The 57,671-nt window shown below is 64.4% G+C and carries 44 protein-coding genes (1 of these 44 cut by a window edge); 16 read left to right on the forward strand and 28 right to left on the reverse strand.

Annotated features, from left to right (window positions below; all coding sequences use genetic code 11):
- Positions 1–12 precede the first annotated feature (12 nt).
- The 4 genes from JNC62_RS11990 to JNC62_RS12005 all read left to right on the forward strand — a co-directional run bounded on the left by JNC62_RS11990 (position 13) and on the right by JNC62_RS12005 (position 6,262).
- The gene (locus JNC62_RS11990; RefSeq protein WP_374839023.1) at positions 13–1,014 is read left to right on the forward strand and encodes an ABC transporter ATP-binding protein; all 1,002 of its coding nucleotides are present in this window, start codon (positions 13–15) and stop codon (positions 1,012–1,014) included.
- Positions 1,015–1,214: 200 nt separating this feature from the next.
- Positions 1,215–2,438, forward strand: coding sequence for an efflux RND transporter periplasmic adaptor subunit (locus JNC62_RS11995; protein ID WP_510186522.1), 1,224 nt, complete (start codon positions 1,215–1,217; stop codon positions 2,436–2,438).
- 11 nt (positions 2,439–2,449) lie between these two features.
- Positions 2,450–5,590, forward strand: a complete 3,141-nt coding sequence (locus tag JNC62_RS12000; RefSeq protein ID WP_374839026.1) for a multidrug efflux RND transporter permease subunit — start codon at positions 2,450–2,452, stop codon at positions 5,588–5,590.
- Between the two features lie 48 nt (positions 5,591–5,638).
- Positions 5,639–6,262, forward strand: coding sequence for a TetR family transcriptional regulator (locus JNC62_RS12005; RefSeq protein ID WP_374839028.1), 624 nt, complete (start codon positions 5,639–5,641; stop codon positions 6,260–6,262).
- 31 nt (positions 6,263–6,293) lie between these two features.
- Here the strand turns inward: JNC62_RS12005 and JNC62_RS12010 are convergent, their stop codons facing one another.
- From JNC62_RS12010 to JNC62_RS12025, 4 genes are read right to left on the reverse strand one after another with little or no spacing between them, the layout of a single operon-like run.
- Positions 6,294–6,533 carry a hypothetical protein gene (locus tag JNC62_RS12010; protein WP_374839029.1) on the reverse strand — a complete coding sequence of 80 codons (240 nt, stop codon included), beginning with the start codon at positions 6,531–6,533 and terminating at the stop codon, positions 6,294–6,296.
- Positions 6,534–6,565: 32 nt separating this feature from the next.
- The gene (locus tag JNC62_RS12015; protein WP_374839031.1) at positions 6,566–7,804 is read right to left on the reverse strand and encodes an aminomethyl transferase family protein; all 1,239 of its coding nucleotides are present in this window, start codon (positions 7,802–7,804) and stop codon (positions 6,566–6,568) included.
- Positions 7,801–9,393, reverse strand: a complete 1,593-nt coding sequence (locus JNC62_RS12020) for a phytoene desaturase family protein (protein WP_374839032.1) — start codon at positions 9,391–9,393, stop codon at positions 7,801–7,803. Before JNC62_RS12020 ends, JNC62_RS12015 begins: the two co-directional genes overlap by 4 nt.
- Complete coding sequence (locus JNC62_RS12025) at positions 9,380–10,999, reverse strand: phytoene desaturase family protein (protein ID WP_374839034.1); 1,620 nt, start codon at positions 10,997–10,999, stop codon at positions 9,380–9,382. The genes JNC62_RS12020 and JNC62_RS12025 overlap by 14 nt, the downstream gene beginning before the upstream one ends.
- 162 nt (positions 11,000–11,161) lie before the next feature.
- Between JNC62_RS12025 and JNC62_RS12030 the strand changes: the two genes are divergently transcribed.
- Genes JNC62_RS12030 through JNC62_RS12040 form a run of 3 tightly spaced genes read left to right on the forward strand, consistent with a single transcriptional unit; the run spans position 11,162 to position 13,779 of the window.
- Complete coding sequence (locus JNC62_RS12030) at positions 11,162–11,974, forward strand: class I SAM-dependent methyltransferase (protein ID WP_374839036.1); 813 nt, start codon at positions 11,162–11,164, stop codon at positions 11,972–11,974.
- A gap of 23 nt (positions 11,975–11,997) precedes the next feature.
- A complete protein-coding gene (locus JNC62_RS12035) occupies positions 11,998–12,675 on the forward strand; it encodes a TetR family transcriptional regulator C-terminal domain-containing protein (protein ID WP_374839304.1) in 678 nt (225 codons plus the stop codon).
- Between the two features lie 21 nt (positions 12,676–12,696).
- Complete coding sequence (locus tag JNC62_RS12040) at positions 12,697–13,779, forward strand: extracellular solute-binding protein (protein WP_374839037.1); 1,083 nt, start codon at positions 12,697–12,699, stop codon at positions 13,777–13,779.
- Between the two features lie 316 nt (positions 13,780–14,095).
- On the opposite strand, the gene JNC62_RS12045 is transcribed toward JNC62_RS12040, so the two are convergent.
- Genes JNC62_RS12045 through JNC62_RS12055 form a run of 3 tightly spaced genes read right to left on the reverse strand, consistent with a single transcriptional unit; the run spans position 14,096 to position 16,946 of the window.
- A complete protein-coding gene (locus JNC62_RS12045; protein WP_374839306.1) occupies positions 14,096–15,190 on the reverse strand; it encodes an ABC transporter ATP-binding protein in 1,095 nt (364 codons plus the stop codon).
- Between the two features lie 26 nt (positions 15,191–15,216).
- On the reverse strand, positions 15,217–16,029 hold the full coding sequence (locus tag JNC62_RS12050) for an ABC transporter permease (protein ID WP_374839039.1): 813 nt from the start codon (positions 16,027–16,029) through the stop codon (positions 15,217–15,219).
- A complete protein-coding gene (locus tag JNC62_RS12055) occupies positions 16,029–16,946 on the reverse strand; it encodes an ABC transporter permease (protein ID WP_374839041.1) in 918 nt (305 codons plus the stop codon). The genes JNC62_RS12050 and JNC62_RS12055 overlap by 1 nt, the downstream gene beginning before the upstream one ends.
- Before the next feature lie 226 nt (positions 16,947–17,172).
- On the opposite strand from JNC62_RS12055, the gene JNC62_RS12060 reads away from it, so the two are divergent.
- Positions 17,173–18,597, forward strand: coding sequence for an aminotransferase (locus JNC62_RS12060; protein WP_374839043.1), 1,425 nt, complete (start codon positions 17,173–17,175; stop codon positions 18,595–18,597).
- Positions 18,598–18,924: 327 nt separating this feature from the next.
- On the opposite strand, the gene JNC62_RS12065 is transcribed toward JNC62_RS12060, so the two are convergent.
- The 5 genes from JNC62_RS12065 to JNC62_RS12085 all read right to left on the reverse strand — a co-directional run bounded on the left by JNC62_RS12065 (position 18,925) and on the right by JNC62_RS12085 (position 26,556).
- Positions 18,925–20,115 (reverse strand): aromatic ring-hydroxylating oxygenase subunit alpha, encoded by a 1,191-nt coding sequence (locus tag JNC62_RS12065; RefSeq protein ID WP_374839044.1) that lies wholly within the window; start codon positions 20,113–20,115, stop codon positions 18,925–18,927.
- Positions 20,116–20,333: 218 nt separating this feature from the next.
- Positions 20,334–21,125 carry a DUF1194 domain-containing protein gene (locus tag JNC62_RS12070; RefSeq protein WP_374839307.1) on the reverse strand — a complete coding sequence of 264 codons (792 nt, stop codon included), beginning with the start codon at positions 21,123–21,125 and terminating at the stop codon, positions 20,334–20,336.
- A gap of 465 nt (positions 21,126–21,590) precedes the next feature.
- Positions 21,591–22,271 carry a redoxin family protein gene (locus JNC62_RS12075; protein ID WP_374839046.1) on the reverse strand — a complete coding sequence of 227 codons (681 nt, stop codon included), beginning with the start codon at positions 22,269–22,271 and terminating at the stop codon, positions 21,591–21,593.
- Between the two features lie 16 nt (positions 22,272–22,287).
- Positions 22,288–25,572, reverse strand: coding sequence for an adenylate/guanylate cyclase domain-containing protein (locus tag JNC62_RS12080; protein ID WP_374839047.1), 3,285 nt, complete (start codon positions 25,570–25,572; stop codon positions 22,288–22,290).
- A 135-nt stretch (positions 25,573–25,707) separates the two neighbouring features.
- Positions 25,708–26,556: a LysR family transcriptional regulator gene (locus tag JNC62_RS12085; RefSeq protein WP_374839049.1), complete on the reverse strand. Its 849-nt coding sequence runs from the start codon at positions 26,554–26,556 to the stop codon at positions 25,708–25,710.
- A 128-nt stretch (positions 26,557–26,684) separates the two neighbouring features.
- Between JNC62_RS12085 and JNC62_RS12090 the strand changes: the two genes are divergently transcribed.
- From JNC62_RS12090 to JNC62_RS12100, 3 genes are all read left to right on the forward strand, one after another.
- Positions 26,685–29,135, forward strand: coding sequence for a GcvT family protein (locus tag JNC62_RS12090; RefSeq protein ID WP_374839051.1), 2,451 nt, complete (start codon positions 26,685–26,687; stop codon positions 29,133–29,135).
- The gene (locus JNC62_RS12095) at positions 29,132–31,579 is read left to right on the forward strand and encodes a GcvT family protein (protein WP_374839052.1); all 2,448 of its coding nucleotides are present in this window, start codon (positions 29,132–29,134) and stop codon (positions 31,577–31,579) included. Before JNC62_RS12090 ends, JNC62_RS12095 begins: the two co-directional genes overlap by 4 nt.
- 216 nt (positions 31,580–31,795) lie before the next feature.
- Positions 31,796–33,340: a trimethylamine methyltransferase family protein gene (locus JNC62_RS12100; protein ID WP_374839053.1), complete on the forward strand. Its 1,545-nt coding sequence runs from the start codon at positions 31,796–31,798 to the stop codon at positions 33,338–33,340.
- Positions 33,341–33,342: 2 nt separating this feature from the next.
- Here the strand turns inward: JNC62_RS12100 and JNC62_RS12105 are convergent, their stop codons facing one another.
- The gene (locus JNC62_RS12105; protein WP_374839055.1) at positions 33,343–33,789 is read right to left on the reverse strand and encodes an Lrp/AsnC family transcriptional regulator; all 447 of its coding nucleotides are present in this window, start codon (positions 33,787–33,789) and stop codon (positions 33,343–33,345) included.
- Between the two features lie 122 nt (positions 33,790–33,911).
- Here JNC62_RS12105 and JNC62_RS12110 point away from each other — a divergent pair, with 122 nt between their 5' ends.
- Entirely contained in the window at positions 33,912–34,490 is a 579-nt protein-coding gene (locus JNC62_RS12110) for a cysteine hydrolase family protein (RefSeq protein WP_374839057.1), read from the forward strand.
- Positions 34,491–34,602: 112 nt separating this feature from the next.
- Here JNC62_RS12110 and JNC62_RS12115 read toward each other — a convergent pair whose 3' ends face one another.
- From JNC62_RS12115 to JNC62_RS12140, 6 genes are all read right to left on the reverse strand, one after another.
- Positions 34,603–35,109 (reverse strand): hypothetical protein, encoded by a 507-nt coding sequence (locus tag JNC62_RS12115; protein WP_374839059.1) that lies wholly within the window; start codon positions 35,107–35,109, stop codon positions 34,603–34,605.
- Between the two features lie 240 nt (positions 35,110–35,349).
- Positions 35,350–36,777 (reverse strand): gamma-aminobutyraldehyde dehydrogenase, encoded by a 1,428-nt coding sequence (locus JNC62_RS12120; protein ID WP_374839061.1) that lies wholly within the window; start codon positions 36,775–36,777, stop codon positions 35,350–35,352.
- 32 nt (positions 36,778–36,809) lie between these two features.
- Positions 36,810–37,622, reverse strand: coding sequence for an ABC transporter permease (locus tag JNC62_RS12125; protein WP_374839063.1), 813 nt, complete (start codon positions 37,620–37,622; stop codon positions 36,810–36,812).
- Complete coding sequence (locus JNC62_RS12130) at positions 37,612–38,562, reverse strand: ABC transporter permease (protein ID WP_374839065.1); 951 nt, start codon at positions 38,560–38,562, stop codon at positions 37,612–37,614. The genes JNC62_RS12125 and JNC62_RS12130 overlap by 11 nt, the downstream gene beginning before the upstream one ends.
- Entirely contained in the window at positions 38,559–39,557 is a 999-nt protein-coding gene (locus tag JNC62_RS12135) for an ABC transporter ATP-binding protein (protein ID WP_374839067.1), read from the reverse strand. Before JNC62_RS12135 ends, JNC62_RS12130 begins: the two co-directional genes overlap by 4 nt.
- Positions 39,558–39,819: 262 nt before the next feature.
- Entirely contained in the window at positions 39,820–40,980 is a 1,161-nt protein-coding gene (locus tag JNC62_RS12140; RefSeq protein ID WP_374839069.1) for an ABC transporter substrate-binding protein, read from the reverse strand.
- A gap of 220 nt (positions 40,981–41,200) precedes the next feature.
- Here JNC62_RS12140 and JNC62_RS12145 point away from each other — a divergent pair, with 220 nt between their 5' ends.
- Positions 41,201–41,917 (forward strand): CatB-related O-acetyltransferase, encoded by a 717-nt coding sequence (locus JNC62_RS12145; RefSeq protein ID WP_374839071.1) that lies wholly within the window; start codon positions 41,201–41,203, stop codon positions 41,915–41,917.
- 116 nt (positions 41,918–42,033) lie between these two features.
- On the opposite strand, the gene JNC62_RS12150 is transcribed toward JNC62_RS12145, so the two are convergent.
- Positions 42,034–42,942: a LysR family transcriptional regulator gene (locus JNC62_RS12150; RefSeq protein ID WP_374839073.1), complete on the reverse strand. Its 909-nt coding sequence runs from the start codon at positions 42,940–42,942 to the stop codon at positions 42,034–42,036.
- A 146-nt stretch (positions 42,943–43,088) separates the two neighbouring features.
- Here JNC62_RS12150 and JNC62_RS12155 point away from each other — a divergent pair, with 146 nt between their 5' ends.
- Positions 43,089–45,695, forward strand: a complete 2,607-nt coding sequence (locus JNC62_RS12155; RefSeq protein WP_374839075.1) for an AMP-binding protein — start codon at positions 43,089–43,091, stop codon at positions 45,693–45,695.
- 96 nt (positions 45,696–45,791) lie between these two features.
- Positions 45,792–46,205 carry an ACT domain-containing protein gene (locus JNC62_RS12160; protein WP_374839077.1) on the forward strand — a complete coding sequence of 138 codons (414 nt, stop codon included), beginning with the start codon at positions 45,792–45,794 and terminating at the stop codon, positions 46,203–46,205.
- 25 nt (positions 46,206–46,230) lie between these two features.
- Here the strand turns inward: JNC62_RS12160 and JNC62_RS12165 are convergent, their stop codons facing one another.
- The 3 genes from JNC62_RS12165 to JNC62_RS12175 form a co-directional block, all read right to left on the reverse strand.
- Positions 46,231–46,695, reverse strand: a complete 465-nt coding sequence (locus JNC62_RS12165; RefSeq protein WP_374839079.1) for an SRPBCC family protein — start codon at positions 46,693–46,695, stop codon at positions 46,231–46,233.
- Between the two features lie 301 nt (positions 46,696–46,996).
- Complete coding sequence (locus JNC62_RS12170; protein ID WP_374839081.1) at positions 46,997–48,997, reverse strand: CocE/NonD family hydrolase; 2,001 nt, start codon at positions 48,995–48,997, stop codon at positions 46,997–46,999.
- 26 nt (positions 48,998–49,023) lie between these two features.
- The gene (locus JNC62_RS12175) at positions 49,024–50,613 is read right to left on the reverse strand and encodes an ABC transporter substrate-binding protein (protein ID WP_374839083.1); all 1,590 of its coding nucleotides are present in this window, start codon (positions 50,611–50,613) and stop codon (positions 49,024–49,026) included.
- A 123-nt stretch (positions 50,614–50,736) separates the two neighbouring features.
- Here JNC62_RS12175 and JNC62_RS12180 point away from each other — a divergent pair, with 123 nt between their 5' ends.
- Complete coding sequence (locus JNC62_RS12180) at positions 50,737–51,531, forward strand: helix-turn-helix domain-containing protein (protein ID WP_374839086.1); 795 nt, start codon at positions 50,737–50,739, stop codon at positions 51,529–51,531.
- A 6-nt stretch (positions 51,532–51,537) separates the two neighbouring features.
- On the opposite strand, the gene JNC62_RS12185 is transcribed toward JNC62_RS12180, so the two are convergent.
- From JNC62_RS12185 to JNC62_RS12205, 5 genes are all read right to left on the reverse strand, one after another.
- Positions 51,538–52,527 (reverse strand): threo-3-hydroxy-L-aspartate ammonia-lyase, encoded by a 990-nt coding sequence (locus JNC62_RS12185; protein WP_374839088.1) that lies wholly within the window; start codon positions 52,525–52,527, stop codon positions 51,538–51,540.
- Positions 52,528–52,619: 92 nt separating this feature from the next.
- Positions 52,620–54,248: an ABC transporter ATP-binding protein gene (locus JNC62_RS12190; RefSeq protein WP_374839090.1), complete on the reverse strand. Its 1,629-nt coding sequence runs from the start codon at positions 54,246–54,248 to the stop codon at positions 52,620–52,622.
- Positions 54,241–55,068, reverse strand: a complete 828-nt coding sequence (locus JNC62_RS12195) for an ABC transporter permease (protein WP_374839092.1) — start codon at positions 55,066–55,068, stop codon at positions 54,241–54,243. The genes JNC62_RS12190 and JNC62_RS12195 overlap by 8 nt, the downstream gene beginning before the upstream one ends.
- On the reverse strand, positions 55,065–56,195 hold the full coding sequence (locus JNC62_RS12200; RefSeq protein WP_374839094.1) for an ABC transporter permease: 1,131 nt from the start codon (positions 56,193–56,195) through the stop codon (positions 55,065–55,067). The genes JNC62_RS12195 and JNC62_RS12200 overlap by 4 nt, the downstream gene beginning before the upstream one ends.
- On the reverse strand, positions 56,195–57,671 hold the 3' portion of the coding sequence (locus tag JNC62_RS12205) for an ABC transporter substrate-binding protein (RefSeq protein ID WP_374839096.1). 113 nt of this gene lie beyond the right edge of the window; only the last 1,477 of its 1,590 coding nucleotides appear in the window; its start codon lies off the right edge, out of view — the gene reads right to left on this strand; it ends in the stop codon at positions 56,195–56,197. The genes JNC62_RS12200 and JNC62_RS12205 overlap by 1 nt, the downstream gene beginning before the upstream one ends.

The raw sequence follows: 57,671 nt of genomic DNA on the forward strand, positions 1-57,671 counted from the left end.
AAGGAAACGTCGATGGGCTCTCTGCAACTGAAATCTGTGCGCAAGTCGTTCGGCCCGGTCGACGTGCTCAAGGGCATCGACCTCGAGGTCAAGGACGGCGAGTTCGTCATCTTCGTCGGCCCCTCCGGCTGCGGGAAATCCACACTGCTGCGCATCATCGCCGGCCTGGAGGATGCCACCTCCGGCAACATCCTGATCGACGGCGCCGAGGTCAGTGCCGTGCCGCCGGCCAAGCGCGGCATCGCGATGGTGTTCCAGTCCTACGCGCTCTATCCGCACCTGACGGTGCGGGACAACATGGGTATCGGGCTGAAGCAGGCCGGGGCCCCCAAGGCACAAATCGAGGAGCGCATCAAGAAAGCTTCCGCCATGCTGTCGCTGGGGCCGTACCTGGACCGCCGCCCGGCCGAACTTTCCGGCGGCCAGCGCCAGCGCGTCGCGATCGGGCGCGCCATCGTGCGCGAGCCGAAACTGTTTCTGTTCGACGAGCCGCTCTCGAACCTCGACGCGGCGCTGCGCGTCAACACTCGCCTGGAGATCGCGCGGCTGCACCGCGAGCTGAAGGCGACGATGATCTACGTCACCCACGACCAGGTCGAGGCGATGACGCTTGCGGACAAGATCGTCGTCCTCGACGCCGGTGTGATCCAGCAGGTCGGCTCGCCGATGGAACTCTACAACCGGCCCGCCAACCTGTTTGTCGCGGGCTTCATCGGTTCGCCGGCGATGAACTTCATCGACGCGGAACGGCTCGGCCAGAATGGTGCCAAAACGATCGGAATTCGCCCCGAGCACATCACACTTTCGCGAGAGAAAGGTGATTGGATGGGCAGGCTCGTCCACGTCGAGCACCTCGGTGCTGACACAATCGTCTATCTGGAGAGCGACAGGGTCGGGCTGCTGACCGCGCGGCTTTTCGGGGAACATCACTACGCACCCGACGATATCGTCTATGCGACGCCAAACGCCGGACAACTGCATCGCTTCGATGCGGAAGGCCGGGCGATACGATGATGCCCCTCATCACAATTCCGTGATAGGGGGTATTGTGCGGCGCAATAATCCATTGCGCTTCCGCAAGATCCAACATACATGACTGATTGTATAACTGCGATGCGGGGAGCGAACGGCTTTCCGCATCGAGTCTTTTCAAGGCCTTCCGACCGTACGCTCAACGGTTCCGGACGCTGCCAACCCTCTTGATGGAAGAACCAATGCGTTTGACGAGACCTTTCGTGATTGCGACGATGAGCAGCCTTCTTGTGCTGGCGGGATGCCAGAAGGAAGAAGGCCAGCAAGGCGCTGGCGGTTTTCCGCCGGCCCAGGTGGCGGTCATCACCACCAAGACCGAGGAAGCGCCCATCACCAACGAACTGCCCGGCCGCATCGCCGCGACGCGGACGGCCGAGGTGCGGCCGCGCGTCTCGGGCATCGTCGTCGAACGGGTGTTCCAGCAGGGCTCGATCGTCAAGGAAGGCGACGTGCTCTATCGCATCGACCCCGAGCCGTTCCGCGTCCAGGTCGCCAGCGCCGAGGGCACGCTGCGCCGCGCCAAGGCGGTGCAGATGCAGGCCAAGCAGGCGGCAGACCGCCAGGAGCAGTTGAAGAAGTCGAATGTCGCTTCAGAGCAGCAGTTCGACGATGCCGTGGCAAACCTGGCGGCCGCCGATGCGGACGTCGCGATCGCCGAAGCGGGCCTGGCCACGGCCAAGCTCAACCTTCAATACTCCGAAGTGACCGCGCCGATCAGCGGCCGGATCGGCCGTGCGCTGATCACCGAGGGTGCCCTCGTCAGCTCCAACGGTACCGAGGCGCTGGCCACGATCCAGCAGCTCGATCCGGTCTATGCCGACTTCACCCAGTCGGCGACCGACCTCATCCGCCTGCGCAAGGCGCTTGAGGAAGGCGACCTGATGACCGACGGAAACTCGGCCGACGTCAAGCTGCTGTTCGACGACGGCACCGCCTACGAGCATCAGGGCAAGCTGCTGTTCTCGGAGGCGGCGGTGGACGCAACCACCGGTCAGGTGACGTTGCGCGGCGAGTTCCCGAACCCGACGAACGACCTGCTGCCGGGCATGTATGTGCGTGTCCAGATCCAGCAGGGCATCGAGAAGAACGCGATCCTGGTACCGCAGCAGGCGGTGCTGCGTGACACCGCCGGCCAGGCGCAGGTCTATGTCGTCAACGCCGACAACACCGTGGAGGTGCGCCGCATCACCGTCGGCCGGGCGGTCGGGCAACGCTGGGTCGTCACCAGCGGCCTGCAGTCCGGCGAAAAGATTGTCGCCGAAGGCTTCCAGAAGGCGCGGCCAGGCAGCGTGGTTGCTCCATCGGAATGGAAGCCGGCCGTCGAAGCGGCGGAAGCCGACGGCGCGACCGGAGAAGCCGCGCCCGCCGCGGAAGCGAAGGCCGAGCCGGCCGCCGCAGCGAATTGAGGTTCTGACCAATGCCACGTTTCTTTATCGACAGGCCGATCTTCGCCTGGGTCGTCGCCATATTCATCATGATCGCGGGGCTGATCACGATTCCGATGCTGCCGGTTGCGCAGTATCCGAACGTGGCCCCGCCGCAGATCTCGATCGGGACAACCTATCCTGGCGCCTCGCCCGAGGACATGTATCTCAGCGTCACGCGTCCGATCGAGGAGGAGCTGAACGGCGTTCCGGGGCTGATCTATTTCGAGTCGACCTCGGAATCCTCCGGCCGCATCGCCATCAACGTGACCTTCGCGCCCGGCACCGACATCGACCAGGCGCAGGTGGAGGTGCAGAACCGCATCGCACGCGTCGAGCCCCGCCTTCCGCGTTCGGTGACCCAGCAGGGCATGCGCGTCGAGCAGGCCGGCACCAGCTTCCTGATGGTGGTTGCGCTCAAGTCCGACGACGGCAATACCGATGCGATTGGCCTTGGCGACTACATGAGCCGCAACGTCATCGGCGAAATCCGCCGGGTACCGGGCGTCGGCAGTGCCACGCTCTTCTCCACCCAGCGCTCGATGCGCATCTGGGTGGACCCGGACAAGATGGTCGGCCTGAGCCTGACCGTGGACGACGTGACCCGGGCCATTGCCGCTCAGAACGCACAGGTCTCGGCCGGCCGCATCGGCGCGCAGCCGAACCCCATCAACCAGCAGATCTCCGCGACCGTTCTCGTTCGCGGCCAGCTCGCCACGCCCGAGCAGTTCGGCTCGATCGTCCTGCGCGCCAACCCGGACGGCTCCACCGTCCGGCTGCGTGACGTCGCGCGCATCGAAATCGGCGGCGAAACCTACAACTTCTCCGCCCGGCTGAACGGCAAGCCGACCGCGGCGATCGGCGTCCAGCTGTCGCCGACCGCCAACGCCATGTCCACGGCGGAGGGTATCCGGGAGAAGATGGACGAACTGGCGCAGTTCTTCCCGCCGGGCATCAGCTACGAGATCCCCTACGACACGACGCCGTTCGTCGAGGCGTCGATCGAGAAGGTGGTCCACACCCTCATCGAAGCCATTGGCCTCGTGTTCATCGTGATGTTCCTGTTCCTGCAGAACATCCGCTACACGGTGATACCGACGCTCGTCGTGCCGGTGGCGCTGCTCGGCACCTGTGCGGTGATGTTCGTCGCCGGCTTCTCGATCAACGTGCTGACGATGTTCGCCATGGTGCTGGCGATCGGCATCCTCGTCGACGACGCCATCGTCGTGGTGGAGAACGTCGAGCGCATCATGGCCGAGGAAGGGCTGCCGCCGAAGGAGGCGACCCGCAAGGCGATGGGCCAGATCACCGGCGCGCTGATCGGCATCACGCTGGTGCTGACGGCCGTGTTCGTTCCCATGGCCTTCTTCCCTGGCGCCGTGGGCATCATCTATCAGCAGTTCAGCCTGACGATGGTGGTGTCGATCCTGTTCTCCGGTCTCCTGGCGCTTTCGCTCACGCCGGCCCTCTGCGCCACGTTCCTGAAGCCGATCGCCCACGGTCATCACCAGAAACGCGGCTTCTTTGGCTGGTTCAACCGCAGCTTCGACAAGACCACGAACGGCTATTCGAGCATGGTCGGCGGCGTCGTCAAGCGCTCCGGCCGCCTGATGGTCGTCTATCTCGCGCTGCTCGTCGGCCTCGGCTACGCCTATATCCAGCTGCCGACGTCGTTCCTGCCGAACGAGGACCAGGGCTTCCTGATCGTCGACATGCAGGCTCCGTCCGAGGCAAGCGGCAGCCGCACCCAGGGGGTGATCGAACAGGTCGAGCAGATCTTTGCGAAGGAAGAGGCGGTCGATCAAGTGGTGGCCATTTCCGGCTTCAGCTTCGCCGGTTCCGGCCAGAATGCCGGCCTCGCCTTCGTCAGCCTGAAGGACTGGTCCGAACGCGGACCGGAGAACTCGGCGGACGCAATCGCCGGACGGGCCAACGGGCAGATCTTCGGCACGGTCAAGGACGCGATGGCGTTCTCGCTCTCGCCGCCTCCGATCCAGGGCCTCGGCAACTCGAGCGGCTTCACCTTCCGCCTGCAGGACCGCGGCGGCATGGGCCAGGCCGCGCTCTCCGCCGCGCGCGACCAGTTGATGGCCGCCGCCCAGCAGAGCAAGATCGTGGCCGGCCTGCGCGTCGAAGGCATGCCCGACGCCGCCCAGGTCAATCTGGTCATCGACCGCGAGAAGGCGAACGCCTTCGGCGTCACCTTCGCCGACATCAACTCGACGATCTCGGCGAACCTCGGCTCGTCCTATGTCAACGACTTTCCGAACGCCGGCCGCATGCAGCGCGTGACGGTGCAGGCGGATGCGGAAAAGCGCATGCAGACGGCGGACCTGCTGAAGCTCAACGTCCGCAATGCCAACGGTGGCATGGTGCCGCTGTCCTCCTTCGCCTCGGTGGAGTGGGTTCGCGGCCCGGCGCAGATCGTCGGCTACAACGGCTATCCGTCCGTCCGCATCAGCGGCCAGGCCGCCCCCGGTTACTCCTCGGGCGATGCCATCGCCGAGATGGAACGGCTGGCAGCGGACCTGCCGAACGGCTTCGGCTACGAGTGGACCGGGCAGTCGCTGCAGGAGATCCAGTCGGGCTCGCAGGCGCCGGCGCTGATCGCGCTGTCGATCCTGTTCGTCTTCCTGCTGCTGGCGGCGCTCTACGAGAGCTGGTCGATCCCGCTGTCGGTCATGCTTGTCGTGCCGCTCGGCGTCATCGGCTCGGTGCTGGCGGTCACGCTGCGCGGCATGTCGAACGACGTGTACTTCCTCGTCGGTCTGATCGCCATCATCGGCCTGTCGGCGAAGAACGCGATCCTGATCATCGAGTTTGCCAAGGACCTGCGTGCCGAGGGCAAGTCGCTGAAGGAGGCGGCGATCCAGGCGGCGCGGCTGCGCTTCCGCCCGATCCTGATGACTTCGCTCGCCTTCACGCTCGGCGTTCTGCCGCTGGCGATCGCCACCGGCCCGAGCGCTGCGAGCCAGAACGCCATCGGCACCGGCGTCATGGGCGGGATGATCTCGGCCACCGTGCTTGCGGTCGTCTTCGTGCCGGTCTTCTTCGTGTTCATCATGAAGCTGTTCGGCGGCAAGGCGAAGGCGACAAAACGGGTGGCGGAAGCCGCACCGGCCGCCGGCGAGTAAGACTTGAGTGCCCGCCGCGAGGCGGGCACTCTTCTGTTAGGAGTTAAAATGCGCAGAACCAAAGCCGAAGCGGAAGCGACGCGCCAGCAGATCCTATGTGCGGCCGAGCGGGTCTTCTTCAGGAAGGGTGTGTCCAACGCAACGATGGAAGAGGTGGCGAAAGCTGCCGGCGTTACGCGGGGTGCGGTCTACTGGCACTTCGCCAACAAGATCGATGTGTTCATGGAGCTCTACAAGTCCGTGCCTCTGCCGCAGGAGGACATGATCGCGCAGGAGCTCGAATCCGAGGATGCGGACGTGCTCGCCGTCGTGGAGCGGGCGGCGGCCGACTGGCTCGACACGCTGGCCATCGACGAGCAGCGCCAGCGCATCCTGACCATCCTTCTGCGCTGCGACTATTCCGGCGAGTTCGCACCGGTTCTGGAAAAGCAGCAGAATGTCGACGACGATCATAAGTGCAAGCTCGAAAGCGCGCTGACGCGCGCGGCGACGAAAGGACAGCTCAGTGCCTGCTGGACGCCGAAGTCTGCCGCGTCGGCGCTCAGGTGGATGATGAAGGGTCTCTGCAGCGAATGGCTGCTTCATGGCCGCCGCTTCGACCTCGCCAGGGAAGGGCGGGATGGCGTGCAGCGCATGATTGCGAGTCTCAGGCCGGAAAAGAGGACTTCCTAAAGTGCGGCAGCGGGAACGGCCGGAGCCGCCGCTAGTCCGCCCCTGTCTCCATCCGGCTGATCCAGTCGTCGCCGATTTTCCAACGCTTCAGAACTGAAATCGGATCTTCTGCATCAAGCCTGGAGCAGATGCGGTAAACCTCCAGCGTCTCCGCACTCATCTCGCCCTTCTGGAAAAAGTACATGGCGGCCGCATAGCGGGTGCGGCCCGACCGATCGATGCCGGTCGGCGTGCGGACCAGGGTCCAGTTGTGGCGGCTGTTTTCGTCCATGGTGATTGTCTTTCACCTGGTCTTTCTTGCCATCACCGAAGTCCTGGTGGCATGGCGGTGCGGCGCGCCAGCTTGACGAACGGGCGCGGCACGATTGTTGCGCGTTTCATCATCTTCCGGTAGCGCAACTCCCGCATGGCATAGATCTCCACCCAAAGGTCGTTGACGAACCTGGTTCCGTAGGGACGGTCCAGGCTGGCGATGGCGATGTTGCGTTTCGCCGTCGGCGACCAGATCGCGGCCGTGATAAGGCCGGCCTCGTGCTTGCGGCGATGGTAGACGATCGCGTGCTCGGCAGGAATATTCCCTTCAATTTCAAGGCCGACCAGCACATGCTTGAGAGTTTGCTTCCGCCGCGCTTCAAGGATCGCCCTTCTTCCGTTGAAATGTGGCTTGTCCGGATCGACCAGCCAGTCGAGGCCAATCTCGTCGGGCAGGCGGACGCGGTCTGAGCGAAGGGCGCCCTCGGCGGTAACGAAATCGGCATTGGCGACGATGAAGCCGGCCTCGATGCGGGTGCGGTTCAACGCCGAATAGCCAATCGCACGGATGCCGTGCTCGGCGCCGGCGCTCCAGAGCCGATCCCAGAGCGAGAGGGCTGCCGCGCGCGGCACGAACAATTCATAGCCGAGATCGCCGCTGAAGCCGGTCCGCGAGATGGTGACCGTTCCGCCGTCATGCGGGAACGTGCCGATGCCGAAGGGCCTGAGTTGCTCCGTGCCGGCAAAGCCGGCGTCCTGCAGGACGGCATAGCTCGTCGGTCCCTGCAGCGCGACGCCGGCGATCTCTTCGGTCTCTTCCCGAATCTCGACGGTGAAGCCGATGGCGCTGTCGAGCAGCCAGGGCAGGTGGCGTTCCTGGCAGCAGAGGCGAAAGTGCTGCTCGCCGAGCCTGAACAGCGTGCCGTCATCCAGCACATGGCCGTGGTCGTCGCACCAGGCGGTGTAGTGGACGCGGTTGATGCCGAGCTTGCGCACGTCACGCAGAGTCAGGCGGTTGACGTAGCGTTCGGCGTCCGCGCCGGTGATGCGATATTTCACCATCGGCGAGATATCGAAAAGTGCGGCCGTCGAGCGGATGGCAAAGTACTCCAGTTCCTCGTCAAAGAGCGCGTGCGGCGCCTTGTAGCCGGCCCAGTTGTACCAGTCGTTGACTTCGTCAAGTGCAGTGAGGCGCGGGTGGAACGGCGTTTCGAGGCGCGGCATCAGGATATGGTCGCGTGCGGCGCGGCGGGCTTCGACAGCGTTCAGGGGCTGGGTCATCAGGTTCATCGCTTGGCTCCCGACAGAATGTGACGGGCGGCGTTCCAGCCGGCCAGCCCGGAAATGCCGCCGCCCGGGTGCGCGCCCGCGCTGGCAAGGTACAGGCCGTCGATCGGTGTCGCGTAACCGGAGGCCGCACGGGTCGGCCGGTTGATCAGGAGTTGGTCGGCCTGAAGCTCCCCGTGGTGCCAATGTCCACCCGGCAGGTCGTATTCCGTTTCGATATCGGCGGGCGTGCCGAGGTCTGCGGCAATGATCGTCCTGCCGATTCCCGGTGCATGGCGTTCCAGGATGTCGAGAACGATCTTGAGGAAAGCAGGCTTGCCCGTTTCCCACCCCATCTTCAGTTTGTAGGGAGCATACTGGACCAGCGCGGAAAGCGTGCAGGCGCCGTCTGGCGCAAGCGTTCGGTCGGCAAGACTCGGCAGCACGATCTCCATGACGGGATCCGGCGAGAACTCGCCGTACTTTGCCGGATTGAACGCCGTCTCGACGTGTTCCATCGAGCGGCTGATAACGATGCGGCCGTTATGATCGCGGCCCGTAAGGCCGGTGAAGTTCGGCATGCGCTCAAGCGCCAGGTCGAGCTTGGCCACATTGCCGGCCGTGCGGATATGGCGGATGGAGCGGAGGAAGCCGGTATCGCTCTCGGCGGGATCGAGCAAACGGAGAAAGGTCGTTTGCGGATGGACGGCGGACACGATCACGGGTGCGGCAATCTCCGCGCCGTCCCCCAGCACGACGCCGCTTGCCCTGCCGCGATCGGCGAGGATGCGGCCGACCCGGGTGTCGCAACGAATGGTGACGCCGGTCTTTTCTGCGGCCTTCAGGAAGGCCGGGACCACCGCCGCCATGCCGCCTTCGGGAATGAACTGGCCGCCGGCCTTCCCCTCCACCTCGCCCGTCAGCCGATAGTAGAGCCCAAGCAGCGACGTGGGCGAGCGCGGACCGAGATGGACGCCGAGCGTGGCGTCAAAGGCGAGCAGCCCCTTCAGGCGGTCGTCTTCCAGATACTCGTCGGCGACGTCGGCAACGTTCATCAGCAGCATGCGCAGGAAGTCCCGACCCTCGGCACGCCCCTTGCGGATCAGGCCGAAGCCTGCGGCGGCGAGCGTCGAGATGTCGCCCATGCCGATCGCGCCGAGCTGCGGCGGCGGGCGACGCAGGAAGCGCTTCAGGATGCTGGCCTGATAGACGAGCTTGTCGCGCAGCCTGCCGAAGGCTTCGGCCTCGGAAGCGGAAATGCCGTCGATCGTCTCGCCATAGGCGCCGCGCAGCACTGCCGGTTCGTTCTGACCGTCGAGCACGACGGTCGGCATGGCCGGGCCCGATTTCGGCATAAGCGTCAGCCCGAGGTCGCAGGCGACCTCCGGGTCAAGCCGGTTGACGAGGTGGGCGAGGCCGGCGGAGCGGAAGCCGGGGGCGAATTCGCGGCCGCGGACGGCCCCGCCCGGCGCGCTGGCGGCCTCCAGCAAGAGGACTTTTCGGCCGCCCTTGCCGAGCTTGGCGGCGGCGGCGAGGCCGTTGTGGCCGGCGCCGATGACGATGGCGTCGTAGGCGTTCGCGGTGATCCTGGCGGGCGCATCAAATGACGTCATGGGCCTTGCTCATCTGTTCAGGGCTGCGCTTGAGGTCGCGAAGGATTTCCATCGCGGCATTGCGTCCGGGCGCGCCCATGACGCCGCCTCCGGGATGGGTGGAGGAGCCGCACATGTAGAGACCGGCGATCGGGCTGCGATACTGCGCGTAGCCGGGGACCGGGCGGTTAAAGAGCAACTGGTCGAAGGTCAGCTCGCCCTGGAAGATGTTGCCTTCGGTGAGGCCGACCTCGTTTTCGAGCTCCTGTGGCGTGCGGACCTCCATGTGGACGATCCGGTCGCGGAATCCGGGCGAGTAGTCGGCGATCTGGCTGATGACCGTTTCGGCGAAGGCGTCGCGGTCGGCATCGGTCCAATCACGCCCCTCGACCTTGGGCGGGCAGTACTGCACGAAGCAGCTCATGAAGTGCTTGCCCGGCGAGGTCATGGTCGGGTCGAGCGGGGTCGGGATCATCGTGTCGAGCATCGGATCGGCCGACCAGCGGCCGGCCTTCCAGTCGTCATAGGCGCGCTCCATCCGTTCGATCGAGTCGGTGAAATGCAGGTCGCCGCGGATGCAGGTCGATCCGTGCGGCAGCGCCGGGAACTCGGGCAGGCTGTCGAGCGCGATGTTCACCTTGCCGGAGGAGCCGCGCATCTTGAAGTGCTTGACGCGATGGACAAAGTCCTCCGGAAGATTTGCTTCGTCCACGAGCGAGAGGAAGGTGCGCTTCACGTCGGCATTCGACACCACCAGTCCGGCGTGCACCTCTTCACCGCTCGCCAGCACGACGCCGGTGGTGCGGCCGCCGCGGCTGAGGATCTTCACCACCTCCGCATCGGTGCGGATCGTGCCGCCAACCGACTGGAAGGAACGTGACAGGGCCTGTGTCACGGCCCCCATGCCGCCGCGCGCGTAGCCCCAGGCGCCGACGGAGCCGTCGACCTCGCCCATGTAGTGGTGCAGAAGGACGTAGGCGGTGCCCGGCGACATCGGCCCCAGCGCCGTGCCGATGATGCCGGAGATCGCCAGATAGGCCTTGATCACGTCGGTCTCGAAATATTCATCGAGAAAGTCGGAGATCGACATGGTCCAGAAGCGCAGTGTTACGGCCATCTCGCTCGGGCTGAACTCGCCGAATTTCTTCGCCAGATAGAGCAATTCGGACAGGTCGCGCGGCCGGAACCCGAACGGGTCCGGCGCAGTCCGCATCAGAAGCGGCTGGATGAAGCGGCATTGCCGGGTGACGTCGCGGGCATAGCGGTCATAGGCTTCGGCATCGCGTTTCGAATAGCGGGCGAATTCGCGGCGATGGCTGTCATGGTCGCGATAGGAGGCCAGATAGTCGCCGTCGCGGGTGAGGACCGCGCCGCCCTCATAGGCGACGACCTGCAGCCCGTGCCGCGGCAATTCGAGGTCGCGCATGATCTCCGGGCGAAACAGCGAGCAGACATAGGAGCAGTTGGAGTAGAGAAAGCCGGGTGTCAGCTCGCGGCTGGTCGCAGCACCCCCGACCCAGCCGTTCTTTTCAACTACCACGACATCCAGCCCGGCCCGCTGCAGGTAGCACGCCGTCACCAGTCCGTTGTGGCCGCCGCCAACGATCAGGGCGTCGCATTTTTGCATTCTACGTTCTCCCCCCACTGCCCGGAAAGGCTGCACCAAACGTCAAATCTTGTCCAGATATTTTGAATGAGCATTCAGCAAGGATATTGCAATTGCCTGATAACCCGCTAGAATTTTGCTGCGGTGGCAATGAGCATGCAAGCAGTCGGGCGGGAGGGCCTCATGACGGCGGCAGGGTCAGGACTGGAGCACGAACCGGAATATGACGAAGCGGCAATCCGTTTCCTCGAGGTTCTCTGGGGGGAGGGATTCCTGTCGCCCGGCGGGCCGGCCGAGGTGGACCGCGTGCTGGCCGGGCTGGATCTCGCCGGGAAGACAATTCTCGACTTCGGCTGCGGCGCCGGCGGCGTGTCGCTGCATATCGCCAAGACCTACGATCCGGCCGAGGTGGTCGGCTATGATGTCGAGCAGCCGGTGATCGATCATGCGCGGGCGGCCGCAGTTCGCGAGGGGCTGTCGTCGCGCGTGCGCTTCGTCGCGGGTTCATCCGGCCGCCTGCCCTTCGATGACGCGGAGTTCGACGTCGTCTTCTCCAAGGATGCAATGGTGCACGTGCCGGACAAGGAATGGCTGTTTGGCGAGCTCTACCGTGTCCTGAAGCCGGGCGGGCGGCTTGCGGCGTCCGACTGGCTGATCTCGCATGACGGCGAGCCGTCCCAGGACATGCGGGACTACATCGCCGCCGAGGGCCTGAGCTTCGGCATGGCCTCGCCGCAGCGCTACCTGGCGGCGATGACCGCCGCGGGCTTTGTCGATGCGTCGGCCGAGAGCCGCAACGCCTGGTACCGCGAGACCGCACGCAGCGAACTGCAGCGTCTGCAAGGCTCGCTTCACGCCGCGGCGGCGGAAGCCGTGGGCGAGGAGTATGTCGCGAAGAACGTTCGCACCTGGACTGCCATGCAGAAGGTGCTTGACACCGGCGAGCATTGTCCCACTCATCTTCGTGGCAGCAAGCCGGCCGGAGGACCTCCGTGAACGAGACGCTGCGAGACCCCAAGATGAGAATGGCGGTGAAGATGCGGGCTGGCGCAGCGCAAAAAGTCGTGACCGAAGTCGAGAAAAAGGGACGCAAGGCCTCAAAGGAAACGAGACGGCAGCAACTGATCGAGGCGACGATCGATTCGCTCGCCAAGCGCGGGTATGCCGAAACGACGCTTGCCGATGTGGCGGATGGAGCCGGCCTTTCCCGCGGGATCGTCAACTTCCATTTCGAGAGCAAGGAAAACCTGCTCATCGCGACGCTGCAATACATGGCTGACGAGTACGCCAATCATTGGAGTTCGGCGCTGGAGAAGGCGGGGGATCGTGCCGCAAACCGGCTCTGGGCGCTCGTTTTGGCCGACTTCGACCGCAAGATCTGCACCAAGCGCAAGCTCGCCGCCTGGTGCGCCTTCTGGGGCGAGGCAAAGTCGCGGCCGACCTATCAGGCGCTCTGCGGCGCGCGCGACGTCAAGTACCAGGAAACCGTCATTTCGCTGTGCGCAGCGCTCAAGGAGGAGGGCGGCTACAGCTATGCGCCGGAAGCGATGGCACTTGCCGTTTGCGCGACGCTCGAAGGGCTGTGGCTTCGCCTGATGATGGGCGATGGGACCACGCGTGAAAACGCGCTGGCGGCAGCGATCGAAGCGATCGTGGCGCTTTTTCCGATGCACATCGCGCGAAACGGACCAAAATAGCCAATCAAAAGGGGAGGAAGCATGCGCACTTTGAACAGAACCAGAGAACTGGTCACAACCGCCTTCGTGACAGCACTTGCGCTCTCCACCGCCATGCCGGCCGTTGCCGGCGACGGGCTGACAATCTTCGAGTGGTCCGGCTACGAGGATCCGGCGATCCATCCCGCCTACACGGAGAAGTATGGTGCCGAGCCTGACTTCGCCTTCTTCGGGGACGAGGAGGAGGCATTCCAAAAATTGCGCTCTGGCTTCAAGGCGGACATAAGCCACCCCTGTTCGCAGAGTGTCGTGAAGTGGCGTGAAGCAGGCCTGCTCGAGCCGTTGGATACGGCAAAGCTGAAGTACTGGAACGACGTGCTGCCCGGCTTCAAGGCGATGAAGGACCTTATGACGTCGGACGACGGAACCGCGTGGCTTCTGCCGTTCGACTGGGGCAACACCGTGCTGACCTATCGCTCCGATACCGTCAAGCCGGAGGAAATCGAGTCCCTGAAGGTCTTCGCCGACCAGAAATTCAAGGATCGCGTCTCGATCGGCGACAACGTCGATGATGCCTATGCGCTCGCCAGCCTCGCGATCGGGGTGAAGGACTGGACGAAGATGACCGACGACCAGTTCAAGCAGGCGTCCGACTTCCTGCGCGACGTGCACAAGAACGTCCGCCTGTACTGGACCGACAACACCGAACTCAGCCAGGCCATGGCAAGCGGCGAGGTCGATCTGGCCTGGGCCTGGAACGACACCTCGACGCAGCTTCAGGCCGACAATGTGCCCGTGGCGATCAAGAAGGATACGAAGGAGGGCCTGTCCACCTGGGTTTGCGGTTTCGTCCACCTGAAAGGCGGGGAGGGGAGCGAAGAGAAGGTTTATGATTACCTCAACGCCGTGACCGATCCCGCGGTCTCGAAGTATATGGTGGAAGCCTGGGGTTATGGTCACTCCAATGCGAAGGGCATGGCGGCGGTAGACGCAGCGATGCTGCAGCAGAAGGGGTATGGCGACATTGACAAATTCGTTGCCAATACATTGTTCCAGTCGCCGATGCCGACCGAGCTGCGGCAGAAAATGATCGCCGAGTTCGAGAAGATCAAATCGGGCTATTGATGCCGGTATCGCGGCGGCGACTCCAAGTTTGACGGCAACAGATACCACCGCGAACACCTTGGCTCCCGATTGCAATCCGGGAGCCAACCGTGCCGCTCCGACAAGAGAGCTTTCCAGCGCGGCCGAGTGCCGGCTCGGGTCCGGTATCCGGGGTCTGTAGGTCGTCGAGGGATGGCGCGGCGAAGAAGCGGCCTTGTCGCGAGGCCAGGTCGCATTGCCGGCCTGGATCCTCAATAGCGACCGGGTGTTTCAAAAGGGAGCGCGTACGCAAATTGCGCCCTTGCTTCAGGCGTCTAATCCGCTTCGGTTCGCCCGGTCACACCCGCGAGACCGCTTCGTCCTCCGCCAGCAGCACGAACGCATCCGGATCATAGGCCAGCCGGATCTCGGCGCCGATCGGCAGGTCGTCGGCACCGTAGTTGTTGGTCTCGACCATGGAGAGCGGCTGTTCCAGTCCGTCGACACCGATCGTCAGATAGGTGACCTCGCCGAAGTAGGCGCGGTTTTCCACCCTGCCTCTCAGTTGATGAGGGGCGGGTTCGTCATCCCAGAGAAGGCGGAGGCGTTCCGGCCGGATCCCGACGGTGACGTGACCGTTGGCCGCGGCGAAGCCCTGCGGCTTGCTGAGATTGATCGTGCCGAACCGGGATGCTTCGACGGAGACGTTCCCCGTACGCTCGCCAAGCAGCTTCGCCTGCAGGAAGTTCATGCCGCCGAGGAAGTCTGCGACCTTGCGCGTGCGGGGATGCTGATAGATCTCCTTCGGCGTATCGACCTGCGCGATCCTGCCGCCAAACATGACGGCGATGCGATCGGACAGGGCGAGCGCCTCGTACTGGTCGTGCGTGACGAGAATGAAGGTGATGCCGACGGCCTTCTGCAGGGTGCGCAATTCAACCTGCATCTGTTCTCGGAGCTTCTTGTCGAGCGCGGAGAGCGGTTCGTCGAGCAGGAGCACCTTCGGGCGCATGACGAGCGCGCGCGCCAGCGCCACGCGCTGGCGCTGGCCGCCGGAAAGCTCGTTGGCCTTGCGCTTGTCGAGCCCGGAAAGTCGAACCTGGTCGAGAGCATCGGAGACACGCTTGCGCTCCTCCGTCGCGCTAAGCCGCAGGCGCTTCAGGCCGTATGCGACGTTTTCACCCACATCAAGGTGGGGGAAGATGGCGTAATTCTGGAAGACCATGTTGGTCGGGCGCTTGTTGGCCGGAAGCAGCGTGCAAGGCACGCCGTCGATGCGAATTTCGCCGCCGGTGGGGACGTCGAAGCCCGCAATCGAGCGCAAAAGCGTGGTCTTGCCGCAGCCCGAGGGGCCAAGCAGCGAAAAGAACTGGCCTTCGCCGATCTGCAGCGAGACGTCGTCCAGCGCCTTGTAGATGCCGTAGTACTTGGAGACGTTTTCGATGGCGATCATCGGACGGTCCGGCATGGTGGCTCCTGTCAAATTCCAAGGGCGGCCTGCGTGCGGCGTTCGGCGCGCCGGCGCAAGACTTCGGCGGCGGTGAGAAGCAGCACGGAAGCGACGATCATGAGGCTGCCCAGCGCGAGCACGGCCGGCAGTTTGGCGGCGAAGCGAAGCTGGCCCCAGATGTAGACGGGCAGCGTCGGCTCGGTGCCGGAAAGGAAGAAGGCAAGGATGAACTCGTCGAGCGAGATGGTGAAGGTGACGAGCAGGCTGGAGACGATCGCCGGTGCCACGACCGGCAGCGTCACGCGGCGGAAGGTGCCGAACGCGGTTTCCCCGAGATCGTAGGAGGCCTCCTCGAGGCTGCGGTCGAACCCCTCGAAGCCCGAGACGAGCACGGACATCGAATAGGGAATGCAGAAGACCACCTGACCAAGAATGACGGTGAGAAGCGATAGTTCAAGGCCCAGTTGCAGCGTGATCATCAGGAGCGACACGGCAACGATGATCTCCGGCAGAAACAGCGGCGCCATGATCAGGCCCGTGGCCGGGCTCTGGCCGCGGAAGCGATAGCGCGTGATGGCGCGCGCAGCGCAGATGCCGAGCGTCGTGCTGAGGAGGGAGACGCAGATGCCGACCACGAGGCTGTTGCGGGCGGCTTCCAGCAGCACGGTGTTGCCCCAGAGCGAGGCGTACCACTTGGTCGTGAAGCCTGCGAGCGGGAAGGTCGTGGTTGCGGCGTTGTTGAACGAGAAGACCGGCAGGAGCAGGATTGGCAGGTAAAGGAAGACGAAGTACAGCGCCACATAGACCGGCAGGAAGGGCAGGAGGCGTATCCTTCGCAGCATCAGCGGATCCTCCGCACGGCATAACGCAGCGACAGCACAACGGCCGCCGCCGTGAGCGAGACCAGGACCATGGTCGTCACGGACAGGGCGGCGCCCAACGGCCAGTTGGCCGCTTTGCCGAACTGGGCCTGGATGGCGGTCGCGATCATCACCCCGTCCTTGCCGCCGACGAGCTTTGGCGTGACATAGTCGCCGACCGTCGGAATCATCACGATCAGGAAGGCGGAGACGACGCCCGGCATCGACAGCGGCAGGGTCACGCGCAGGAAGGCGCGCAGCGGGGTGTCGCCGAGGTCCCGCGCCGCCTCGATCAGCGACCGGTCGATCTTCTGCAGCGAGACGTAGATCGGCAGGATCGCAAATGCCGCCCAGCTATGGACCAGCGTGATGACGACGGCGTTGGCGTTGTAGAGCAGCGACGTGATCGGTTGGTCGATGATGCCCGCCGACATGAGGCCGGTGTTCAGCACGCCGCCATAGCCGAGGATGACCTTCCACGACATGACGCGCAGAAGGTAGCTCGTCCAGAACGGGATCGTTACGAGGAAGAGCCAGAGGTTCTTGTGCACCCCGCCATGGAACGAAATGTACCAGGCGATGGGGTAGGAGAAAACGACCGTGATGGCGCTGGTCAGCAGCGAGATCCACAGCGAGCGGACGAACAGGTCGCGGTAGATCGGCTCGGTCAGCGCGAGGCGGTAGTTCTCGAAGGTGAAGGTCCGGTCGATATCGAGATAGTTCTGCGTCCAGAAGCTGTAGGCGATGACGACCAGCACCGGGACGAGCAGAAGCGCGAGCGCGTACAACAAGGTGGGTGAGATCATCGCGAGGCCTCTGGCCTCTTCGCTTCGCAGCCACCGGCTGCCGGCGGAGGGGGGCGGCGTTTCCGCCGTCGCGACGATCGCCGCCGCGCTCATCGTTGCCTTCGCCGATCGGGGCAGAGCCCGCTTTGATGGAATGCCGAGTTCATCGCGCCCGCCTTTCCGGCTGTTTGCTGTTCCCGGGTCAAGGATGAACGCAAATCGCCATTGAAATCAAGCGTTATTTCTGTAATATTGATTGAACAAACATTCAATATGATAAGCAATATGATCTTCTTATCAGCGACTTGTGTGTTTCCATGATGCATTTGTGGGGGTAAGTATGGCTGCGATTCCTAAGGCGACAGGCGGCAATGGTGATGCGATTGGCGATGGGCCGGACGAACTGACGTTGCTTGCCGAGCGTCACCTGGTGCAGCCGTGGCCCGTTTCCGGCTCCATCGGCGCCGAGGCGCGCGGGCGCCTGGAGGCGGGCGAGGGGATCTATGTCACCGATGCCGCCGGCCGCAGGCTGATCGACGGTCCCGCCGGCATGTGGTGTGTCAATGCCGGCCACCGGCGCCAGGAGTTGGCCGACGTCATGGCCGCGCAGGCGATGGAGCTCTCCTATAACTCGCCGTGGTACACCACGAACGCGCCATCGGCGGTGCTGTCGAAGCGGCTGGCCGATCACGCGCCCGATGGCCTCGATCACGTCTTCTACACGACGGGCGGCTCTTCGGCGGTGGAGACGGCGCTGCGCTTCATGCAGTTCGCCAACAACGTGAAGGGGCGGCCGGACAAGAAGCTGATCGTGTCTCGCCAGGGCGGCTATCACGGGTCCACCTATCTCTCTGCCTCGCTGAATGGCCGTCCGCGTGACCACGACTGGATGGACAGTGCCGAGGGCCTGGTGATCAAGCTGACCTGCCCCAATCCCTTCCGCCGGCCCGAAGGTGTGGGCGAGGCGGAGTTCTGCGACGCTCTCGTGGCCGAGTTCCGCGATGTGATCGAGAAGGTGGGCGCCGGGCGCATCGGAGCGTTCATCGCCGAGCCGATCATGGCATCGGGCGGTGTGATCGTCCCGCCGGAGGGCTACCTCGTCCGCATGCGCGAACTTTGCCGGGAACACGACATTCTCTTCATCGCCGACGAGGTGGTGACCGCCTTCGGCCGGCTCGGCCATGTCTTCGCCTCGCAGGAGGTCTTCGGGCTCGATCCGGACATGATCACCTTCGCCAAGGGGGTGACATCGGGCTATTTCCCGCTCGGCGGCGTGATGATCGCGGGGCGGCTGTTTGAGGAACTGCGCCGATCGAACCATTCCGACGCGATGTTCGCGCATGGCCTGACCTATTCCAGCCATCCGATCGGTTGCGCGGTCGCGCTGAAGAATCTCGATATCCTCGAGGGTGGGCTGCTCGACCATGCCCGCGACGTGTCCGGTCATTTCCAGTCGAGCCTCAAGGCGCTGGAAGACCTGCCGCTGGTCGGCGAGGTGCGCGGGCTAGGGCTGATGGCGTGCGTTGAATGCGTCGCCGATCGCGTCAGCAACAATCCGCTGACGCTTGACCTGGAGGTGGGCAAGCGCATCGACACTCATTGCCAGGAACTGGGGCTGCTGGTGCGACCGCTCATCAACATGTGCGTCATGTCTCCGCCGCTGACGATCAGCAAGAGCCAGATCGACGACATGGCGACGATCCTGCGCCGCGGCATCGAGTTGACGACGGACGATCTGGTGCGCGAGGGGCTGTGGCACGGATGACGACAAAAATTGCGTGAACGTCAGGGCTTCTCGTCCCCGGCCTTGGCACATTCGGCCTGCGAGAGTGGGCCCAGGCCGCGCGTCTTATAAGACGCGCAAAGGTCGCTGTGGCGCTTTGAATTGCTGATGTTTACATCCTCAAACCGGCTACGCTTCCTTCCGTCACCCCGGACTTGATCCGGGGTCCAGCAGCGCCGCGTCGGCGGCGCGAAAAAAGTTCTGCGCTCAAGGACTTGAGCGCGCTGGATGCCGGATCAAGTCCGGCATGACGGACAGGTTGAATGCTGCGTGCCACGGCTTGGCAATGCGGCAACTGCGTGCCTGAAGCTACATCATCGCCGCATTCACCGCCGGCATCTCGTTTTCAGCCGGGGCCTGCTTCAGCGTCATGACCGGGAGCACCTTGCGCAGATGGTCATGGTGGGTGCGCACGCCGTACTCGAGGTCGGACAGATAGAAGCCTGCAAAGGCGGCCGAGGTCATCGCCTCGTTCGACCAGATCGTCAGTTGAACGTCCTCGGCCTGGGTGTCGCGATCGATGCGGGCGGCGAGATAGCGGGCAGCGGCCTGCTCCCGGGTCTCGTCCCGATACCGGTAGACGCCGCCGCGCAGCAGCGTTCTGCCAACGGACAACGGAAATTCCTGATAGAACTGCACCGTCTCCGGCGTCACGGCGAGCACGGAATTGGGAAACAGGCCGTAGTAGATCCAGGCCTTGCGCAGATGTTCGGGGAGGCGCGCGTTTTCCGGCGCGATCTTCACATAGCGGCCGACGCTCCAGCGCCGTCCGGCGTGCGGATTATAGGTGGCGAACGAGCGGCTGACGCCGTTGACGAAGGGTTCGTCAACGTAGGTCGAGCCGTAGAGATCCTGGAGGGCGGGATGCGCCATCGCCACATGGTAGCCCTCGTTGTCCACGTCGCGCACGGACTTCCAGTTGACCGGCGTTTCCTGGGTGTGAATGCCGCTTGCGGGAACCATGTCGGCGGGTCGGTAGCACGACAGTTCCGCCTCGAACGGCTTCATCAACTCGGCGACCGAGGATTGCGGGCCGGGGGCGAAGCGGATGAAGACGAAGCCCTGCCAGATTTCGCATTCGATGGCCTTTAATGCGAATTCGTTCTTGTCCATCGGCGGAAAGGAATTGGGGCGGGCCGCCCCGCGCAGCGTGCCGTCGAGATTGTAGACCCAGCCGTGGAACGGACAGACCAGCGCGTTGCGGCAGGTGCCCTTCTCGTCGGCGACAAGCCGTGAGCCGCGGTGACGGCAGATGTTGTGGTACGCTTTGATCTCGCCGCTCTGGTCGCGCAGGACCAGGGCCCGCTCGCCAACGATGTCGAGGGTCAGGTAAGCGCCCGGCTCGGCGACGTCGGAGACATGGCAGGCGATCTGCCAGTGTTCCCGAAAAACATGCTGCTTTTCCAGCTCCAGCAGGGCGGCGCTGTGGTAGCACCAGCCCGGCAGGCCGCTGCGGTCCCAGTCATTCGGAATCGTGATGTCGCGCACAACCGTGTTCATGACCGCCCTCTGTCTTGCTGAACGTTCATTCAAGTAAAGCACATTTTCCTAGCGCAAGGAATAGGTTGGTCGCGTGGCTTTGGAGGTGGAGGTGCTCTTCGAGGCTATGCGGTTGCTGATCTCCCGGAAGGGAGCGACAGCCGATTGGCCGCTGCTTGGCTGTCCGCTCCTCTTGAAGCGGGCCGGTGGCTCCTGGGTGATTGGCTGGCGCGCCGTCTCTACCGGTCCAGTTCGGGATAGCGTTGGAATCCTGGGCGCATCTTCTCGCCGATCAGGCAGTCGGTGCGGTCCGCGGCCGGAACGAAGCTGGCCGGGGACTGGCGGCCGCTGACTTCGAGGACCAGCTTGCGACGGATCGCCATGGCGAAGTCTTCCGGCTCCTGTACCGACATGACGAAAGCGCCGGGGCCGCCGATGACGCAATCGGCATAGTAGCGGTCGAGCGGACCAAAGCCTGCCGAGGGGCGAACCATGATCGCAAGTCCATTGACGACGATGCCGAGGGCTGTCGCCGCGTCGCGGGCGGGCGTCACCGGTGCGCCGTAGTTGTTCGGCCCGTCGCCGGAGATGTCGATCACCCGCCGCGCGCCGGCAAAGCCGTTGGCGTCGAACAGTTTCGAGCCGTAGGCGATGGCGGCGGAGAGCGAGGTTCCGCGGAGGGATGCGAACGGTCGCTTCCGGATCAATTCGGCGAAGCGGGCGGCGTCGTCGGCCGTGGCGATCAGCGACCACGGCAGCTGCGAGTTTTGGCCGATGATCCCGCCCCACTCGAAATAGCTGATGGCGATCCGTCCGTTGAAACCTTCGCGAATTGCGGCGAGAAACTCAGGATGCGTCAGCGCGGCCACATAGCCGGCGCGCTGGATCTGCGCTTCCTCCAGATCCATCGAGCCGGAAATATCGACGGCAAGCACCAGCTCGAGGTCGACGGCCGTGCCGGATTCCGCTGCGGCGTCCCTGGGTTCAGCGAAGGCTGTCAGGCCGAGAAACATGGTGAGGGCGGCAAGCAACATCCTGCACCTCCTGGTCTCCGAACCGGTGTCCGCCACGCCCCGGGCGGCAGGCGGACTGTTGCAAAAAGCTAAATCGGACGATCGGCTGTCCTCGCTATCGATCCCGGCTCGCCGAGGCCGTGCGCACCCGTCGCTAGGCAATCGTTACCAGTCAAATCCTAGCACACAGGCCTGTTTCGACCGATCCGCAGGCGCATTCAACTCTCGGTGAGGTACGCCCGTCGGGGGCATTTCACTGAACGATTGGCGGCATCGTCGGTCCCGCCGATTGCATTCTGCAGGCATCACCAGCGAACGTGAGGGTTATGCTCTCGCTAAATTGTCCGCCGGGCGCGCTGGACCGTCGTCCACGCGATCAGACCTGCGGCGTTCTGATGCTGTCTTGCATGCCCTATGCAGCGGCGGTGAATGGGATGGCACTGCCGTGCCGGAATCGCAACGGCGGTGCTGTCACTGACACCGTCAATGGCTAAGCTGAGAGGCAACCGACATCACATCGTCTGCCTTGGGGATGGCAAACATGTTGCTGCCGCCGCCTTCGACCTCGGTGAAGGACCAGCGCACGATGCCGTCGCGGTCAAGCAGGAACTCGCCGACGAGCTGGCCGCCATATTTTTCATCCGTCTGCTGATCGGCCGGCGTCATCTCGTAGCCATCCTTGTTGTTCAGGTAGGCTGCGGCGTCAAGACAGCCCATCGGCTCTGGCAGTTCCCCCGGCATGTCGATGCGCATCGCCATCACGGTCGGCATGGAGACCTTGTACGGCCATTCGTCCTCATTCTCGGTGAATTGGAGGTTCGGCAGGCCGAAGGCCCTGTGCGCGACATTCTCCGGATCGGAGGCGGTGATGATCCCGGGCATGGGGTGATAGCGAAAATAGAGGCGCGCCCGCTCGATCGGCGTGTTGACGACCGTGAGGCTGTCGATGCCCTTCTCGCGCAATGCCGAGGCAAGCAGGGCGGACGCCGCGATATGGCGGCGGCAGAAGGGGCACTGAAGCCCCCGATAGAGGCCGACCAGGACGGGCGATTGGCCGCGAAAGTCGTCGATTGCCACCTTGCCACCGTGATTGATCGCGTCAAGGACCACGTTCGGCGCGCGATCTCCCGGTTTTAGCAGCCGTTCCATTGCATGCTCTGCCATTGGTATGCTCCTCCGGCTAGTCGAGAAAAGGCAGGACGATCAGCGCTTCGGGGTCGAGACCATGTTTGGCGCAGACCCCCTGAGCCAGCTCGAAATAGCGCTCTGCCTCGCCCAGTTCGTTCATGTCGAGACACAGCGTCGCAAGGCCATCATAGCACGGAAAGAGCAGCTGTGCCTCCGCGCTGTCGCGGACGAGCTCGAGCGCTTCGATATAATTTTCGCGTGCCGCCTTCGCTGCACCGTGACACTGCCGGATCTGTCCGAGCACCAGCAGCGACACCGGCAAATGGTCGCGCTGGCCGAGCGCCCGATTGATCGCGATCGCCTCTTCGACGGCCGGCAGCCCGTCCTGCATGCATCTGTCGGTGAAGGTGCAATAGGCGACAGCGAGATTGGTCAGCAGGCGGGCCTGATGTCCAAGATCGCCAATCCTCTTCGCCATCTCATAGCCGCGCTTGCAGACCTCGATCGCAAGCCCCGGATTGATCGTCGTGTAGAGTACGCCAAGATTGGTGTAGCCGCGGCAGGCCGTGTTGAGGTGATTAGCGGCCAGCGCCACCTCTACGCTGCGTTCCACCATCCGGACGGCTTCGCCGGTCCGATGCATGCGTGCCAGCGCCACGCCCTTGGTGTTGAACGCCCGGGCGATGACCAGGGCAATCTCCGCCTTGCCCGCGGCATCTGTCCCTGTCGGAAGATGGTTTGCGCATTCCAACGCACGCTCGGCCCACTGCACCGCCATTTCCCAATCGCCGGTGCGGAATGCCAGATGGCCCTGCCGCTGCATCAGGTGGGCGAGTTCGATCGGTGCATCGATGCCTTCCAGCAATTCGGCAGCTTGCGTGAAGCAGGCGGTTGCCCTGTCCCGCTCGCCGGAATCGAAGGCGAGATTGCCAAGCTTGCGGAGGATGCGTGCCGCGCCGGAAATATCATCGCCGTCACGGCAGGCCTCGAACAGCGCGTCGTATCGGCTTCGCGCCTCCTCCCTGCGCCCGGTCAGATTGCACAGGTCCGCATACCGCTCGCTGGGAGCGCGCCAGGCGTCGCCACCGGCTGCCTCGGCTGCGCCAAGCGCGCGCGCATAGAAGCGCAGCGCATCCTCGTTTGCGTAGGCCGCGCGTGCCAGGTCTCCCGCCGCCGTCAGGTATCGGGCGCCTCTGGATTTGTCGGACGAGGCGGAGAAATGATGGCCGAGTTCGATCAGTTGCTCCAGGTGCTCCGGCGTCTCGCCATAGCGCCGCTCGAGCAGTTGGCCGATTGCACCGTGCAACTCGGTGCGGCGACGCAGCAGAAGATTGTCGTAAACGACCTCGTGCAACAGCTTCTGGCGGAAGGCGTATCGCGGCGGCCCCTGCGCACGAATGTCCGCCACTTCCTCGATGATGTCTGCCTCGCACAGCCGCTGAAGGTTGTCCTCGATGCTGGTGACATTGATCGGCAGGACGCTCAGGAGCGAACTGTCGAAGCGGTGACCGATGACCGATGCGGCCTGAGCGAGCCGCCGTGCATCCGGGGAAAGGCGGTCGATGCGGGCGAGCATCATCGCCTGGATGCCGAGCGGTGTTTCGGTCTCCTCCGCGCCCGAGGCGACCGTCCAGCGATCTTCGCTGCGCCAAATGGCGCCGGTCTCGATCAAGGTGCGCAGGATCTCCTCCAGGAAGAACGGATTGCCTTCGGCGCGGTAGATGATCCTGTCCCGAAGCCCGGCCGGCAGCCCATCTTCACCGAAAGCGCCGGACAGCAGCGATCCGACGTCATGATCGGACAAAAGATCAAGCCGCAGCGTCGTCTGGCTGGCGCGCGCCGAACTGAGCACCTCCGTTTCGAAGCCTGGCCGATGGGTCACGAGCAGCATCAGCCGGCGGCCCTCGATCCGGTCCATGATGAAGCGCAGGGCTTCCAGGGAAACGCGATCGGCCCAATGGAGGTCCTCGATGACAAGCAGCAGCGGCGACTGCTCCATGCGGCGATCGAACAGCGTGCGGAACGCATGGAAAATCTGCCGACGCAACTGGTCGGGTTCCAGATGCCGCAGCGCGCCGTCGGGATCGCCGAAGCCTAGGACGAACAGGAAGAAAGGTTCAAGCCGCTCGATTGCGTCCGTGGGCAGGCCAAGGCTCGTCAATCCGGTGTGCAGCAGGGCGCGGGAACTGTCGAGATTGTCCATGGCGTCGATCTGATAGGCGCAACGCAGCGTGGCTGAGAGCGTCCCGTAGGACGGTTCGCCCAACGAGGAGCAGGCCGTCTGGCGGATGGTGATGCCGGCCAGATCCGGATCGGCCCGAACTCGGTCGAGGAAAGCTTCGACGAGGCGGGTCTTTCCAATGCCGGCGTCGCCCGCGACGCGCACGAGTTGGGTGGCCCCATAGCGAACCGCATCGAGGCAGCGCAACAAGCTTGCCAGCTCGCCGTCGCGGCCGATCATCGGAAGGTCGATTCCAAAGCCGCCGAGCCCGCGCGCCGTCGGTGCTGCGGCAACCGATCCCTCCAGCCGGTACACCGGCGTTTCCCCGGCCTTGCCGCGCAACGGCAGGGTGCCGAGGGAGGCAAAGGAGAAGGCGTGCTGGGTCAGCCGGCGCGTGACGGTGCCGACCAGGATTTCGCCAGGTCCCGCCATCGCCTGCAGGCGCTGGGCGGTGTTCACGGTGTCACCGGTGACCGAATAGGACTTGCCGCCGCCGGCGCCGACGACGCCGGTAACGACCGGGCCGGTGTTCACCCCGATATGGATCGTCAGCGGCTGGCCGAGGCTTGTCCGCCAGCGCTCCTCGATCCGCGCCATTCGTTGCTGCATGTCGAGCGCCGCTTCCAGCGCCCGCTCTGGGTCCTTTTCGTGCGCGACAGGCGCGCCGAAGAGAGCAAGCAGGGCGTCACCGATAAACTTGTCAACGTAGCCGCCATGCGTGGCAACAGCCGCGCTGAGCTCCTCGAAAATCTCGTTCTGCAGCGTCTGCAGCAATTCCGGGTCGATCCGTTCGCCCAGCGTCGTGTAGCCGCAGAGATCGGCAAACAGCGCGGTGACAATGCGTCGGTCCGCTTCCATTTCTGCGCGCGGCTCCACCGATGGGCTGGTGGCGGAAGACACCGACGGCTGCGGCGGGCGGGCTCGATCGGGCGGGGCCGGTTGCCGCGGCAAGGAGCCTGACTGCCCCGAGAGGGCGGCTCCGCATTTCGGACAGAAGGCGAAGTCCGCCGGGCACGGATATCCGCAGGCGACGCAAGCCCGCGGTTGCGGCGTTCCGCACTTCGGACAGAAGGCGAAGCCACTTTCGACTGCAAAACCGCAGGCGGTGCAGTTCATCCGACCCATGCCTCACGAACTGTCGGACACCACTCGCAATGGCGGCGTATCCGACAGATGGCGGATCATGCACCCGAAGCTCTGCCATGACAATGCGCTGTCGAGGGTGCTCCGGGCGTTCCGCAAAAGGGGCCGTCAGCCGTTCAGCAGGGCCTGCATCAAGCTGGTGATGCGCCGGTGCTGGTGGGCATGGCGGGTGCGGACGTTGACGGCGGCGTACACCGTCTGCCAGATCGGATCGGCACCTGACACACGGTTGACCGCGCCGGTGCGCAGCAGGCGGCGCGCGTCCGCTTCGATGACGAAGGCGGAGCCGCCGAGCTTGGTCATGAGGGCGATGATCGCCGTGGTCTCGCCGCTGGCGATCGGCGCCGTCGACAGATGCGGATAGGCCTGCCGGTGCAGGCGGTCGAAGGCGGGGGAATAGACCGCCTGGATATAGTCTTCCGGCCGGACATCTTCGAGCCGTATCACCTTGTTGCTCACCATCTCGTATTGCACCTCGCCGATGCGCTCATAGTGCAGGTCCGGCAGGTAGTGCGGCGTGAACAGGATCGCCAGATCGAGCGCGCCGGCGCCGAGGTCGCGGTTCATCTGGTTGGAATAGTCGACCTCCAGATAGATCGAGGTGCCCGGCAGTTCCCTGCGGACCGCCGTCAGCCAGTCGCCGGCGTAGTGCGCGGCGAGATCGTGCTGCAGGCCGATGCGCATCGAGCGCTCGTAGGCGCCGGCCGTCTCCACCGCGCGCGTCGCCTCGTGCCATTGGTGCTGGAGCGCCTTGGCGTGATCGAGGAAGCGCAGGCCCGCCGCAGTTGGCTGCGTACCGCCCTTGTTTCGCGCGAACAGCTTGCGGGCGAAGATTGCCTCCAGTGCATTGATGCGGTGCGTGACCGTGGATTGCGTGATGTTCAGCCGCTCCGCGGTGCGGTTGAAATTTCGCGTTTCCATCAGGTCGAGGAATGTCTCAATCAGGACAATTTGCATGAATACGCCGTAAATCTTTTGGGTTTGGCGAAACTGTAATCGATAATGTCAATTAATAAAGCAAATTTGCCCGCTTGCCGCGGCGCGCTTTGGTTGCCACTAATCCGGGTCAAAGAAGGGGAGCTAGAATGTCCGGACTGCCAAGCCATGCCCGTGTCGTCATCATCGGCGGAGGTGCCGTCGGCGCGTCCGCGCTCTATCATCTGGCGAAGGCCGGGTGGACGGATTGCGTGCTTCTGGAGAAGAACGAGCTGACGGCCGGTTCGACCTGGCACGCGGCCGGCAACGTGCCGACCTTCTCCGCATCCTGGTCGATCATGAACATGCAGCGCTATTCCGCTTCGCTCTACCGCGAGCTCGGCGCGCTCGTCGACTACCCCATGAACTACCACGTCACCGGCTCGATCCGCCTCGGCCACTCCAAGGAGCGTTTGCAGGAGTTCAAGCGCGTCGTCGGCATGGGCCGCTACCAGGGCATGGATCTCGACATCCTGTCGCCGGAGGAGATCAAGTCCCGCTATCCCTTCGCCGAGACGCACGACCTGACCGGTGCGCTCTACGATCCCAATGACGGCGACATCGACCCGGCGCAGCTGACGCAGGCGCTGGCGAAGGGCGCGCGCGACATGGGCGCGAAGATCTTCCGCTTCTGTCCGGCGACGGGCGCCCGCCGCGAGAACGAGGAGTGGGTGATCGCCACGCCGCAGGGCGAGATCCGCTGCGAATATGTCGTCAACGCCGCCGGCTACTATGCCCGCGAGGTCGGCAAATGGTTCGGCCGCGACGTGCCGATGATGGTGATGAGCCACCAGTACATCCTGTTCGAGGAAATCCCGGAACTTGCCGCCTGGTCGAAGGAGGCCGGCCACAAGCTCCCGCTACTGCGCGACGTCGACAGCTCGTACTACCTGCGCCAGGAAAAGAACGGCATGAACCTCGGCCCCTACGAGCGGAACTGCAAGGCGCACTGGACGACGCCGGACGATCCGATGCCGGACGATTTCTCCTTCCAGCTCTTCCCGGACGATCTCGACCGGCTGGAATGGTACCTGAACGACGCCTGCGAGCGCGTGCCGATCCTCGGCACCGCGGGGCTATCGCGCATGATCAACGGGCCGATCCCCTATGCGCCGGACGGCAACCCGCTGATCGGGCCGATGCCGGGCGTGCCGAACGCCTTCGAGGCCTGCGTCTTCACCTTCGGCATCTGCCAGGCGGGCGGCGCCGGCAAAGTCTTGGCCGAGTGGATCACCGAAGGCGAGACCGAATGGGACATGTGGTCGTGCGACCCGCGCCGCTACACGAGCTTCGCATCGGACCAGGACTACTGCATCGCCAAGGGCATGGAGATCTACGGCCACGAATACGCGATGCATTTCCCGAAGCATGCCTGGCCGGCCGGGCGCGATAAAAAGCTTTCGCCGATCCACGACCGCATCAAGGCGCTTGGCGCCCAGTTCAAGCCCTACAACGGCTGGGAACGCGCCAACTGGTATGCCAAGCCCGGTGACGACACCTCCGAACAGGCGACGCAGACCTGGAACCGCGAAGGCCCGTGGCGGCCGCGCATCGAGGAGGAATGCCGCGCGGTGCATGAGACCGCCGGCATCCTCGACCTTCCCGGCTTTTCCCGCTTCCGCGTCAAAGGCGATGGCGCGACGGCGTGGCTGTCGACGCTCACCACCGGAAAGCTGCCGAAGCCCGGCCGCATCGGGCTTGCCTATTTCGCCGACGACAAGGGCCGCATCGTTACGGAAATGTCGGTGATGATGCTGGACGAGGACTTCTTCTTCCTGATCACCGCGGCGACGGCGCAATGGCACGATTTCGAGTGGCTGAAGAAACATCTGCCCAAGGATGCCGCCTTCACGATCGAGGACGTCACCGACAACTTCTCCTGCCAGATCCTGTCGGGCCCCAATTCCCGGGCGATTCTCGCCGAGGTCTGCGAGGCCGACCTGCAGAAGGGCTGGCTGACGCACCAGAGCTGCCAGGTCGCCGGCCGCTGGTGCCAGCTGGTGCGGGTGTCCTTCGCGGGCGAGCTCGGCTGGGAAATCCACACCAAGGTCGAGGACACCGCGGCGGTCTTCGACGCCGTCTGGGCGGCCGGCCAGAAGCACGGGCTGAAGCCGTTCGGCATGGAGGCGCTGGACAGCTTGCGCATCGAGAAGGGCTATCGCGCCTGGAAGGGCGACCTTTCGACCGACTACACGATCCTGCAGGGTGGCCTCGAGCGCTTCGTCGACTGGGGCAAGCCCGCCTTCAAGGGCAAGGCGGCGCTGGAGCGCGAAAAGCAGCAGGGTGTTTCCAAGCGCTTCGTGCTTTTGACGGTCGAGGCCGGTGAATGCGACGCGCCCTACATGTCTACCCTCTGGCACGGCGGCAAGGTGGTCGGCGAGACCACCTCCGGCAACTGGGGCTATCGCACCGGCAAGTCGATCGCGCTTGGCGTGCTGCGTGCCGACCTCGCCGAGCCGGGCACGGAAATCGAGGTCGAGATCTACGGCGACCGCTTCAAGGCTACCGTCCAGCCGGACGGACCACTCTATGATCCCAACAATGAAAGACTGCGTGCATGAGCAAGACCATTCCCTCCAAGGCGAGAGCCGTGATCATCGGCGGCGGCGTCTCCGGCTGTTCGGTGGCCTATCACCTCGCCAAGCTCGGCTGGACGGACGTGGTGCTGCTCGAACGCAAGCAGTTGACCTGCGGCACGACCTGGCATGCGGCCGGTCTGATCGGCCAGCTGCGCGCCTCGCAGAACATGACGCGGCTGGCGAAGTACTCGGCCGATCTCTACGTCAAGCTTGAGGCCGAGACCGGCATCGGCACCGGCATGCGCCAGTGCGGCTCGATGACGGTGGCGCTGACGGAGGAGCGCAAGGAGGAGATCTATCGCCAGGCTTCGCTGGCGCGCGCGTTCGACGTCGACGTGCGCGAAATTTCCGTCGACGAGGTGAAGGCGATGTATCCGCACCTCAATACGGCGGACGTGAAGGCCGCCGTGCACCTGCCGCTTGACGGCCAGTGCGACCCGGCCAACATCGCAATGGCGCTGGCCAAGGGCGCGCGCCAGAACGGCGCGACGGTCATCGAGGGTGTCAAGGTCACCTCCGTTCTGACGAAGGATGGCCGCGTCACCGGGGTGACCTGCGAGCAGAACGGCGAGACGTTCACCATCGAGACGGAAAACGTCGTCAACGCCGCCGGCATGTGGGGGCGGACGCTCGCCGACATGTCGGGCGTGACGCTGCCGCTGCACGCCTGCGAGCATTTCTACATTGTCACCGAGCCGATCCCGAACCTGCAGCGGTTGCCGGTTCTGCGCGTGCCGGACGAGTGCACCTACTACAAGGAAGACGCCGGCAAGATGCTGATCGGCGCCTTCGAGCTGAAGGCCAAGCCCTGGGGCATGGATGGCATCAGCGAGGACTTCTGCTTCGACCAGTTGCCGGAGGATTTCGATCACTTCCAGCCGATCCTCGAAAACGCGATCAACCGCATGCCGATGCTGGAGACGGCCGGCATCCACACCTTCTTCAACGGCCCCGAGAGCTTCACCCCGGACGACCGCTACTATCTCGGCGAGGCGCCGGAACTGAAGGGTTACTGGGTCGCCGCCGGCTACAATTCCATCGGCATCGTCTCGTCCGGCGGCGCCGGCATGGCGCTGGCGCAGTGGATGAACGACGGCGAGCCGCCCTTCGATCTGTGGGAAGTCGACATCCGCCGCGCCCAGCCGTTCCAGAAGAACCGCGCCTATCTGAAGGACCGGGTCTCCGAGACGCTCGGCCTGCTCTACGCCGACCATTTCCCCTACCGCCAGATGGCGACCGCCCGCGGCGTGCGCCGTTCGCCGATCCACGAGCACCTGAAGGCTCGCGGCGCCGTCTTCGGCGAGGTGGCCGGCTGGGAGCGCGCCAACTGGTTTGCCAAGGAAGGGCAGGAGCGTGAATACCGCTACAGCTGGAAGCGGCAGAACTGGTTCGAGAACCAGAAGGAGGAGCACCTGGCCGTGCGCAACGGCGTCGGCCTGTTCGACATGACCTCCTTCGGCAAGATCCGCGTCGAGGGCCGCGATGCGCTGGCCTTCCTGCAAAGGCTTTGCGCCAACCAGATGGACGTGGCCCCCGGTCGCATCGTCTACACGCAGATGCTCAACGATCGCGGCGGCATCGAGAGCGACCTGACGGTGACGCGGCTGTCCGAGACCGCCTTCTTCCTCGTCGTGCCCGGCGCGACCCTGCAGCGCGACCTTGCCTGGCTGCGCAAGCACGTTCGCGACGAGTTCGTCGTCATCACTGATGTGACGGCGGCGGAAAGCGTGCTCTGCGTCATGGGGCCGAAGGCGCGCGAGCTGATGCAGAAGGTCAGTCCGAACGACTTTTCCAACGAGGCCCATCCCTTCGCCTCGGCGCGGCAGGTCGAGATCGGCATGGGGCTGGCCCGCGCCCACCGCGTCACCTATGTCGGCGAGCTCGGCTGGGAGCTCTACGTCTCCACCGACCAGACCGCGCATGTCTTCGAGACACTGGAGGCGGCCGGCGCCGATGTCGGCCTGAAACTCTGCGGCCTGCACACGCTCGACAGTTGCCGGATCGAGAAGGCCTTCCGCCATTTCGGCCATGACATCACCGACGAGGACCACGTGCTTGAGGCCGGCCTCGGTTTTGCGGTGCGCACGAAGAAGGGCGAGTTCATCGGCCGCGACGCGGTGCTGCGCAAGGAGGAGGAGGGCCTGAAGCGCCGGATGCTGCAGTTCAAGCTCACCGACCCCGAACCGCTGCTCTTCCACAACGAGGCACTGCTGCGCGACGGCAGGATCGTCTCGATCATCACCTCGGGCAATTACGGCCACCATCTCGGCGGCGCGATCGGCATGGGGTACGTGCCCTGCGCGGGCGAGAGCGAGGAACAGGTGCTGGCGTCGAACTACGAGATCGAGATCGCCGGCGTTCGGGTGAAGGCGGAAGCCTCGCTGGTGCCGATGTACGACCCCAAGGCGGCGCGGGTGCGGATGTAACCACATCGTCCATCGCCTGCCGCGTTGTCATCCGCCAGGATGGGGGCAGGCGGCGCGTGATAGTACTTCTCCCTCACACGCGTGAGGGATTGGTAGGAAGTGCCAAAAAGTAGAGGGCCGGGGAGGGGAAAATCTCACCCCGGCACGCAACGCCGATCCTTGGAGGAGGGGCAGGCGGTGCGGAACATCTGGGCGCCTGAGGGCGGGAGGGAAAAGATGAGCATTGTCGAAGCACCACAGACATCGAGGCGTTCCGGCGGTCGCGCCGCCCGCGTCGCCATGCGGGCAGCACCATTGGCGGAAAACATCCGGCCGGTCCGGCCCGGCCTGCCGGGCGGCCAATACAAGCCGCTGACGGAGGCGGGCGTCCGCCGCATCCATGAGGCGGCGCTGGATGCCTTGGAAAACATCGGCCTTGCCAATGCGCCGAAATCCGGCATCGAGATCATGACCGGCGCCGGCGCGATCCTCGGCGAGGACGGGCGCATCCGCTTTCCGCGCGCTCTGGTCGAGGACATGCTGGCAGTCGCCGCGCGCGACATCACGCTCTATGGCCGTGACCCGAAGTACGACATGGAACTGTCCGGCACCCGCGTCTACTTCGGCACGGCGGGCGCTGCGGTGCACATCGTCGACGTCGAAAAGCGCGAGTATCGGGAATCCACGGCAAAGGATCTCTTCAATGCCGCCCAGCTCGTCCATCATCTCGACAACATCCATTTCTTCCAGCGGGCAATGGTCTGCCGCGACGTGGGCGACAATTTCCTGATGGACATCAACACCCTTTACGGCTGCTGTGCCGGCACGTCGAAGCATGTCGGCACCAGCTTTTCCGATCCCTCGCATGTCGAAGGCTGCTTCGACCTCATCCACATGATGGCGGGTGGCGAGGACAAGTGGCGGGCGCGGCCGTTCGTGTCGAATTCCAACTGCTTCGTCGTACCGCCGATGAAATTCGCCGAGGAAAGCTGCATCACCATGGAGGCCTGCATCCGGGCCGGCATGCCGATCCTGCTGCTGTCGGCAGGGCAGGCGGGCGCAACCGCCCCGGCGCCGCTCGCGACCGCGATCGTTCAGGCGGTCGCCGAGTGCCTGGCGGGCGTCGTCTATGTGAACGCCATGGCGCCCGGCCATCCGGCGATCTTCGGCACCTGGCCGTTCGTCTCCGACCTGCGCACCGGCGCCATGTCCGGCGGTTCCGGCGAACAGGCGCTGCTGACGGCCGGCTGCGCGCAGATGCACCAGTTCTACCGCCTGCCGGGCGGGGCCGCCGCCGGCATCGCCGATTCCAAGCTGCCGGACATGCAGGCCGGCTGGGAGCAGGCGATCTCCAACGTCATGGCCGGCCTGTCCGGCCTCAACATGGTGTACGAGGCCGTCGGCATGCACGCCTCGCTGCTCGGCTTCTGCCTGGAAAGCCTCGTGCTCGGCGACGACCTTTTGGGCCAGGTGCAGCGCTGCGTGCGCGGCATCGACGTCACGGAGGATTCGGTTTCGCTCGAGACGATGCGCTCGGTCTGCATGGGCGGGCCCGGTCATTACCTCGGCGATCCGCAGACGCTGTCTCTGATGCAGACGGAGTATGTCTATCCGGTGGTCGCCGACCGCACGAGCCCGAAAGAGTGGGCCGAGATCGGCAAGCCCGACCTGATCGCCAAGGCGATCGAACGCAAGAACCGGATCCTTTCGGAGGCTGGTGGACCGCTGTTCGATCGGGTCACCGATTTGGCGGTGCGCGAGAAGTTCAAGATCTATTTCTAGCGTCAGCCGCCGCGGCGGTCGAAGTGGGTCCGCAGCGACACGTGCGTCTGCACGGTGGCGATACCGGGCGTCGTCGCGATCTGGCGGCGCACGGTGTCGAGGTCCGCATTAGAGGCGCACTCGACGAGCAGCATCAGGTCGGTCGGACCGGCCAGCGACCAGCAGGTGACGACGCTGGGAATGCCCGTCAGGTGTGGCACGACATGATCGCAGTTTCGCCCCGACTGGAAGCAGACGGCAATCAATGCCTCGACGCCCGGCCGGTCCCGGTCGGCGCCGAGGCGGACGGTATAGCCGGCGATCACGCCCCTGTCTTCCAGCCGCCGGATCCGTTCATGAACGGCGCTACGTGAAAGTCCACAGTCGCGCGCCAGTTCGACCAGGCTCTTGCGGGCGTCCGCCCGCAGCGCCGCGATCAGCAGACGGTCCTTCTCGTCTAATCCGCTCATCCGGGTATATCTCCCTCCTGCCGGACGAATATCCGGTCATCCGTCATCTTGCTGCACGAAAACGGACGGATAAGCAACTATTGTCGCCCATCGATACATCCATCCATCCATGGAGACGCTTGATGCCGACAATCCCCCAGAACGCCGCGCTGATTTCCATCGACATGCAGAAGGCCTTCGACGCCGCGCCGTGGCCGAGGCGCTGGAACGACAAGGTCGACGAGAACGGCCTCGCGCTGCTTGCGGCCTGGCGTGCGGCGGGCCGACCGCTGATCCATGTCCGCCACGACAGCGTCGAGCCGAATTCGACGCTTCGTCCCGGCGCCCCGGGGAACGCCTTCCGTCCCGGCTTTGGACCACGGCCGGGCGAAGCGTTGGTCACCAAGAGCGTGAACGCCGCCTTCATCGGCACGGATCTCGACCTGCGGCTGCGCCGCCTCGGCATCGATACGGTGGTGCTGTTCGGCATCTCGACCGACATGTGCGTATCGACGAGCGTGCGGGTCGGCGCCAATCTCGGCCTGCGCGTCATCCTCGTCGAGGATGCCTGCGACTGCTTCGACTTGGCCGACGGGGCCGGCGGAACGATCCCGGCCCGGGAGATCCATCGCGCCCACGTCGCGACCCTGCGCTACGAGTTCGCGACGGTGATGCGGACGGTCGAGGTGCTAGATGCGCTCGGTGTCGCCGAGCCGGTTTGACGCGGAACCTAAAGCGGGTCGCGATCCTTCGGACTCGCTTCCCGCGCTTTAAGTCCTTGTTTTATCGCATGTCGTTTTCGCAAAACCGCTGCACACTTTTGCGCGACATGCTTTAGCGCCCGAGTACCCGCACGTCGCTGATCGACCAGGACCACCGTGGCGCCTTGATCGGCACGAGGTCGCTGCCGGTGAACACGACGAAGGTGGTGAAGGGCTGGCTCTGGCCGGGCGGCACGCGGGCGATGATGAGTGTCTTGTCGGCGCCGACCGGCGTGCAGGCGCCGTCGGGACAGTTTTCCAGTTCGACGGTGAGGCGGAAGGACTGCAGCGCGGTTGCACTGTTGTTGGTGATGGTCCCGGTGACGCGATAGCTCGTCACCGGCTGACCGACTGCGAACTCCATGTCCGAAAGCACGATCTCTTCAGCGGTGATTGCATTTCTCGGCGGCGTTGGCTCGGGGGCGACGCTGCGGTTGTCGGTGAACCAGAGCAGGATTGCCACGGTGAGGCCGATCGCGACGACAATGGTCAGGACAGGCTCGAGCCAACTCTGGAAGCGCTTGAAGCGCACTGCAAGGTAGAGAATTGTGACTGCTGCGACGCCGAATGCCCAGAACATCAAGGTCCTCCTGATGTTCATATAGCCTGACGCGCGAGAAGCCAAAAGCCCCGTGCAACTGCTCATCCCCGGACTTCGAGGCGCTTTTCAGTTTCCTGAGAGACCCACGGCGGAAAACCGCCGCCTGCTGCCAAGGATTGCGGTCGGTCTTTGGCATGGCCAAGCGGACATTTCGACACGGAGGCGAAAGGGCTGGACGGATCGGCCCTGCGGTTTCGCCGCCGGGCCGATCCGGGTGGGTCAGCCGTGGTTGATCATGACGTGGCGGACGACCGTGTAGTCTTCCAGCGCGTAGATCGACATGTCCTTGCCGTAGCCGGACTGCTTGACGCCGCCATGCGGCATCTCGTTGCAAAGCATGAAGTGGGTGTTCACCCAGGTGCAACCGTATTGCAGGCGGGCCGCCGCCCGCATCGCCTTGGAGATGTCCTTGGTCCAGACGGAAGAGGCGAGGCCGTAGTCGCTGTCGTTGGCCCAGGTGAGCGCCTGCTCCTCGCCGGAGAAGCGGGTGACGGAGACGACCGGACCGAACACCTCGCGGCGGACGATTTCGTCCTCCTGCGTCGCCCCGGCGACGACGGTCGGCTGGAAGAAGAAGCCCTGGTCGCTGCCGGGCCGCCCGCCGGTGGTGATTTCGATGTGCTTCACGTCGGCTGCGCGCTCGACGAAGCTTGCGACGCGATCGCGCTGGCGCTTCGAGATCAGCGGCCCGATCTCGTTCTCGGTGTCGTCGGCCTGGTTGAAGCGGATGCTCGACACGGCGGAGGAGAGATCGGCGACGAACTTTTCGTAGATGCCGTCCTCGGCGTAGATGCGGCAGGCGGCGGTGCAGTCCTGGCCGGCATTGTAGTAGCCGAAGGCACGGATGCCGTTGACGACGGCCTCGAGGTCGGCGTCGTTGTAGACGATGACGGGGGCCTTGCCGCCCAGTTCCAGGTGCGTGCGCTTGACCGTCTTGGAGGCGGCAGCCAGCACCTTCTTGCCGGTAGCGACGTCACCGGTGATCGAGACCATGGCGACCTTCGGATGGTTGATCAGCGCGTTTCCGACCGTCTCGCCGCGGCCGAGCACGATGTTGACGACGCCCTCCGGCAGGATGTCGGCGAGCAGCTTCGCCATCTTCAGCGCCGTCAGCGGCGTCTGTTCGGACGGCTTGAAGACGACGGTGTTGCCGCCGGCGATCGCCGGCGCCAGCTTCCAGGCCATCATCATCAGCGGATAGTTCCACGGCGCGATCGAGCCGATGATGCCGACCGGGTCGCGGCGGATCATCGACGTGTGCCCCGGCAGGTATTCCCCGGCGACGGTGGCGTGCAGCGAGCGGATGGCACCGGCGAAGAAGCGCCAGCAGTCGACGATCGCGGGAATTTCGTCATTGCGCACCGCGTTGATCGGCTTGCCGCAGTTCAGCGATTCGAGGGCCGCAAACCCGTCGGCGTCGCGCTCGATCGCGTCGGCGATCTTAAGCAGGTAGCCGGACCGTTCGCCGGGCGTCGTCATCGACCAGGAGACGAAGGCCTTTTCGGCGGCATCGACGGCGGCGTCGATTTGGGCGTGCGAGGCTTCGGCCAGGTCGACCACGGTCTCGCCGGTCTTCGGGTTGAGGATGTGCTCCTCGGTTTCGGTGCCGGTCTCGAAGCGCGAGCCGATCAGCATCTGCTTGTCCATCACAAGGTCTCCCATGGTCCTAAAGACTGTTGTTACTTGCCGGCGCCGGCGATCTGGTCGCCCTCGCGGGTGAGGTAGTAGGCGGCGAGGATCGGCAGGAAGGTGACGAGCACCACCACCATGGCGACGACGTTGGTGACCGGACGCTGGCGCGGCCGCACCAGTTCCTCCAGCATCCAGATCGGCAGTGTCTGCTGCTGGCCGGCGGTAAACGTCGTGACGATCACCTCGTCGAAGGAAAGCGCAAACGCGAGCATGCCTCCGGCGAGCAGCGCCGTGCCGATGTTCGGCAGGATCACGTAGCGGAACGTCTGGAAGCCGTCGGCGCCGAGGTCCATCGAGGCCTCTATCAGCGAGCCGGAGATGCGGCGGAAGCGGGCGACGGCGTTGTTGTAGACGACGACGACGCAGAAGGTGGCGTGGCCGAGCACGATCGTCCAGAACGAGAAGGGAATCTCGGCAAACGAGAAGGCCGAGCGCAGCGCGATCCCGGTGATGATGCCGGGCAGGGCGATCGGCAGGATGACCAGCAGCGAGATCGTCTCCCGACCGAAGAAGCGGGTCTGGCTGACGGCTGCGGCGCAGAGCGTGCCGAGCACCAGCGCGACGGCGGTGGCGATCGCCGCCACCCGGACGGACAGCCCGAGTGCCTGCCAGACATCCGGCCTGTTCCAGGCCACCACGAACCATTCGAGCGTCAGGCCCGGCGGCGGGAACTGGTAGCTCTTCTCCTCGGTGGTGAAGGCGTAGAGGAAGATCAGGAGGATCGGCAGGTGCATGAACAGCAGGCCCGCTGCCGCTGCGATCTTCAGGCTCAGGGGTGCGGAGGAACGATCAGAGCGCATCGAAGGCTCCCTGTTTCTTGGCCATCCAGAGATAGAGGCCCATGATGACGATCGGCACGACGGTGAAGGCGGCGGCGAGCGGGATGTTGCCGGCCGTGCCCTGCTGGGCGTAAACGGCCTGGCCGATGAACAGGCGCGACGAGCCGATGATCTGCGGGATGATGTAGTCGCCGAGCGTCAGCGAGAAGGTGAAGATCGAGCCGGCGATGATGCCGGGAAGTGCCAGTGGAAACAGCACGTAGCGGAACGTCTGCGCCGGTGTGCCGCCGAGATCGGCCGAGGCCTCGATCAGGTTGCCGGGCACGCGCTCCAGCGCCGCCTGGATCGGCAGGATCATGAACGGCATCCAGACATAGACGAAGACGATGAAGGTGCCGGTGTAGCTGATCGACAGCGAGTTGCCGCCAACGATCGGCAGCGCCAGCCAGGCGTCGAGCAGCCAGGTCAGGTGCAGCTTGGCAAACAGCCAGTTGAGGATGCCTTCCTTGGCCAGGATCAGCTTCCAGGCATAGACCTTGACCAGATAGCTTGACCACAGCGGCAGCATGACCGCGAGATAGAACATCGCCTTCCATTTGCCGCGGGCGTAGCGGGCCGCGTAATAGGCGATCGGAAAGGCGATCAGGGCGGAGGCGAGCGTCACCAGCGCCGCCATGACGATGGTGCGCAGGATGATGTCGAAATTCGACGGGATCAGCAGTTGCCGGTAGGTGGCGAGCGTGAACTCGTAATTGACGAGCCCGGAGAACTCGTCGATCGAGAAGAAGCTCTGCAACAGCAGGGCGAAGAGCGAGCCGAGATAGATGATGCCGAGCCAGAACAGCGGCGGCGACAGCATCAGCAGCAGGAAAAGCTTGGGGTTGCGCCAGAAAAAGTCCGACAGGCGCCCGAATGTGCCCGTGCGGCGGGCAAGGATCGGTGTTTCGGCGATCGCGCTCATGCGGCTTCGTCCATCAGGTGCAGGTCTTCGGCGGCGAAAGACAACGTGACATCGGATCCCTGCGAGGGAACGTCGATCGAGGCCGGGATCATGGCGGCGACCCGGGTGCCGGCGGTCTCGACGGTGATGCGGTTCGAAGCGCCGAGGAAACTGGTGGCGACGACGGTGCCGGAAAAGCGCTTGCGGTCGGTGCCGTCTTCGCCGAGCGCAAGGTCCTCGGGGCGAAGGCTGGCATAGCGCGCGGGATAGCCGAGGCTTTCGACGAATTTCGGCGCCAGCACGTTTGACGAGCCGACGAAGTCGGCGACGAAGCGTGTCTGCGGGCGCTTGTAGACATCCTCCGGCGTGCCGAGCTGCTGGATCTTTCCATCATTGAACACAGCGATACGGTCGGCCATCGATAGCGCTTCGCCCTGGTCGTGGGTAACGAAGACGAAGGTGATGCCGAGCGATTTCTGCAGCGCCTTCAGCTCTTCCTGCATCTGCTCGCGCAGCTTCAGGTCCAGCGCACCGAGCGGCTCGTCGAGCAGGAGCACGCGCGGACGGTTGACGAGCGCACGGGCGAGCGCGACGCGCTGGCGCTGGCCGCCGGACAGCTGGCCGGGGCGGCGCGTGCCGTAGCCGGGGAGCTTGACCATGGCGAGCGCGTTCTCCGCCGCCTTCAGCCGCTCCTCTTTGGAAACGCCCTTGACCATCAGGCCGTAGGCGACGTTTTCCAGGATGGAAAGGTGCGGGAAGAGCGCATAATCCTGAAAGACGGTGTTGACGTTGCGCCGGTAGGGCGGCACGCCCTCGGCCGTCTCGCCGAAGATCTCGATATGGCCACCGGTTGGCTGCTCGAAGCCGGCCATCAGCCGCAGGCAGGTGGTCTTGCCCGAGCCCGAAGGGCCGAGCATGGCGAAAAATTCGCCCTCGGCGATTGCGAGGTCCACGCAGTCGACGGCGCGCACGGCACCGAAATAGCGGGACACATTCTCGAACAGGACGGCGGTCATGGGAGCTCCAATTTCTGTGTTTCGCCCCTCATCCGGCCTGCCGGCGACCTTCTCCCGGCTGGCGGGAGAAGGTGAGGTGCCGCGATGCTGCTGTCTAACCTCGGACGCTACGGGCGAGGGGCAGATCACGCCCTTGCTTTCCTTCTCCCCGCGTGCGGGAAGAAGGCCAGGGTGAGGGGCAATTCTCGTAGTTCAGCGAGGGAAAACCCCTCCCGGCCCTGTCGGGCCACCCTCCCCACAAAGGGGAGGGGCGAAGCAGCGATCAGCGTCCGCCGATCACGCCGATATAGTCGGACACCCAGCGGTGGTAGGGCACGCACTCGCCCTGGCTCTCGCACTTCGACGTCGGCGTCTTCCAGAACCGGATCTTGTCGAAGTTCTCAAAGCCGTTGGTCTTGCAGCCCTCGTCACCCAGCAGCGCATTGCCCTTGCAGGCCGCGGGAACGGAGGGAACCGCGCCGAACCAGGCGGCGGCGTCACCCTGGACCTTCGGCGACAGCGAATGCTCCATCCACATGTAGGCGCAGTTCGGATGCTCGCTGTCGGCGTGCAGCATCGTCGTGTCCGACCAGCCCGTCACTCCTTCCTCCGGGAAGGTCGAGGCGATCGGCTGCTTTTCCGCCTGCATCAGGTTGACCTGGAACGGCCAGGAGCCCGAGGCGACGACGCCCTCGTTCTTGAAGTCGTCGATCTGGATCATGGCGTCGTGCCAGTAGCGGCCGACGAGCGTGCGCTGGGTGCGCAGCAGGTCGAGCGCTGCCTTGTACTGCTCTTCATTGAGTTCGTAGGGGTCCTTGATGCCGAGTTCCGGCTTGTGCGCCATCAGGTAGTTGGCGGCGTCGGCGATGTGGATCGGACCGTCATAGGCCTGGATGCGGCCCTTGTTCGACTTGCCGTCGGGCAGCGTCATTTCCTCGAACACGACGTTCCAGCTCTTCGGCGCCTCGTTCTTGAAAACGTCGGTGTTGTACATCAGCACGTTCGGGCCCCAGAGATAGGGCGTGCCGTAGTGAACGCCATTGACGGTGTTCCACGGTGCATTCTGCAGGCGCTCGTCGATGGTCTTCCAGCTCGGAATCAGGTCGGTGTTGATCGGCTGGACGCGCTTGCCGGCGACCAATCGCAACGAGGCGTCGCCCGAGGCGGTGACGAGGTCGAAACCGCCTTCGTTCATCAGCGCCACCATTTCGTCCGAGGTGGCGGCGGTCTTCACCGAGACCTTGCAGCCGGTGTTCTTTTCGAACTCGGTGACCCAGTCATAGTTCTTGTCGGTCTCGCCGCGCTCGATGTAGCCGGCCCAGGCGACGATCGAGACTTCGCCTTCGCCCTTGCCGAGCTCCTTCAGCGGCTCCTGCGCAACGGCGGCGGTGGCAAAGGCAAAGGAAAGGGTAAGCGCGGTGCAGGAATGCAGGAATCGCTTCATGTTGGTCTCCCGGTTTGTCCGCTTTACGTGCGGTATTGTTCCCAAGGATAAGGGTGCCCCCTTTTTGCCGCTTTCGCAAATTCATTAAACAGAAAGTCGATATCGGAAATTCCGAAATCGTGTGGGCCCGGAACGGGTCGCGCTCCGCGTCCCATGTCGTTGCATCAACTCCAGGGTTCGTTTTCGATTTTGGTGTAGGCTGCTGTTTGCCGTACACCGCGTGGAGATTGTTGCTGGCGACGAATCCTGGGCGGTCGATTTCCGCCGCAGTGCCCGCTTCCCGCAGGTGCCGGCGTTCGAAGATCATTGGCTCGGCGCGCCGAGCCGCCGAGGGAGCAAAGCGATGGCGCCATTTCGCAAACTCAGGACACGGTTGGGCTTGCGGAAGAAACCCGCCGCTCTTCCCCACGGGGTCACGATCGGCCGATATACCTACGGCTTGACCCCGGCGCATTTCCATGGGTCGAGCTTCGAGTGCCAGGTGCATATCGGCGACTTTTGCTCTGTCGCCGAGCATGTCGTGTTCGTGCAGATGGCAGATCACGACTTGAGCCGGATCTCGTCATTTCCGCTTGCGAGACGGGTGTTCGGCTCAACGGAAAGCAACGTGACGACCAAGGGACCGATTACGGTGGGTCATGACGTATGGATCGGCCGCAATGCGCTGATCCTGTCCGGCGTGACGATCGGTCATGGGGCGGTGATCGGGGCCGGGGCCGTCGTGGCCAAGGACGTGCCGCCTTACGCTATTGCCGTCGGCAATCCTGCCCAGGTGGTCAAATATCGCTTTTCTCCGGAAGAGATCGCTCTTCTGCTCCGGGTGCAATGGTGGTCCTGGGATGATGCTACCCTTCAATCCCTTCGAGCCCTGCTGACCGGCAGATCGGAAGCCTTCATCGAACATTTTGCGGCACTATCGCGGGACGCCGATGGCTGAGCGGACGAGCCGGCTTGCTTGCGCCGATTTGCTTTGATCGCCGTGCCTTTGCGCAACGTCCGAACGGCGGCGGCGTGCCGGATCTCCGCCTGGTGCCAGCAGCGGCCACAGCAGGTCTACCGTCCGCGCCCGCTTCGCAGCGCCTCCGCCACGCCGACGAAATCGCGGGCCGATTGCGGCAGGCTGGAGCCTTTGCGCCAGACCATGCCGACTTGCACGACCGGCAGGGCGCCGGAGACGTCGCGACTTTCGATGCGGTCGCCTTCCAGCGACCAGGGACGGTAGACGAGGTCGGGCAGGAGGGCGATCCCCGCACCCGTGGCGACGAGACTGCGCACCGCCTCGACCGAACGGGTGCGGAAGGCGACGTGGGGGCGCGCACCGAGCGCCGACAGCAGCTTGCCGGTGTTTTCCTCGATTTCATCCACCGTCAGCATGATCAGCGGTTCCTTGGCGATGTCGCTGACCGAAATGATCTCGGCCGAGACCAGCGGATGGCCGAGCGGCAGCCATAGCCGATAGGGCGAGGTCTCGATGATCTCGGCCTGCAGGGCCATGCGGTCGCGCAGGTTGGAGATGACCATTACCGCGACGTCCAGTTCGCCCCCGATCAGCAGATGCTCGAGATAGGAACCGTTGTCCTCGATCGCGCTGACCTCGACACCGGGAAAGGCGCGGCGATAGCGAGCCAGCAGGTCAGACAGCACATAGCCGGCGACGAGAGAGGTGACACCCAGGTTGAGCTGGCTCCTCTCCGTGGTCCGATTGTCCGAAAAGGAACGGCGGGCATCCGACACACTGGCAAGTATCTTCGTCGCATGGCGCAGAAACTGGTGGCCGTTGTGCGTCGTCGTCAGGCCGCGCGGGTGCCTTTCGAACAGTTCCACGCCCAGATCGTTTTCCAGTTCCTTCATCGCCTCGGTGATCGAGGATTGCGAAATCGAGAGGATCTGCGCCGCCCGTGTGACGGAGCCCTGTTCGGCGACTGCGACGAAGTACTGCAACTGTCTGAGTGTAAAGGCCATGGAGGCAGTTAATATGCGAGCAAGGGGCGAAGCAAGCCGCCCTGACAAACACGCCGCGACGGCCGGCCGCACAAGAATAATCTTGACTATTGATGTCATGATATGCTTAGGAGCGACAGCCTTTTCCATTTTCCTAGCTGCCGCCGATGTCTCAGAAGTTCGTTCCGGCCTTTGCCGCGCGCGGTGCCGCGCCAGCGCTCATCTTCCCGGGGCGGTCCGCGATCACCTATGCCGAACTGGCGGATGCAATCACGCGTCGGATGCAGCAGTTCGGGGCGGACAAGAAGCTGATTGCGATCGAGGCCGAGCATTCCGAGCACTGCATCGTCTCCTATCTCGCTGCCCTCGAGATGGGGCATGCCGTCGCAATGCTGCCGCCGGCAAGCTGCAGCCGCAGCGAAGAGTTCGACCTGGCGTTCGAGCCCGACCTTTGCTGCCGCAGGGTCGGTGAGCGCTGGATGGTGGTCGAGGCCTTGCCGCAGCTACGCAATGCCCACCGCGAATTGCATCCGGATCTTGCGTTGCTTCTTCTGACGTCGGGCAGCACCGGCGGGGCAAAGGCGGTGCGACTGTCGCGGGGCAACATCGACGCCAATTCCGCGTCGATCGCGCAGTACCTCGGGCTCGTCAGCACCGATCGTGGCTGTCTCGTTTTGCCGCTGCATTATTCCTACGGCCTGTCGGTTCTGCACTCGCACCTTGCTGTCGGCGCCAGCCTCTATTTCCCCCAGCGCTCGATACTGGGGGAGGGGTTCCTCGACGGGCTTGCCGCGCAGGAATGCACGAATTTTTCCGGCGTGCCTTATTCCTATGAACTGTTGGAAAGCGTCGGCTTCCGAGAGCGCAGCTTCCCCAGGCTGCGTTTCATGACCGTCGCAGGCGGACGCCTGCCACCCGATACCGTCCGCCTGTACAGCCGGCATATGCGGGCAAACGACGGTGCCTTCTTCGTCATGTACGGACAGACCGAGGCGACGGCGCGCATAGCCTATGTCCCGCCGGCGCTGCTCGAAGGAAACGAGGATTGTATTGGAGTCGCGGTGCCAAACGGCTCGCTTTGGCTCGAGAACGCCGAAGGCGAAGAGATACGCCAACCCGGACAGGTGGGCGAGTTGGTCTATCGCGGCCCGAACGTCATGATGGGGTATGCTGCGGGGCGTGCGGATCTGGCCGGAGGGCCTACGACCGTTGTGCTCAGAACTGGAGACCTCGCAGCGATCAACGGCCAGGGCCTCTTCCGCATCCTCGGCAGGACCAAGCGGATTTCCAAGGTGGCCGGCCGGCGCATCGGTCATGACATGCTGGAAGAGGCATTGGAACGGCTTGGCATCCGCGCGGTAGTCGTGGGCGATGACGAAGCGCTGCACGCCTTCTTTTGCGGAGCGCAGGAAGAGGGCGAGGTCAACAGGGCCCTCGCAGCGGCCGCTGGCCTGACGCTCCTGCAGGTCGGATCAAGGCGGATCGAATTCTTCCCGCGGCTGCCTTCCGGCAAGATCGACTATGCCGCTGTGCAAGCGCGCTACCAGGCGGACCATAGGCAACCAAAGCAGGCGGCGAGCATCCGCGAAGCGTTCAATCAGGTGTTTTATCCGAAGAAGGCAGGTATGCGGGACAGCTTTGTCACGCTTGGTGGGGACTCGCTGCGCTTCGTGCAGCTTTCGCTCGCGTTGGAGAAGATCCTCGGCGAAGCGCCTGTGAGGTGGGAAACGATGACCGTGACCCAACTGTCCGATCTGAAGCCGGTCGCGGACGAGAAGCCGGCGATCGGTGCCGATCTGCTGATCCGGGCGCTCGCCATTCTGCTTATCGTTGTCCAGCACCAGACGCTCTGGCCGATACCGGGTGGGTCGGCGGCAATGATCGTCCTGATGGGCTTCGGACTTGCGCGCTTCCAGTCCGGGGCGCTGATGGCGGGTGATGTCAAGCGGGTCTTGCGGCCGGCGCTGCAAGTGCTGGTGCCGTATTATCTGATTGTTGCCGTCTACGCCGCCGTCTGGGGAGAGGTGCCCTGGGCCTCGGTCCTGCTGGTCGGCAACTTCGGATTTGCCGCGCCGGAAAGGCACAGCATGGTGCCTTATCTCTACTGGTTCATCGAAGCCTATTGCCAGATGTTGCTGGTGATAGCCGGTCTATTCTGCCTGCGCGCCGTGCGCCGTTTCGTGGCGGCGGACCCGTTCGTTGCAGGCCTGTCGTTCCTGGCGCTGGCGCTCTGCGCGAGGATCGCCATCCCGCCACTACTCGACATGGGCAACCGCCAGATCTTCACGCTGCCATGGATCTTCTACCTGGCGGCGATCGGCTGGTCGGCCGCCTTCGCCAGCACGACGATGCGAAAGCTGCTGCTGATGGCGATCGGTGTCGCCGTTTTCACCACCTTTGCCTTCTACGAGAGCGTATGGATTGGCACCAGGGTCAAGTACCTGATGCAAATCGCCGTCCTGTCTGGCCTGCTGTTTTGCCCGCGGGTCCGGCTGCCGTTTCGGCTGAAGGCGATCGTGCTGCCGCTATCGGCGGCAAGCTTCCACATCTACATCCTCCACCGGTTCGTGCCGGAGCTGGTCATGGCGCCGCTCGGCACCGTTCTTCCATCAGGGCTCTTTTCGCTCGTTGCGATTACCGGCGGCGTCGGCCTCGGCGTGATCGTCTGGTGGCTGCAGGGGAGGCTTCTTTCGTTTCTCGCGTGTGAAAAAGGCAATGGGATTCTGCACGTCCTTCAGACATATATTGAGGTTCGCGGCCAGCGGTCGACCTGAGATGGGGCTGGTCGCGTCGCGAAGCAGCGGAATCTCGGGAGCACGCATGACGACCACACCGCAGAACCGAACGCTGACCGCCCCCAGGCCAAGCGCATGAGCGGCATCACCGATATCAAGCGTTTGCTGGCGGAACTGCAGCCCGAACTGCGAGAGGGGACGTACGTCTATTGCGTTGTTCCCCTCGCGCGGGCGGATCGCTGTCACCGTCTCCAGCCGCTTGCCACGTTTCGCGAGGAGGAGGGATTGACTTTGATCCTGCCGGCGAGCGTGGCCGCGGAGAACGGGCTTTCCGCCAGCGCACCTATGCGCATGATCACGCTCACCGTGCAGTCCTCGCTTGAGGCCGTCGGGCTGACGGCGGCGGTCGCCACGGCGCTGACCCGGGAAGGCATCAGCGCCAACGTAGTCGCGGCCTTCCACCACGACCACGTCTTCGTCCCGGCGATCGATGCAGAACGCGCGCTCGCTGCGCTGAAAGCGCTGTCGCAGGAAGGGAGCCGGAATTAGCGGACGTCGTCACGCGGCGATTCCATCAATGATCATTCCAGTGGTGTCGAAGCAAATAGGATTCGAGCCTGTCGAGCCATTCGTTCCAGCTTTGCCGGTGCGCCTCGATTTCGGATTGGTTGGCGAAGGGTGTCTGATGCAGGCCAAGGCGTGTGGTGCCGTTGACGTCATCAAGCGTGACGGTCACCAGGGTCTCGCACGTGTCCCCTGCGGCGAACGTAAAGACAATGCGTTTGTCGTCGACGATCTCACGGTAGACGCCAAACATGGCAATGTCGTCGCCGAGTGCCGAGCGGGCAACCGCCCGCCACTTTCCGCCGGGGTGAAAATCCATTTGAATCGAGTGTATCGGGAAATCGGGCGACCCCCACCACTGCGCCAGGCGGTCGGGCGCGGCCCAGAGCGGGAACACCACGGAGGGGCGCGCGTCGAAGCGTCGTTCGATGAGAAGGATTTCTGCAGCTGGAACAGCGCGTTGTGGGATCGTCATTGCCTTCTCCCAGGAACGACAGGCCGCGCAAAGCGCCTGCGCCGGGGAAGGCCCCGGGCGTCGACACACAAGCCAGCTTCCGTGAGTTGCGATCGACAGGCCGAACAGCATGTCGCGGCCAGCGATCTGAGGCGCAGGGTGAATCTGAAAAGTGGCGATCCGGGGGCGCGGCGGCGAACTGTGATCGGTCGGCCGAACACGATTTCGTGGTCGCGGGCACTGCAAATGTGAAGCGGCAAAGTGAAGTCGAAATGCAGGCACGCGGCGCCATCCGCAACCGCGTGCCTGCCCGCCGCCAAGGCTACATCAGGTCGCGCGGGATGACTTTCTCGAACGACTTCTCGAACACCTGCGTGTCCCCCTCGAAGGCGCGCACGCTGGCAGAGATCAGCCAGTCGGTCGCGGTGCAGGCGATCGTGGCAGACGAGATCGTACGCACGAACCAGCCGGGGCGTTGCATATCGCAGATCCAGGTGGCCGTGCCCGTGGCCGACAGTGGATCACCTTCGCCAATCGACCAGAGTTCGTCGCGGATCTGTCGGGTGGCAAGGCCCGTGCCGGGGTGCTCGTGCAGGCCGGTGTCCTCGTAGATCGTGTACTCCGTCAGGCCATTTGTCAGGTCACGCTCGACACCGCGGGCGCTCTCGGGCGGGGAGAGTTCCGGATAGTTCGGCAGCGGATCGGGATCGGCCGGCTCCGGCAAGCTCACGACCTCGTGCGCCCCGAGCTTCGGCAATGCGAGGCCGAGCGAGGCGAGGTCGAGGGTGACTCCCGGATCGGTCGGCGGCGGCAGCAGCATCGGCCAGTACGACGTCGACAGCGACAGGCGGATGCGATGGCCGGCCCCGAAGCGATAGCCCATCGCGTCGAGGACGAGGCGGACCTTGACCTTTTCGCCCTTGGGCAACGGCTTCGGCTCGGCATTGCCGTCGCGGTGCGCCAGATTGAGGACGCCGAAGGTGACGCGGGTCGCGGTACCGTCCGGATGGACGTCGACGATGCGGGCGCAGAGATTGGCGAGGTCCGCATCGCAGGAGAGTTCGAGATCCAGGACCGGCTGGCCGAGGTATTCGCGCGCCTCGGCAAGCGGCGGCGTTTCCAGCACCAGCGAGCCGGCATCGTCCGCGCGCTGGTCGAGCGCCATCTCCGCGTCCGGCTTCAGCGTGAACCACTCGCCGGCCATCGTGCCGGTGTCGAGCGGCGAACGCAGGTAGTGATCGTGGTTCTTGGCGCCGGCGATCGGCATGCCGGGCGCCAAAGTTCCGTATTGCTCGACATAGAAGCAATCCATCTCGGGAGCGGACCAGTCTGCCTTCGCCGCCCAGAAGCCGGGGTCAAACTCGCGCCGCAGCGCCGGTTTCGGCCCGTCCTGGATATAAGCGCGCATCTGCGGCCAGTTCTCAGCGCCGTTCTGCTCGTCGCGCAGCCAGCGGTTCCACCAGGCGATCGCCTCGGCGTGGAAGTCCATGCGCGGCTTCGGCCAGGCGAAGTGGGGATACTTGTGGACCCAGGGGCCGATCAGCGCCTTGGCCTTGCCGCCGAGCCCCTCGACGGCCTTCAGCGGCGTGTTGCGGTAACCGTCCGCCCAACCGGCGATCACGAGTGCCGGAACCTGGACGCGTCCGAAATCCTCGCAGATCGAGCCGTGCTTCCAGAACGCGTCGCGGCGCTGGTGCTGCAGCCACTCCTCCATGAAGAAGGGCTCGTTCTCGAGGCGCTCCAGCCACATCGCCTTCCAGCGGTCGCCGACAATTTCCGGATCGGGGGATCGGGACTGGTAGGCGAGCATCGTCGCCGCCCAGGAGAGCTGGGCGGAGAGGTGCGTGCCGTTCTTGTAGTGGATGTCGTCGTTGTAGCGATCGACGGTCGAGGCGATCGAGATGACCGCCTTCAACGCCGGCGGCTTGAGGGCGGCCACCTGCAGGCAGTTGAAGCCGCCCCAGGAGATGCCCATCATCCCGACCGAGCCGTTCGACCACGGCTGCGCGGCGATCCAGGCGATCAGTTCGCAGGCGTTGGCGAGTTCGAGCGGCGTGTATTCGCCGTCGATGACGCCGTCGGATTCGCCCGAGCCGCGAATGTCGACGCGGACGCCGGCGATGCCGGCTGCCGCAAAGACCGGATAGGTGGATTCGTCGCGCATGCAGGTTCCGTCGCGCTTGCGGTAGGGCAGGAACTCGAACACGGCCGGAACGGGATCCTTGTCCGCGCCATCCGGCATCCAGATGCGCGCAGCGAGCCGCGTGCCGTCCGCCAGCGTGATCCATTCGTTTTCGATAACGGTGAAAGTGCGTTCCGACATCGTTCTTGTCCGATCCATTCCGTCCATCACGCGTCAAACCAGGCGCGGCTGCCGATATAGCCGTTCGACATGTCGTTGCCGATGTCGTCGGTGATACCCTTCAGCGAGGACGTCGCCGCCATCACATAATCGTTGAACACCGGCAGGATCAGGCCGCCCTCGTCGCGCACCATCAGCGCCATGGTGCGGTAGAGCTCCTTGCGTTTGGTTTCGTCCAGTTCGGAGCGCGCCTGCAGCAGCAGTTTGTCGAAATCCTCCCGCTGGAAGCGGGTGTCGTTCCACTCCGCGGTCGACAGATACGAGGTCGAATAACGCGAATCCTGCGTCGGGCGGCCGCCCCAGTAGGACGCGCAGAATGGCTGCACGTTCCAGACATTGGTCCAGTAACCGTCTTCCGGCTCGCGGCGCACCTCGAGCTCGATGCCGGCCTTCTTGGCGCTTTCCTGATAGATCACCGCCGCATCGACGGCGCCGGCGAACGCGGCGTCGGAGGTGCGCAGCAGGATCGGCCGGTCGTGGCCCGACTTCTTGAAGTGGAAGGCGGCCTTGTCCGGGTCGTAGGCGCGCTGCTCGATGTCGGTTGGCGCCAGCGCATAGTTGCCGTTCACCGGATAGTCGTTGCCGAGCGTGCCGTATCCGCCAAGCACGCGGTCGAGGATCGCCTCGCGGTCGATCGCATATTTCAGCGCCAGCCGCAGGTCGTTGTTGTCGAACGGCGCCGTGTTGCAGTGCATCAGGAAGCTGTAGAAGCCCTTGCCAGCGCTGCGCAGGATCTCGACCTTGGGTGCGCGCTTCAGGAGTGGCACGGTCTTCGGGTCGATGTTGTTGATGAAGTGCACCTGGCCGGAAGAGAGCGCCGCAATGCGGGCGGTCGCATCGTTCATGACGATGATCTCGACGCTGTCGACGAAGCCGCGGTCGCTTCGCCAGTCGTCGGCGTTCTTTTCAAAGGTGGCCCGCACGCCAGCCTCATAGCTGGTCAACTTGTAGGGGCCGGTCCCGACGGCCGCGGCAGGATTGTCGAGGCCGCCGTTCGGCTGGATGACAAGGTGGTAGTCGGTCAAAAGAAGCGGCAGGTCGGCATTGCCCTCCGTCAGCGTCAGGACGAGGTCACCGCCCTTGTCCTCGATCGTCTTGATCGATCGCATCAGGCCGAGAGCACCCGACTTGGAGCCTTCGTCGGAATGGCGCTTCAGGGTGGCGACGACGTCGGCGATCGTCATCTTGCGGCCGTCGTGGAAGGCGACGTCGTTGCGGATCTTGAACGTCCACACCGATGCGTCTGCGGACGGCTCCCAGGACGTCGCGATGGAGGGAAGGGGGGCGCCGGTCTTGGGATCGGTCTCGACCAGCGTGTCGCCCCAGAGGCGGCCGATGACGAAGAGCACCGAAGCGGTGTAGGTGGCGGGATCAAGGACGTCCGTCGCCGCGCCGCCCTTCAGGCCGAGCTTCAGGTGGCCGCCGCGCTTTGGCTCGTCTGCGCGGGCATCGCCGGCGACAAGTGTGGAGCCCAGTCCGGCCGCAAGCCCGAGCGCGGCAGTGCCGGCCAGAAAGCTGCGGCGATTGACGCCGGTCGGGACGATCAGGCCATCGGGGCGTTTCGTGAAGTCGGTCATTGTCGGTTCCCTCGATTTGGTGTTTCAGGGAAACCTAGCGTGTCATTGACCGGACACAATTTCGCGACTTGACGCGGATTTGCGCTAGTTTACGTTGTGGTCTCGTTTCCTGCGGAGGACAGAGTGACGGACGTTGACCATTTTACACTGAACCTGCGCGACGCCTGTGCGACACGGCATTCGATCTCGCAGGTCTGTCGCGAGATCGGCATCAACCGGCAGCAGTTCAATCGTTACATCAGCGGCGAGGCACGACCATCGGCGCACAATGCCCTGCGGATCGCCGCGTTCTTCGGGCTTTCACCCCAGGATTTCGAGCTTTCGCCGAAACTTTTTGGAGCCCGCCTGAGACGGCCGGACCGGCATCGCGCGGAAGCGGGATTGTTGCTCGAGGGCTTTCCGGGCGATATCGCGGCGCTGCGCCGGCACATCGGCTACTACCAAACCTACCACATCTCACCCTCATGGCCGGGATTGGTGGTCTGCTCCTGCGCAAGGCTCTATGAGGAGAGCGGTTCGATCCGCGTCAAGTCGATCGAGCGGATCCGCGACGTCGACAAGGGGATCTGGCAGTTCTCCAAATATGTCGGCCTCGCCACCTTCTGGCGCAACCGCATCTTCATTGCCGAACGCAGTGTCGGCCGCCAGCCGATGCTGTCGCAGACAATCCTGATGCCGTTCGAGGTCCACCAGCGGGTGTACCTGCGCGGCACGACGATGGGCGTTTCCTGGCGCAAGGAAAACCTGCCTTACGCCTCGCGCATGATCTGGCGCCACATCGGCCAGGAACCCGACCTGCGCCAGATGTTGTCTCGCTGCGGCGTGTTGTCCTTCGCATCTCGGCAGTTGCCGGCGACGGTGCGGACCTTCCTCGATACGCCCGGCGCAGAGGTGCTGACGGTGCCTGCGGATTATTGAGCCGCTTCAGCCCGCGAGAAAGGCGCCGAGGCTCTTCAGATCGACGTTGCCGCCGCTGAGAATGATGCCGACACGTTTGCCCGCGCAGGGAATTATACCGTTGAGAACGGCTGCGGCGGCAAGGCAGCCGGTCGGCTCGACGACGAGCTTCATGCGCTCGGCGAAGAAGCGCATCGTCTCGACCAGTTGCGCATCGGAGACGGTGACGATGCCTTTCACCTTGTCCTGCAGGATCGGGAAATTGTGGTAGCCGACGTGGGTCGAAAGCGCGCCGTCGGCGATCGATTTCGGAACGGGGATGTGCAGCACCTCGCCGCGTTGAAGCGATTGCTGGCCGTCGTTGCCGGCTTCCGGTTCCACGCCGTAGACCGCGCAACCGGGCAAGAGCGCCTTGGCGGCAAGTGCGGAGCCGCCGAGTAGCCCGCCGCCGCCGAGCGGCACCACCAGCATGTCGAGCGAGCCGATGTCCTCGATCAGTTCCAGCGCCGCCGTGCCCTGTCCGGCGATCACCTCCGGATGATCGTAAGGGGGAATGAGGGCGGCACCGCGTTCGCGGGCGATGCCGTCGCTGATCGCCTGGCGATCCTCGGTATAACGGTCGTAGAGAATGATCTCGGCACCGTAGCCTTTGGTCGCCGCCAGCTTCAGGGCCGGTGCGTCCTGCGGCATGACGATCGTCGCCGGAACGCCCTGCATTTGTGCGGCCAGCGCGATCGCCTGGGCGTGGTTGCCGGAAGAGAAGGCCACGACGCCGTTTCGGCGCTGCTCCGGGGGAAGGGCGGCTATGGCGTTATAGGCGCCGCGAAACTTGAAGGCGCCGACGCGCTGCAGGGTTTCCGCCTTGAAGAACAGCGTCGCGCCGGCCCTGGTGTCGGCGGTCCGCGAGGTGAGGACCGGCGTGCGGCGTGCGACGCCCTCGATCCTTGCCCTGGCGGTAAGCACATCGTCGAAGGACGGAATGTGAAGGGAACGTCCCTGGCCGCTGCGGTCGTTCATCGGGTCCTCCGCGTCGTGACATTTGTGGCGCGTGCCGGGGCGCAGACGTCCCGGCACGGCATGATCAACGGAGCACAGAAATCGCGGGAAAATCAGTTCCCCGCGCTCTCCATCCGCCGCGTCTTCAGCACTTTCTCCAGCCAGCCGATCTCCATTTCGGGGACCGACTTCAAGAGCAGGTCGGTATATTCGTCGAAGGGCGGCGACAGCACCTTCGACTTCGGGCCGAAGCGGACAAGGCAGCCACGGTGCATCACGGCGACCGAGTCGGCAATCGCCCGGACGATAGCGATGTCGTGGGTGATGAACAGGTAGGAGACCTGCGTGTCCTCCTGCAGTTTCAGCAGTAGCTTCAGGATGCCTTCGGCCACGAGCGGGTCGAGCGCCGATGTCGGCTCGTCGCAGAGGATCAGCTCGGGTTTTGCCGCCAGTGCGCGGGCGATCGCCACGCGCTGCTTCTGCCCGCCGGAAAGCTCGGCCGGGTAGCGGTCGAGGAAGCGCTCGCCCATCTCGATCTGGTCGAGTAGTTCCTTGACGCGCTCGGTCTTCTCCCGGCCGTGCGTGCCGAAATAGAAGGAGAGGGGCCGGCCGACGATGTCGCGCACCGTCTGGCGCGGGTTCATCGCCGTGTCCGCCATCTGGTAGATCATCTGGATGCGGCGCAACTCGTCGCGCGAGCGCCCCTTCAGCGCCGGCGGCAGGGTTTTCCCGCCGAAGCTGGCGCTGCCCTGCATCGGCGGCAACAGGCCGGTGACGACGCGGGCGAGCGTCGACTTGCCCGAGCCGCTTTCGCCGACGACGGCCAGTGTCTGCCCCTTGGGCAGGTGCAGCGAGACGTCGTGCAGCACCTTGAAGCCGCCATACCCGGCGGTGACGTTGTCGATCTTCAGGAGCGTGTCGGACTGGTCCGGGGCTTCGTCGCGGCGGGTTCCGCGGACGTTGACGAGCGCCCGCGTATAGTCCTGCGTCGGGGTCTCGATGATCTGCCGGACCGAGCCGTATTCGACCATCTTGCCGTGCCGGAGCACGAGAATGTCGTCGGTGATCTGGGCAACGACGGCGAGATCGTGGGTGATGTAGATCGCTGCCGTGTTCGTTTCCTCGATCGCGTGCTTGATCGCGGCGAGCACGTCGATCTGCGTCGTCACGTCGAGTGCCGTCGTCGGTTCGTCGAAGACGATCAGTTCGGGATTGGGGCAGAGCGCCATCGCCGTCATGGCGCGCTGCAGCTGACCACCGGAGACCTGGTGCGGGTAGCGCTTTCCAAAGGTCTCGGGATTGGGGAGCCCGAGCACCTTGAAGAGGTAGAGCGCGCGTTTCTCCGCTTCCGCCCGGCTCATGATGCCATGCGACAGGGTGGCCTCGATCACCTGGTCGCCGAGACGGTGCGCCGGGTTGAAGGCGGCCGCCGCGGACTGCGCCACGTAGCAGACCTTGGCACCGCGAATCTGCCGGATGCCGGCGGGGCTGAGCTTGAGGAGGTCCTGGCCGTTCAGCTTCACCTCGCCGCCGGTAATGCGCACGCCGCCGCGGCCATAGGCGAGCGCGGTGAGGCCGATCGTCGACTTGCCGGCGCCGGACTCGCCGATCAGGCCGATCACCTTGCCCTTCTGCACGTCGAAGGAAACGCCCTCGACAAGGGTGACGGTCTTCGGCGGCTCGCCGGGCGGATAGCTTGTGGCCTCGATCTTCAGATTGCGGACGGAAAGCAGGTCAGGCATCGCCGCGTCCTCCCTTCAGGCTGGAGGTTCGCTTCATCAGCCAGTCGACCACGAGGTTGATGCAGATGGTGAGGGAGGCGATCGCAGCACCCGGGATCAGGGCTGCGGAAATGCCGAAGATGATGCCGTCCTTGTTGTCCTTGACCATGCCGCCCCAGTCGGCCGCCGGCGGCTGGATACCGAGGCCGAGGAAGGAAAGGGTCGACAGGAACAGGATCGAGAAGGCGAAGCGCAAGCCGAATTCGGCCAGCAGCGGGGATAGCGTGTTGGGCAGGATCTCGCGGAAGATGATCCAGCCGGTGCCCTCGCCGCGCAGTTTGGCCGCTTCCACGAACTCCATCACCGCCACGTCGAGCGCAACCGCCCGGCCGATGCGGAAGACGCGGGTGGAATCGAGCACGGCCATGACGAGGATGAGGATCCACAGCGACTGCGGCAGCACGGCAAGGACGACGAGGGCAAAGATCAGCGTCGGGATGGCCATCATCAGATCGTTGAAGCGCGAGAACGTCTGGTCGACCAGCCCGCCGGTGACGGCGGCGGTGAAGCTCAGCAGCATGCCGAGCGAGAACGACAGCACCGTCGCCGCGAGCGCCACGAAGATCGTCGTGCGGGCGCCGAAAATCAGCCGCGACAGCAGGTCGCGCCCGAGGTTGTCGGTTCCCAGCAGATATTCGCCGCCCATCGGAGCCCAGATCTCGCCGACGATCTCGCTTTCGCCATGCGGTGCGATCCAGGGGGCAAACAGGGCGCAGAAGAGCGCAATCGCGATGCCGGCAAGCCCGATCCAGGCGCTCAAGGGGATGGATCTCAATCTCATCGCGGGTGCCTCAGTCTCGGATTGGCGATGATCGCGATAATGTCGGCCATCATGTTGAGGAAGATGTAGAGCGCGGCGAAGATCAGGCCGCAGGCCTGTACCACCGGCATGTCGCGCACCGTCACCGCATCGACCATGTACTGGCCCATGCCCGGATAGACGAAAACGACCTCGACCACGACGACACCGACGACGAGATAGGCGAGGTTGAGCGCGATCACGTTGACGACGGGGGCAATCGCGTTGGGGGCGGCGTGCCTGGCGATGATCGTCAGCCCGCGCAAGCCCTTCAATTCTGCCGTTTCGATGTAGGCCGACGACATGACGTTGAGTATGGCCGCGCGGGTCATGCGCATCATGTGGGCCAGCACCACCAGCACCAGCGTTGCCGTCGGCAGCGCGATCGCCGACAGCCGCTCGCCGAGCGTCATCGTGTCGTAGACGGTCGCCGGGAAGGTCGCCACGCCCAGTTGTACGGCGAAGAACAGGATCAGCAGATAGCCGATGAAGAACTCCGGAAGGGAGATGGCGGCGAGCGACACCACGTTGATGATCTTGTCGGGCATACGGTCGCGGAACTGCACCGCCAGCATGCCGAGCGCGACCGCGAGCGGAATCGAGATGATCGCCGCGAAAAAGGCGAGGAAGAGCGAGTTGCCGAGGCGCTTGCCGATCTGCTCGCTGACGGATTGTTTCGAGGCCCAGGACGTGCCGAAATCGCCCTGCAGCGCGCCGCCCAGCCATTGGAAGTAGCGGGTCGTCGCCGACTGGTCGAGGCCGAGTTCCTTGCGGATATTGGCAACCGCCTGCGGGGTTGCCGACTGGCCGAGATAGGTCGTGGCAAAATCGCCGGGCAGCGCCTCGACGCCGCCGAAGATCAACAGCGAAACGGCAAGAAGCAGCGCTAGGCTGAGGCCGAGCCGCTGCAGGATGAGCGCCGCCAGCGGGCTGCGCCGGCTCAAGCGTCCCCAGGGCGAAAGCGTGCCCCGGTCATTGGGTATCCTGGTATGCAAAGTCATCATTCCTGTGCTCGGATCCAAACCCGAAACGCCGGTGGGCTGCGGGTTTTCACCCGCAGCCGCCGTCATCGCAAGGTCCGAACCCGGCTTCGATGTGCCGCCCGCCATCAGGCGTCGAGCCAGACGCGGGTTGCGACATAGCCGTTCGACATGTCGTTGCCGATGTCGTGGACATAGCCCTTCACCTGCTTGGTCGATGCGTTCACGAAGTCGTTGAACATCGGCAGGATCAGGCCACCCTCGTCACGCACCATCATGGCCATGGTGCGATACATCTCCCTGCGCTTGGCCTCGTCGAGTTCCGAGCGGGCCTCGAGCAGGAGCTTGTCGAAGTCGGGCCTGAGGAAGCGGGTGTCATTCCAGTCGGCCGTCGACAGATAAGCGGTCGAGTACATCTGGTCCTGGGTCGGACGGCCACCCCAATAGGAGGTCGAGAACGGCTGGACGTTCCAGACGTTAGACCAATAGCCGTCACCAGGTTCGCGCTTGACCTCGATCTCGATGCCAGCCTTCTTGGCGCTTTCCTGGTAGAGCACGGCCGCGTCCACCGCGCCCGGGAAGGCGACGTCGGAGGTGCGCAGCAGCACCGGCCCGCTGTGGCCGGACTTCTTGTAGTGGAAGGCGGCCTTGTCGGGGTCGTAGGCGCGCTGCTCGATGCCTTCGGGGAACAGCGCATAGGTCTCGTTGATCGGGAAGTCGTTACCGACCTTGCCGTAGCCGCCGAGGATCTTCTGCACCATCGTCTCGCGGTCCATGGCGAGTTTCAGCGCCATGCGCAGGTCGTTGTTGTCGAAGGGCGCGGTGTTGCAGTGCATGATGAAGACGTAGTGGCCGCGGCCCGACGTGTTCAGGATTTCGACGTTCGGCGCCCGCTTCAGAAGGTCGACGGTCTTCGGATCGACGCGGTTGATGTAATGCACCTGGCCCGACGACAGCGCCGCAATGCGGGCGGTGGCGTCGTTCATGGCGATCAACTCGATCGAATCCACGTAGCCGCGGTCCTGCCGCCAGTCGTTGGCATTGCGTTCGAAGGTGGCGCGAACGCCGGGTTCGAAGCTCGTCACCTTGTAGGGGCCGGTGCCGATCATGGCATCCGGGTCGTCGAGACCGCCGTTCGGCTGGATGACCAGGTGGTAATCGGAGAGCAGCAACGGCATGTCGGCGTTGCCTTCCGTCAACACGAGCACCAGCTTGTCGCCGTCGGCCTTGATCTCCTTGATCGACTTCATCACGCCGAGCGCGCCCGATTCCGACTTCTCGTCGGTGTGGCGCTGCAGCGTCTTGACGACGTCGTCGACCGTCAGTTCCTTGCCGTTGTGGAACGTGACGCCCTTGCGAATGTTGAACGTCCAGGTGGCAGCATCAGCGGACGGTTCCCAGGATTCGGCCAGTGCAGGAACCGGAGCGCCGGTGGTCGGATGGGATTCGACCAGCATGTCGCCCCAGTTGCGCCCGGCGACGAAGGTGAACTGCGAGAGCGACTTTCCTGGATCCTTCGAATCGGTAGCCGCTGCGCCCTCAAGACCGAGCTTGAGATGACCGCCGCGCTTTGGCTCCTGCGCCTTCGCAGCGGTATCGAACATC

This window comes from Mycoplana ramosa (assembly GCF_041930185.1).
GTDB classification, from domain to species: domain Bacteria; phylum Pseudomonadota; class Alphaproteobacteria; order Rhizobiales; family Rhizobiaceae; genus Mycoplana; species Mycoplana ramosa.

Bases quoted from the DNA above. Each gene is read 5' to 3' on its own strand.
- JNC62_RS12140 (WP_374839069.1), bottom strand. From the start codon at position 40,980: ATGAAGCGATTCCTGCATTCCTGCACCGCGCTTACCCTTTCCTTTGCC.
- JNC62_RS12090 (WP_374839051.1), top strand. From the start codon at position 26,685: ATGTCCGGACTGCCAAGCCATGCCCGTGTCGTCATCATCGGCGGAGGT.
- JNC62_RS12040 (WP_374839037.1), top strand. From the start codon at position 12,697: ATGCGCACTTTGAACAGAACCAGAGAACTGGTCACAACCGCCTTCGTG.
- JNC62_RS12110 (WP_374839057.1), top strand. From the start codon at position 33,912: ATGCCGACAATCCCCCAGAACGCCGCGCTGATTTCCATCGACATGCAG.
- JNC62_RS12055 (WP_374839041.1), bottom strand. From the start codon at position 16,946: ATGAGCGCGGCGGCGATCGTCGCGACGGCGGAAACGCCGCCCCCCTCC.
- JNC62_RS12170 (WP_374839081.1), bottom strand. From the start codon at position 48,997: ATGTCGGAACGCACTTTCACCGTTATCGAAAACGAATGGATCACGCTG.
- JNC62_RS12175 (WP_374839083.1), bottom strand. From the start codon at position 50,613: ATGACCGACTTCACGAAACGCCCCGATGGCCTGATCGTCCCGACCGGC.
- JNC62_RS12155 (WP_374839075.1), top strand. From the start codon at position 43,089: ATGTCTCAGAAGTTCGTTCCGGCCTTTGCCGCGCGCGGTGCCGCGCCA.
- JNC62_RS12190 (WP_374839090.1), bottom strand. From the start codon at position 54,248: ATGCCTGACCTGCTTTCCGTCCGCAATCTGAAGATCGAGGCCACAAGC.
- JNC62_RS12000 (WP_374839026.1), top strand. From the start codon at position 2,450: ATGCCACGTTTCTTTATCGACAGGCCGATCTTCGCCTGGGTCGTCGCC.
- JNC62_RS12150 (WP_374839073.1), bottom strand. From the start codon at position 42,942: ATGGCCTTTACACTCAGACAGTTGCAGTACTTCGTCGCAGTCGCCGAA.
- JNC62_RS12045 (WP_374839306.1), bottom strand. From the start codon at position 15,190: ATGATCGCCATCGAAAACGTCTCCAAGTACTACGGCATCTACAAGGCG.
- JNC62_RS12020 (WP_374839032.1), bottom strand. From the start codon at position 9,393: ATGACGTCATTTGATGCGCCCGCCAGGATCACCGCGAACGCCTACGAC.
- JNC62_RS12120 (WP_374839061.1), bottom strand. From the start codon at position 36,777: ATGGACAAGCAGATGCTGATCGGCTCGCGCTTCGAGACCGGCACCGAA.
- JNC62_RS12065 (WP_374839044.1), bottom strand. From the start codon at position 20,115: ATGAACACGGTTGTGCGCGACATCACGATTCCGAATGACTGGGACCGC.
- JNC62_RS12105 (WP_374839055.1), bottom strand. From the start codon at position 33,789: ATGAGCGGATTAGACGAGAAGGACCGTCTGCTGATCGCGGCGCTGCGG.
- JNC62_RS12160 (WP_374839077.1), top strand. From the start codon at position 45,792: ATGAGCGGCATCACCGATATCAAGCGTTTGCTGGCGGAACTGCAGCCC.
- JNC62_RS12035 (WP_374839304.1), top strand. From the start codon at position 11,998: ATGAGAATGGCGGTGAAGATGCGGGCTGGCGCAGCGCAAAAAGTCGTG.
- JNC62_RS12125 (WP_374839063.1), bottom strand. From the start codon at position 37,622: ATGCGCTCTGATCGTTCCTCCGCACCCCTGAGCCTGAAGATCGCAGCG.
- JNC62_RS12085 (WP_374839049.1), bottom strand. From the start codon at position 26,556: ATGCAAATTGTCCTGATTGAGACATTCCTCGACCTGATGGAAACGCGA.
- JNC62_RS12080 (WP_374839047.1), bottom strand. From the start codon at position 25,572: ATGAACTGCACCGCCTGCGGTTTTGCAGTCGAAAGTGGCTTCGCCTTC.
- JNC62_RS12075 (WP_374839046.1), bottom strand. From the start codon at position 22,271: ATGGCAGAGCATGCAATGGAACGGCTGCTAAAACCGGGAGATCGCGCG.
- JNC62_RS12185 (WP_374839088.1), bottom strand. From the start codon at position 52,527: ATGAACGACCGCAGCGGCCAGGGACGTTCCCTTCACATTCCGTCCTTC.
- JNC62_RS12030 (WP_374839036.1), top strand. From the start codon at position 11,162: ATGACGGCGGCAGGGTCAGGACTGGAGCACGAACCGGAATATGACGAA.
- JNC62_RS12100 (WP_374839053.1), top strand. From the start codon at position 31,796: ATGAGCATTGTCGAAGCACCACAGACATCGAGGCGTTCCGGCGGTCGC.
- JNC62_RS12195 (WP_374839092.1), bottom strand. From the start codon at position 55,068: ATGAGATTGAGATCCATCCCCTTGAGCGCCTGGATCGGGCTTGCCGGC.
- JNC62_RS12025 (WP_374839034.1), bottom strand. From the start codon at position 10,999: ATGCAAAAATGCGACGCCCTGATCGTTGGCGGCGGCCACAACGGACTG.
- JNC62_RS12010 (WP_374839029.1), bottom strand. From the start codon at position 6,533: ATGGACGAAAACAGCCGCCACAACTGGACCCTGGTCCGCACGCCGACC.
- JNC62_RS12095 (WP_374839052.1), top strand. From the start codon at position 29,132: ATGAGCAAGACCATTCCCTCCAAGGCGAGAGCCGTGATCATCGGCGGC.
- JNC62_RS12050 (WP_374839039.1), bottom strand. From the start codon at position 16,029: ATGCTGCGAAGGATACGCCTCCTGCCCTTCCTGCCGGTCTATGTGGCG.
- JNC62_RS12165 (WP_374839079.1), bottom strand. From the start codon at position 46,695: ATGACGATCCCACAACGCGCTGTTCCAGCTGCAGAAATCCTTCTCATC.
- JNC62_RS12200 (WP_374839094.1), bottom strand. From the start codon at position 56,195: ATGGCGGGCGGCACATCGAAGCCGGGTTCGGACCTTGCGATGACGGCG.
- JNC62_RS12135 (WP_374839067.1), bottom strand. From the start codon at position 39,557: ATGACCGCCGTCCTGTTCGAGAATGTGTCCCGCTATTTCGGTGCCGTG.
- JNC62_RS12130 (WP_374839065.1), bottom strand. From the start codon at position 38,562: ATGAGCGCGATCGCCGAAACACCGATCCTTGCCCGCCGCACGGGCACA.
- JNC62_RS12115 (WP_374839059.1), bottom strand. From the start codon at position 35,109: ATGTTCTGGGCATTCGGCGTCGCAGCAGTCACAATTCTCTACCTTGCA.
- JNC62_RS12015 (WP_374839031.1), bottom strand. From the start codon at position 7,804: ATGAACCTGATGACCCAGCCCCTGAACGCTGTCGAAGCCCGCCGCGCC.
- JNC62_RS11995 (WP_510186522.1), top strand. From the start codon at position 1,215: ATGCGTTTGACGAGACCTTTCGTGATTGCGACGATGAGCAGCCTTCTT.
- JNC62_RS12060 (WP_374839043.1), top strand. From the start codon at position 17,173: ATGGCTGCGATTCCTAAGGCGACAGGCGGCAATGGTGATGCGATTGGC.
- JNC62_RS12005 (WP_374839028.1), top strand. From the start codon at position 5,639: ATGCGCAGAACCAAAGCCGAAGCGGAAGCGACGCGCCAGCAGATCCTA.
- JNC62_RS11990 (WP_374839023.1), top strand. From the start codon at position 13: ATGGGCTCTCTGCAACTGAAATCTGTGCGCAAGTCGTTCGGCCCGGTC.